60 protein-coding genes and 1 tRNA gene (2 of these 61 only partly in view) are annotated in these 56854 nt (G+C 51.1%); 28 read left to right on the plus strand and 33 right to left on the minus strand.

What is annotated here, in order from left to right:
- Positions 1-347, plus strand: the 3' portion of a protein-coding gene (locus A1WG_RS15470) for a helix-turn-helix domain-containing protein (RefSeq protein WP_001012981.1). 607 nt of this gene lie to the left of the window's left edge; 347 of the gene's 954 nt are visible here — the last part of the coding sequence; its start codon lies off the left edge, out of view; the stop codon is at positions 345-347.
- A gap of 65 nt (positions 348-412) precedes the next feature.
- On the opposite strand, the gene A1WG_RS15465 is transcribed toward A1WG_RS15470, so the two are convergent.
- The 6 genes from A1WG_RS15465 to rlmE form a co-directional block, all read right to left on the minus strand.
- Positions 413-499, minus strand: a tRNA-Leu gene (locus A1WG_RS15465).
- A 13-nt stretch (positions 500-512) separates the two neighbouring features.
- On the minus strand, positions 513-845 hold the full coding sequence (gene secG, locus A1WG_RS15460; RefSeq protein WP_001517162.1) for a preprotein translocase subunit SecG: 333 nt from the start codon (positions 843-845) through the stop codon (positions 513-515).
- Between the two features lie 227 nt (positions 846-1072).
- Positions 1073-2410: a phosphoglucosamine mutase gene (gene glmM, locus A1WG_RS15455; RefSeq protein WP_000071146.1), complete on the minus strand. Its 1338-nt coding sequence runs from the start codon at positions 2408-2410 to the stop codon at positions 1073-1075.
- Positions 2403-3251 (minus strand): dihydropteroate synthase, encoded by an 849-nt coding sequence (gene folP / locus A1WG_RS15450; RefSeq protein ID WP_000764718.1) that lies wholly within the window; start codon positions 3249-3251, stop codon positions 2403-2405. The genes glmM and folP overlap by 8 nt, the downstream gene beginning before the upstream one ends.
- Before the next feature lie 89 nt (positions 3252-3340).
- On the minus strand, positions 3341-5275 hold the full coding sequence (gene ftsH, locus A1WG_RS15445; protein ID WP_001107478.1) for an ATP-dependent zinc metalloprotease FtsH: 1935 nt from the start codon (positions 5273-5275) through the stop codon (positions 3341-3343).
- A gap of 99 nt (positions 5276-5374) precedes the next feature.
- The gene (rlmE, locus tag A1WG_RS15440; RefSeq protein WP_000145975.1) at positions 5375-6004 is read right to left on the minus strand and encodes a 23S rRNA (uridine(2552)-2'-O)-methyltransferase RlmE; all 630 of its coding nucleotides are present in this window, start codon (positions 6002-6004) and stop codon (positions 5375-5377) included.
- Positions 6005-6130: 126 nt separating this feature from the next.
- Between rlmE and yhbY the strand changes: the two genes are divergently transcribed.
- On the plus strand, positions 6131-6424 hold the full coding sequence (gene yhbY / locus A1WG_RS15435; RefSeq protein ID WP_001054420.1) for a ribosome assembly RNA-binding protein YhbY: 294 nt from the start codon (positions 6131-6133) through the stop codon (positions 6422-6424).
- A gap of 155 nt (positions 6425-6579) precedes the next feature.
- On the opposite strand, the gene greA is transcribed toward yhbY, so the two are convergent.
- A complete protein-coding gene (greA, locus tag A1WG_RS15430) occupies positions 6580-7056 on the minus strand; it encodes a transcription elongation factor GreA (protein ID WP_001148001.1) in 477 nt (158 codons plus the stop codon).
- A gap of 247 nt (positions 7057-7303) precedes the next feature.
- On the opposite strand from greA, the gene dacB reads away from it, so the two are divergent.
- Positions 7304-8737 carry a serine-type D-Ala-D-Ala carboxypeptidase gene (gene dacB, locus A1WG_RS15425; RefSeq protein WP_001517164.1) on the plus strand — a complete coding sequence of 478 codons (1434 nt, stop codon included), beginning with the start codon at positions 7304-7306 and terminating at the stop codon, positions 8735-8737.
- A 39-nt stretch (positions 8738-8776) separates the two neighbouring features.
- On the opposite strand, the gene cgtA is transcribed toward dacB, so the two are convergent.
- The 4 genes from cgtA to rplU all read right to left on the minus strand — a co-directional run bounded on the left by cgtA (position 8777) and on the right by rplU (position 11646).
- Complete coding sequence (cgtA, locus tag A1WG_RS15420; RefSeq protein WP_000673561.1) at positions 8777-9949, minus strand: Obg family GTPase CgtA; 1173 nt, start codon at positions 9947-9949, stop codon at positions 8777-8779.
- Between the two features lie 15 nt (positions 9950-9964).
- Positions 9965-10930: a DMT family transporter gene (locus A1WG_RS15415; protein ID WP_000813015.1), complete on the minus strand. Its 966-nt coding sequence runs from the start codon at positions 10928-10930 to the stop codon at positions 9965-9967.
- 126 nt (positions 10931-11056) lie between these two features.
- A complete protein-coding gene (gene rpmA / locus A1WG_RS15410) occupies positions 11057-11314 on the minus strand; it encodes a 50S ribosomal protein L27 (protein ID WP_000940596.1) in 258 nt (85 codons plus the stop codon).
- A gap of 20 nt (positions 11315-11334) precedes the next feature.
- Positions 11335-11646 (minus strand): 50S ribosomal protein L21, encoded by a 312-nt coding sequence (gene rplU / locus A1WG_RS15405; RefSeq protein ID WP_000271401.1) that lies wholly within the window; start codon positions 11644-11646, stop codon positions 11335-11337.
- Between the two features lie 258 nt (positions 11647-11904).
- Between rplU and ispB the strand changes: the two genes are divergently transcribed.
- The gene (gene ispB, locus A1WG_RS15400; RefSeq protein ID WP_001047349.1) at positions 11905-12876 is read left to right on the plus strand and encodes an octaprenyl diphosphate synthase; all 972 of its coding nucleotides are present in this window, start codon (positions 11905-11907) and stop codon (positions 12874-12876) included.
- Between the two features lie 226 nt (positions 12877-13102).
- Positions 13103-13381, plus strand: a complete 279-nt coding sequence (sfsB, locus tag A1WG_RS15395; RefSeq protein ID WP_000429729.1) for a DNA-binding transcriptional regulator SfsB — start codon at positions 13103-13105, stop codon at positions 13379-13381.
- A gap of 47 nt (positions 13382-13428) precedes the next feature.
- Here sfsB and murA read toward each other — a convergent pair whose 3' ends face one another.
- The 7 genes from murA to mlaF form a co-directional block, all read right to left on the minus strand.
- The gene (murA, locus tag A1WG_RS15390) at positions 13429-14688 is read right to left on the minus strand and encodes a UDP-N-acetylglucosamine 1-carboxyvinyltransferase (RefSeq protein ID WP_000357277.1); all 1260 of its coding nucleotides are present in this window, start codon (positions 14686-14688) and stop codon (positions 13429-13431) included.
- 54 nt (positions 14689-14742) lie between these two features.
- Positions 14743-14997 carry a BolA family iron metabolism protein IbaG gene (gene ibaG / locus A1WG_RS15385; RefSeq protein WP_010379217.1) on the minus strand — a complete coding sequence of 85 codons (255 nt, stop codon included), beginning with the start codon at positions 14995-14997 and terminating at the stop codon, positions 14743-14745.
- A gap of 159 nt (positions 14998-15156) precedes the next feature.
- Positions 15157-15450: a lipid asymmetry maintenance protein MlaB gene (gene mlaB / locus A1WG_RS15380; RefSeq protein WP_000004490.1), complete on the minus strand. Its 294-nt coding sequence runs from the start codon at positions 15448-15450 to the stop codon at positions 15157-15159.
- Complete coding sequence (gene mlaC / locus A1WG_RS15375) at positions 15450-16085, minus strand: phospholipid-binding protein MlaC (RefSeq protein WP_000476484.1); 636 nt, start codon at positions 16083-16085, stop codon at positions 15450-15452. Before mlaC ends, mlaB begins: the two co-directional genes overlap by 1 nt.
- An 18-nt stretch (positions 16086-16103) precedes the next feature.
- Entirely contained in the window at positions 16104-16655 is a 552-nt protein-coding gene (gene mlaD / locus A1WG_RS15370) for an outer membrane lipid asymmetry maintenance protein MlaD (RefSeq protein ID WP_001517165.1), read from the minus strand.
- 4 nt (positions 16656-16659) lie between these two features.
- Positions 16660-17442, minus strand: coding sequence for a lipid asymmetry maintenance ABC transporter permease subunit MlaE (mlaE, locus tag A1WG_RS15365; protein WP_000925792.1), 783 nt, complete (start codon positions 17440-17442; stop codon positions 16660-16662).
- A gap of 7 nt (positions 17443-17449) precedes the next feature.
- Positions 17450-18259 carry a phospholipid ABC transporter ATP-binding protein MlaF gene (gene mlaF, locus A1WG_RS15360; RefSeq protein ID WP_000438247.1) on the minus strand — a complete coding sequence of 270 codons (810 nt, stop codon included), beginning with the start codon at positions 18257-18259 and terminating at the stop codon, positions 17450-17452.
- A 209-nt stretch (positions 18260-18468) separates the two neighbouring features.
- Between mlaF and A1WG_RS15355 the strand changes: the two genes are divergently transcribed.
- The 12 genes from A1WG_RS15355 (at position 18469) to yrbL (ending at position 27282) form a co-directional block, all read left to right on the plus strand.
- Entirely contained in the window at positions 18469-19446 is a 978-nt protein-coding gene (locus tag A1WG_RS15355; RefSeq protein ID WP_000922895.1) for a calcium/sodium antiporter, read from the plus strand.
- Positions 19447-19459: 13 nt separating this feature from the next.
- Positions 19460-20446, plus strand: coding sequence for an arabinose-5-phosphate isomerase KdsD (kdsD, locus tag A1WG_RS15350; RefSeq protein ID WP_001517166.1), 987 nt, complete (start codon positions 19460-19462; stop codon positions 20444-20446).
- A gap of 20 nt (positions 20447-20466) precedes the next feature.
- Positions 20467-21033 (plus strand): 3-deoxy-manno-octulosonate-8-phosphatase KdsC, encoded by a 567-nt coding sequence (kdsC, locus tag A1WG_RS15345; protein WP_000030047.1) that lies wholly within the window; start codon positions 20467-20469, stop codon positions 21031-21033.
- Complete coding sequence (lptC, locus tag A1WG_RS15340) at positions 21030-21605, plus strand: LPS export ABC transporter periplasmic protein LptC (protein ID WP_000030542.1); 576 nt, start codon at positions 21030-21032, stop codon at positions 21603-21605. Before kdsC ends, lptC begins: the two co-directional genes overlap by 4 nt.
- Positions 21574-22131 carry a lipopolysaccharide ABC transporter substrate-binding protein LptA gene (gene lptA / locus A1WG_RS15335; RefSeq protein ID WP_000669775.1) on the plus strand — a complete coding sequence of 186 codons (558 nt, stop codon included), beginning with the start codon at positions 21574-21576 and terminating at the stop codon, positions 22129-22131. Before lptC ends, lptA begins: the two co-directional genes overlap by 32 nt.
- A gap of 6 nt (positions 22132-22137) precedes the next feature.
- A complete protein-coding gene (gene lptB / locus A1WG_RS15330; protein ID WP_000224099.1) occupies positions 22138-22863 on the plus strand; it encodes an LPS export ABC transporter ATP-binding protein in 726 nt (241 codons plus the stop codon).
- 47 nt (positions 22864-22910) lie between these two features.
- On the plus strand, positions 22911-24344 hold the full coding sequence (gene rpoN / locus A1WG_RS15325) for an RNA polymerase factor sigma-54 (protein ID WP_000809027.1): 1434 nt from the start codon (positions 22911-22913) through the stop codon (positions 24342-24344).
- Between the two features lie 22 nt (positions 24345-24366).
- Positions 24367-24654 (plus strand): ribosome hibernation promoting factor, encoded by a 288-nt coding sequence (gene hpf / locus A1WG_RS15320; RefSeq protein ID WP_001176602.1) that lies wholly within the window; start codon positions 24367-24369, stop codon positions 24652-24654.
- A gap of 117 nt (positions 24655-24771) precedes the next feature.
- Entirely contained in the window at positions 24772-25263 is a 492-nt protein-coding gene (gene ptsN, locus A1WG_RS15315) for a PTS IIA-like nitrogen regulatory protein PtsN (protein ID WP_000609336.1), read from the plus strand.
- 45 nt (positions 25264-25308) lie between these two features.
- Entirely contained in the window at positions 25309-26163 is an 855-nt protein-coding gene (gene rapZ / locus A1WG_RS15310) for an RNase adapter RapZ (RefSeq protein WP_000243741.1), read from the plus strand.
- A complete protein-coding gene (npr, locus tag A1WG_RS15305) occupies positions 26160-26432 on the plus strand; it encodes a PTS phosphocarrier protein NPr (RefSeq protein WP_000216792.1) in 273 nt (90 codons plus the stop codon). Before rapZ ends, npr begins: the two co-directional genes overlap by 4 nt.
- Positions 26433-26649: 217 nt before the next feature.
- Positions 26650-27282, plus strand: coding sequence for a PhoP regulatory network protein YrbL (gene yrbL, locus A1WG_RS15300; RefSeq protein WP_001517167.1), 633 nt, complete (start codon positions 26650-26652; stop codon positions 27280-27282).
- On the opposite strand, the gene mtgA is transcribed toward yrbL, so the two are convergent.
- From mtgA to A1WG_RS15280, 4 genes are all read right to left on the minus strand, one after another.
- Positions 27279-28007: a monofunctional biosynthetic peptidoglycan transglycosylase gene (gene mtgA, locus A1WG_RS15295; RefSeq protein WP_001517168.1), complete on the minus strand. Its 729-nt coding sequence runs from the start codon at positions 28005-28007 to the stop codon at positions 27279-27281. The two genes, yrbL and mtgA, sit on opposite strands and share 4 nt — an antisense overlap.
- Positions 28004-28657 carry an isoprenoid biosynthesis glyoxalase ElbB gene (gene elbB, locus A1WG_RS15290; RefSeq protein ID WP_001517169.1) on the minus strand — a complete coding sequence of 218 codons (654 nt, stop codon included), beginning with the start codon at positions 28655-28657 and terminating at the stop codon, positions 28004-28006. Before elbB ends, mtgA begins: the two co-directional genes overlap by 4 nt.
- Positions 28658-28886: 229 nt before the next feature.
- A complete protein-coding gene (gene arcB / locus A1WG_RS15285; RefSeq protein ID WP_000809746.1) occupies positions 28887-31223 on the minus strand; it encodes an aerobic respiration two-component sensor histidine kinase ArcB in 2337 nt (778 codons plus the stop codon).
- 95 nt (positions 31224-31318) lie between these two features.
- Positions 31319-32248 carry a tRNA modification radical SAM protein MnmL/YtqA gene (locus A1WG_RS15280; protein ID WP_001517170.1) on the minus strand — a complete coding sequence of 310 codons (930 nt, stop codon included), beginning with the start codon at positions 32246-32248 and terminating at the stop codon, positions 31319-31321.
- 676 nt (positions 32249-32924) lie between these two features.
- On the opposite strand from A1WG_RS15280, the gene gltB reads away from it, so the two are divergent.
- From gltB to A1WG_RS15235, 9 genes are all read left to right on the plus strand, one after another.
- Positions 32925-37385 (plus strand): glutamate synthase large subunit, encoded by a 4461-nt coding sequence (gene gltB, locus A1WG_RS15275; protein ID WP_032159440.1) that lies wholly within the window; start codon positions 32925-32927, stop codon positions 37383-37385.
- A gap of 12 nt (positions 37386-37397) precedes the next feature.
- Positions 37398-38816, plus strand: a complete 1419-nt coding sequence (gene gltD, locus A1WG_RS15270) for a glutamate synthase subunit GltD (RefSeq protein ID WP_000081688.1) — start codon at positions 37398-37400, stop codon at positions 38814-38816.
- A gap of 712 nt (positions 38817-39528) precedes the next feature.
- Entirely contained in the window at positions 39529-40092 is a 564-nt protein-coding gene (locus A1WG_RS15265; protein ID WP_000737522.1) for a fimbrial protein, read from the plus strand.
- A 101-nt stretch (positions 40093-40193) separates the two neighbouring features.
- Positions 40194-42821 carry an outer membrane usher protein gene (locus tag A1WG_RS15260; RefSeq protein WP_001517173.1) on the plus strand — a complete coding sequence of 876 codons (2628 nt, stop codon included), beginning with the start codon at positions 40194-40196 and terminating at the stop codon, positions 42819-42821.
- A gap of 49 nt (positions 42822-42870) precedes the next feature.
- Positions 42871-43614: a fimbria/pilus periplasmic chaperone gene (locus A1WG_RS15255; RefSeq protein ID WP_029329883.1), complete on the plus strand. Its 744-nt coding sequence runs from the start codon at positions 42871-42873 to the stop codon at positions 43612-43614.
- A gap of 12 nt (positions 43615-43626) precedes the next feature.
- Entirely contained in the window at positions 43627-44133 is a 507-nt protein-coding gene (locus A1WG_RS15250) for a fimbrial protein (protein WP_001517174.1), read from the plus strand.
- Positions 44130-44600 (plus strand): fimbrial protein, encoded by a 471-nt coding sequence (locus tag A1WG_RS15245; protein WP_001517175.1) that lies wholly within the window; start codon positions 44130-44132, stop codon positions 44598-44600. The genes A1WG_RS15250 and A1WG_RS15245 overlap by 4 nt, the downstream gene beginning before the upstream one ends.
- 17 nt (positions 44601-44617) lie before the next feature.
- On the plus strand, positions 44618-45133 hold the full coding sequence (locus tag A1WG_RS15240; protein ID WP_001517176.1) for a fimbrial protein: 516 nt from the start codon (positions 44618-44620) through the stop codon (positions 45131-45133).
- Between the two features lie 118 nt (positions 45134-45251).
- Complete coding sequence (locus tag A1WG_RS15235; RefSeq protein ID WP_228029496.1) at positions 45252-45998, plus strand: StfH/YfcO family fimbrial adhesin; 747 nt, start codon at positions 45252-45254, stop codon at positions 45996-45998.
- A 93-nt stretch (positions 45999-46091) separates the two neighbouring features.
- Here A1WG_RS15235 and nanQ read toward each other — a convergent pair whose 3' ends face one another.
- The 11 genes from nanQ to zapE form a co-directional block, all read right to left on the minus strand.
- The gene (gene nanQ / locus A1WG_RS15230) at positions 46092-46553 is read right to left on the minus strand and encodes an N-acetylneuraminate anomerase (RefSeq protein ID WP_001517178.1); all 462 of its coding nucleotides are present in this window, start codon (positions 46551-46553) and stop codon (positions 46092-46094) included.
- Entirely contained in the window at positions 46550-47425 is an 876-nt protein-coding gene (gene nanK, locus A1WG_RS15225) for an N-acetylmannosamine kinase (RefSeq protein ID WP_001517179.1), read from the minus strand. The genes nanQ and nanK overlap by 4 nt, the downstream gene beginning before the upstream one ends.
- Entirely contained in the window at positions 47422-48111 is a 690-nt protein-coding gene (locus A1WG_RS15220; protein ID WP_000054233.1) for an N-acetylmannosamine-6-phosphate 2-epimerase, read from the minus strand. The genes nanK and A1WG_RS15220 overlap by 4 nt, the downstream gene beginning before the upstream one ends.
- Positions 48112-48157: 46 nt before the next feature.
- Complete coding sequence (nanT, locus tag A1WG_RS15215) at positions 48158-49648, minus strand: sialic acid transporter NanT (RefSeq protein WP_000108263.1); 1491 nt, start codon at positions 49646-49648, stop codon at positions 48158-48160.
- Between the two features lie 108 nt (positions 49649-49756).
- Entirely contained in the window at positions 49757-50650 is an 894-nt protein-coding gene (gene nanA / locus A1WG_RS15210) for an N-acetylneuraminate lyase (protein WP_000224706.1), read from the minus strand.
- A gap of 123 nt (positions 50651-50773) precedes the next feature.
- The gene (gene nanR / locus A1WG_RS15205; protein ID WP_000990909.1) at positions 50774-51556 is read right to left on the minus strand and encodes a transcriptional regulator NanR; all 783 of its coding nucleotides are present in this window, start codon (positions 51554-51556) and stop codon (positions 50774-50776) included.
- Between the two features lie 116 nt (positions 51557-51672).
- Positions 51673-52170, minus strand: coding sequence for a ClpXP protease specificity-enhancing factor (gene sspB, locus A1WG_RS15200; RefSeq protein ID WP_000366123.1), 498 nt, complete (start codon positions 52168-52170; stop codon positions 51673-51675).
- Between the two features lie 5 nt (positions 52171-52175).
- Positions 52176-52814: a stringent starvation protein SspA gene (gene sspA / locus A1WG_RS15195; RefSeq protein ID WP_000257293.1), complete on the minus strand. Its 639-nt coding sequence runs from the start codon at positions 52812-52814 to the stop codon at positions 52176-52178.
- A 394-nt stretch (positions 52815-53208) separates the two neighbouring features.
- Positions 53209-53601: a 30S ribosomal protein S9 gene (gene rpsI / locus A1WG_RS15190; protein WP_000829818.1), complete on the minus strand. Its 393-nt coding sequence runs from the start codon at positions 53599-53601 to the stop codon at positions 53209-53211.
- Between the two features lie 15 nt (positions 53602-53616).
- The gene (gene rplM / locus A1WG_RS15185) at positions 53617-54045 is read right to left on the minus strand and encodes a 50S ribosomal protein L13 (RefSeq protein ID WP_001517180.1); all 429 of its coding nucleotides are present in this window, start codon (positions 54043-54045) and stop codon (positions 53617-53619) included.
- Positions 54046-54319: 274 nt separating this feature from the next.
- Positions 54320-55444 carry a cell division protein ZapE gene (gene zapE, locus A1WG_RS15180; protein ID WP_001517181.1) on the minus strand — a complete coding sequence of 375 codons (1125 nt, stop codon included), beginning with the start codon at positions 55442-55444 and terminating at the stop codon, positions 54320-54322.
- 193 nt (positions 55445-55637) lie between these two features.
- Between zapE and zapG the strand changes: the two genes are divergently transcribed.
- Positions 55638-56036 carry a Z-ring associated protein ZapG gene (zapG, locus tag A1WG_RS15175; RefSeq protein WP_001517182.1) on the plus strand — a complete coding sequence of 133 codons (399 nt, stop codon included), beginning with the start codon at positions 55638-55640 and terminating at the stop codon, positions 56034-56036.
- Positions 56037-56190: 154 nt separating this feature from the next.
- Positions 56191-56854, plus strand: the 5' portion of a protein-coding gene (gene degQ / locus A1WG_RS15170) for a serine endoprotease DegQ (RefSeq protein WP_000745037.1). Its footprint extends 704 nt past the window's final position; 664 of the gene's 1368 nt are visible here — the first part of the coding sequence; the start codon lies at positions 56191-56193; the stop codon falls past the right edge of the window.

Genomic DNA, 56854 nt, shown 5'->3' on the forward strand with positions numbered 1-56854 from the left:
AAATTGAAATTGATACTCCGATTGCGTCAAACATTAAACAGTTTCGTTATAAAGTTCAAAAAGACTACGAAAATTGGTTGAATCAACTCAAGATGATGGCATTCAGGGCGGGAATCCCGTTAAGAGCCGAACTTCTGGATATGGTTTATAACACTGCTGACCAACTTAGCGTTGCAGCAGAAGCCGAAAGTTTCGATTTCAATAAATCTCGCATTCATCCTGATATATACATGAACGAGATCCTTACTGGTATGAGAATAATTCACCAGGTGCTTCCGTTAATAATGCAAAAGTTAGAAATTACAGATTTCAAACTGGATGAAACAGACTTACGGGTGGGGAAATAACTATCAGAATGTTTAACTTATAAAAACGAAAAAAGACGCTTTTCAGCGTCTTTCTTTCGGAATATTGGTACTGAGGATGGGACTCGAACCCACAAGCCCGTTAGGGCACTACCACCTCAAGGTAGCGTGTCTACCAATTCCACCACCTCAGCACAGATACTACTCTTAGTTCGGGATATCGCTGGTCGGCTTAGCCGGAGCAGCAGGCTGAGTCTGTTCGGTTTTCGCCGGAGCACTCAGATTTTCCCATTCGCTACCTTTATTGGTTTTATTACTGTTGATGTTACCCAACACCAGACTGATGATGAAGAACAACGTTGCCAGCACAGCCGTCATACGGGTCATGAAGTTACCAGAACCACTTGAACCAAACAGCGTAGCGGAAGCGCCTGCTCCGAAGGAGGCTCCCATATCAGCGCCTTTACCTTGCTGCAGCATGATCAGACCAACAAGGCCAATTGCTACAATAAGGAAAACTACTAAAAGAGCTTCGTACATAATCAACCTGTTCCTTGCGGAGTTGCCGCGTACCAATGCTTCAACCAATAAAGCGGGATAATTTAATCTTTCCCACTGAAGCGGGTGTGAATACTAACCAAAGCGAATGACCTTCGCAAGGGCAATTTTATTGCATTGTATCAACTGCGGAAAAAAACAGCAAAACCGATGTACATAAGTAGAACAAAGGCGACAATCGCCGCCTTTTTAGCCAGTTAGCAATCGCATTAAACCGCTTTTACCGCATCAGCGATACGGTGGGCAAATTCAGTCACCTGTGCTTCGTCTTCACCTTCGACCATCACGCGAATCAACGGCTCGGTGCCGGATTTACGCAGCAGCACGCGTCCACGGCTACCCAGCGCCGCTTCAACTTCCGCTGTCACGGCTTTAACTGATTCATGCTCAAGCGGATCGCCGCTGCCTGCGGTATAACGCACGTTAACCAGAATCTGCGGGAACATTTTCATGCCACTGCAAAGGTCGTGCAGACTCATGTGGTTGCGCGCCATCGCCGCCAGTACCTGCAAACCGGCAACGATGCCGTCACCGGTGGTGGTTTTATCCAGCAGAATCACATGACCGGAGTTCTCCGCGCCGATGCGCCAGCCTTTCTCCTGCATTTTTTCCAGTACATAGCGGTCGCCCACTTTTGCGCGAGCAAATGGAATACCTAGCTGTTTCAGCGCCAATTCCAGCCCCATATTGCTCATTAATGTGCCCACTACGCCACCACGCAACTGCCCCTGACGAAGACCTTCACGCGCGATGATATACATGATCTGATCGCCATCGACTTTATTGCCTTCATGGTCAACCATGATGACGCGGTCGCCGTCGCCGTCAAAGGCAATGCCGAGATCCGCTTTTTCAGCCAGTACACGCGCCTGTAATGCACGAACATCAGTTGCCCCCACTTCGGCATTGATGTTTACACCATTCGGCTCACAACCGATGGCGATTACGTTCGCTCCCAGCTCGCGCAGTACATTTGGAGCGATGTGATAGGTTGCACCATTTGCGCAATCCACCACAATCTTCAGTTCACTGAGGCTAAGTTCGTTCGGGAACGTGGCTTTGCAAAATTCGATATAGCGACCCGCAGCATCAACAATACGGCTGGCTTTACCCAGTTCTGCCGAATCAACGCAGCTAATCTCTTTTTCCATTTCAGCTTCGATGGCTTCTTCGACTGCATCTGGCAGTTTAGTGCCGTCGATGGAAAAGAATTTAATACCATTATCGTAGAACGGGTTATGCGATGCAGAAATCACAATCCCGGCCTCTGCACGAAAGGTGCGTGTCAGATAAGCCACCGCCGGTGTTGGCATCGGGCCGGTGAAGAGCGCGGAAAGGCCCGCTGCCGCCAGGCCGGCTTCCAGCGCCGACTCCAACATATAGCCAGAAATACGGGTATCTTTGCCGATAATGATCTTACGGGAGCCGTGCCGCGCCAGTACTTTACCCGCAGCCCAGCCCAGTTTAAGCACAAAATCAGGTGTGATCGGCGCATCCCCAACACGACCACGAATCCCATCGGTCCCGAAATATTTACGATTACTCATAGCGTTTATTTTCCTTTGCAGACAGAGTGGCTTCCACCACCCGCATCGCTTCTACGGTTTCTTTGACGTCATGAACACGAATAATGTGCGCGCCCTGCATTGCGGCAATTACCGCACAAGCCAGACTGCCGCTCAGACGCTCAGACGGCCCAACATTCAGTAGCTGTCCAATCATCGATTTTCGTGACATACCCACCAACAGCGGCAGATTGAAATGATGAAATTCAGCCAGACGCGCCAGTAATGAATAGTTATGGGAGAGATTTTTACCGAAACCGAATCCGGGGTCGAGCAACAATTTCTCTTTTGCGATACCCGCCTGTTCACAACGTGCTATTTGCTCAATAAAGTAGCGATTCACTTCAGCAAAGACATCATCATATTTCGGTGCTTCCTGCATGGTCTTTGGATTTCCCTGCATATGCATCAGACATACGGGTAAACCGGTTTCCGCAGCCGCTTCCAGAGCACCTGGCTCGGAAAGGGATCGGATATCGTTAATGATGTGAGCGCCCACTCTTGCCGATTCCCGGATGACTTCCGGTTTAGAAGTATCGACCGAGATCCAAACTTCGAATCGTTGCGCAATTGCCTCAACCACCGGAATAACACGCTGCAACTCTTCTTCAACACTCACTTCCGCGGCCCCTGGACGCGTGGACTCTCCACCAACGTCAATGATCGTCGCGCCAGCGTTGATCATCAGGTTCGCATGTTTCACTGCATCAGTCAGTGAGTTATGCGTACCGCCATCAGAGAAAGAATCTGGCGTAACGTTGAGGATCCCCATTACGTGAGGATGGCTAAGATCCAGTGAAGAGCCCTGGGCAAAGAGTTTCATGGTGTTATCCCTGGTATAAATTGATAAGAAAAAACCCCGGAGCACGCCCCGGGGTTTTCGGTACAAATACAGTCATCTGATGCGGGAACTTACTTGTCGCCTAACTGCTCTGACATGGTATTACCCGGATTTGGCGTGCGTGGTTCATCAACCGGACGCGGTGCCTTTGGAGTGCCATTATTGTCAGAATTGTTAGATGCTCCCGACTCTTCCCAACCTGCAGGCGGACGTACATCGCGACGCGCCATCAGGTCATCAATCTGCGGTGCGTCGATGGTCTCATATTTCATGAGTGCATCTTTCATCGCATGCAGGATATCCAGGTTGTCGTTCAACAACTGACGCGCACGATTGTAGTTACGTTCAATCAGTGACTTCACTTCCTGGTCGATGATACGCGCAGTTTCATCGGACATATGTTTAGCTTTGGCCACGCTACGACCGAGGAAAACTTCACCTTCTTCTTCCGCATACAGTAGCGGACCGAGTTTCTCAGAGAAGCCCCACTGGGTCACCATGTTACGCGCCAGGTTGGTCGCAACTTTAATGTCGTTGGACGCCCCGGTAGAAACATGTTCCGGTCCGTAGATGATCTCTTCTGCCAGACGACCGCCGTACAGGGTACTGATCTGGCTTTCCAGTTTCTGACGGCTGGCACTGATAGCATCGCCTTCAGGCAGGAAGAAGGTCACACCCAACGCACGACCGCGCGGGATAATCGTTACTTTGTGTACCGGATCGTGTTCCGGCACCAGGCGACCGATAATCGCATGGCCTGCTTCGTGATACGCGGTGGACTCTTTCTGCGCTTCCGTCATCACCATGGAGCGACGTTCCGCGCCCATCATGATTTTGTCTTTCGCTTTCTCGAACTCAACCATCGAAACAACACGTTTATTGCCACGTGCAGCGAACAGTGCTGCTTCGTTCACCAGGTTAGCCAGATCTGCGCCAGAGAAGCCCGGTGTACCACGGGCGATAATTGCCGCATCAACATCTGGTGCCAGCGGTACGCGACGCATGTGAACTTTCAGGATCTGCTCACGACCACGAACATCTGGCAAACCAACCACAACCTGACGGTCGAAACGACCAGGACGCAGCAGCGCCGGGTCGAGAACGTCCGGGCGGTTAGTCGCAGCGATCACGATGATACCTTCGTTACCTTCGAAGCCGTCCATCTCAACCAGCATCTGGTTAAGTGTCTGTTCACGTTCATCGTGACCACCACCCAGACCCGCGCCACGCTGGCGGCCTACGGCATCGATTTCATCAATAAAGATGATACACGGAGCCGCTTTCTTCGCCTGTTCGAACATGTCACGTACACGAGATGCACCAACACCAACGAACATTTCAACGAAGTCAGAACCAGAAATGGTAAAGAACGGAACTTTCGCTTCGCCTGCAATGGCTTTCGCCAGCAACGTTTTACCAGTACCCGGAGGACCAACCATCAAAACCCCTTTCGGGATCTTACCGCCCAGTTTCTGGAAGCGGCTCGGCTCACGCAGATACTCAACCAGCTCAGCAACTTCTTCTTTTGCTTCGTCGCAACCAGCAACGTCAGCAAAGGTCGTTTTGATCTGATCTTCCGTCAACATACGTGCTTTGCTCTTACCGAACGACATAGCACCTTTGCCACCGCCGCCCTGCATTTGACGCATGAAGAAGATCCAGACACCAATCAGCAACAGCATCGGGAACCAGGAGATGAAGATAGAAGCCAGCAGGCTTGGCTCTTCAGGCGGTTCACCGACAACCTTGACGTTCTTGGTCAACAGGTTATCCAGTAGTTTTGGATCCTGAACCGGAATGTAAGTGGTATAACGGTTACTATCTTTCTTGGTAACGTTGATTTCACGTCCGTTGATACGCGCTTCACGAACCTGGTCGTTATTGACCTCTTGTAGGAAGGTAGAGTAATCCACCTTACGGCCATTAGACTCGCTGGGCCCAAAGCTCTGGAATACTGACATCAGCACAACGGCAATGACCAGCCAGAGTATTAGGTTTTTCGCCATGTCACTCAAGGGATTAACCTCTTATTACAACTGTGTTAAAAACAGCGTCAGGATACTCTATATCCAGCATCTTTCAAACTTTCGTCTGAAATCTCCCGGTTAGGGTTTACGCCCGGTCGCTACAATATACACTTCCCGCGAACGTGCACGAGAAGAGTCCGGCTTACGAACTTTAACCTTCGTAAACAGGGAGCGAATTTCCCTTAGATACTCATCGAAACCTTCGCCCTGGAACACCTTCACTACAAAACTGCCACCCGGCGCTAACACATCACGACACATTTCTAGCGCCAGTTCCACCAGATACATGGCACGGGGGATATCCACCGCCGGTGTTCCGCTCATGTTTGGTGCCATATCTGACATGACAACCTGGACTTTGCTGTCGCCTACACGCTCCAGCAGAGCCTTCATGACCAGTTCATCACGAAAATCGCCCTGAAGAAAGTCCACACCAACGATAGGATCCATAGGTAAAAGATCGCAAGCGATGATACGGCCTTTGCCGCCAATTTGGGTGACTACATATTGTGACCAACCACCCGGCGCGGCGCCAAGGTCGACTACCGTCATTCCCGGTTTAAAGAGTTTGTCACTTTGCTGTATTTCATCAAGTTTAAACCAGGCACGGGAACGTAACCCCTTTTTCTGTGCCTGTTGAACATATTTATCGCTAAAGTGTTCCTGAAGCCAGCGGCTGGAACTGGCAGAACGCTTCTTACCTGTCATTTAACTTTCCCATTGGGATAACTCATCGTAACCAATTGCGTAAATTTTTACGCGCCTATTTGGTGATATATGGGAGATGGCGGTAGAATGACCCGTTTTCAATCCCAACGTAAGCAAAAAAATACGATGAATCTGAGTACTAAACAAAAACAGCACCTGAAAGGTCTGGCACATCCGCTCAAGCCAGTTGTTCTGCTTGGCAGTAATGGTTTGACCGAAGGGGTGCTGGCCGAGATTGAACAAGCGCTAGAGCACCATGAACTCATCAAGGTGAAAATCGCAACAGAAGATCGCGAAACTAAAACCTTGATCGTGGAAGCTATCGTGCGCGAAACCGGCGCCTGTAATGTACAGGTCATCGGTAAAACGCTGGTGCTTTATCGCCCAACTAAAGAACGTAAAATCTCGCTGCCACGCTAAGATTATCCTAAAGTTACACACATTTTCTGTGTAAAACGAGGGATTTTCCGCAGGCAGGAGAGCAAAATGCCACGCTCTGTTCGTTGATAAAAGGCCGCATAGCGGCCTTTTTCCTTTCTTTACAATACATCAACATTTTGAGTATTGGGTAATTCTTACAGGTATTCCACCTTAATTACTTCAAATTCTACTTCGCCGCCCGGCGTTTTGATGACCACAACATCATCTTCTTCTTTGCCGATCAAGCCACGAGCGATAGGCGAGTTTACAGAAATCAGGTTTTGTTTAAAGTCAGCTTCATCATCACCTACGATGCGATAAGTCTGCTCTTCATCAGAATCCAGATTCAACACCGTTACGGTAGCACCAAAAATAACGCGACCATTGTTCGGCATTTTGGTGACATCGATTACCTGAGCGTTCGACAGCTTGGCTTCGATATCTTTAATACGGCCTTCGCAGAATCCCTGCTGCTCACGAGCTGCGTGGTATTCGGCGTTCTCTTTCAGATCGCCATGTTCACGCGCTTCAGCAATAGCAGCAATGATTTCAGGACGGCGCACAGATTTCAGAAAATCCAGCTCTTCGCGTAATTTTTCAGCGCCGCGTAAGGTCATCGGAATAGCTTGCATTTGTTATACCTCTTGAATATTCCTGATGGGGCGAGTCTCCACCCACCCCGGCTGTTCGGTCAGCCCGGCATAACTCCTCACCAGGGCCAGAAGCAAAAAAATACCGACCCGGAAACAGGCCCCAGGTCAGCTACAATTCACATTTTGATGGTCATTTTACCCTGAAGTTCCCGAAGGGTCATCGTTTACTTTATAGGGTGTTGCGCCGTAGTATGACGGCTCGATTCCAGGTTGTTAGCGCGAGATTATGCGATTTTCCAGATTTATCATCGGATTGACCAGCGGTATAGCGTTCAGTGTTCAGGCCGCGAATGTTGATGAGTACATTACTCAACTCCCCGCAGGTGCCAACCTTGCCCTGATGGTGCAAAAAGTCGGCGCGTCTGCCCCCACTATTGATTACCACAGTCAGCAGATGGCGCTGCCCGCCAGTACGCAAAAAGTCATCACTGCGCTGGCGGCATTGATTCAACTCGGCCCCGACTTTCGTTTTACCACCACGTTGGAAACCAAAGGTAATGTGGAAAACGGTGTGCTTAAAGGCGACTTAGTGGCGCGATTTGGTGCCGATCCGACGCTAAAACGTCAGGATATTCGCAATATGGTAACAACCCTGAAAAAATCTGGCATCACGCAAATCAATGGCAACGTGCTTATAGATACCTCCATTTTTGCCAGTCACGATAAGGCTCCCGGCTGGCCTTGGAACGACATGACACAATGCTTTAGCGCTCCGCCAGCCGCCGCTATCGTTGACCGCAATTGCTTCTCTGTCTCGCTCTACAGCGCACAAAAGCCCGGTGATATGGCTTTTATTCGCGTGGCATCTTATTACCCCGTTACGATGTTCAGTCAGGTACGCACCCTCCCCCGTGGTTCTGCCGAAGCGCAATATTGCGAGCTGGATGTCGTGCCTGGTGACCTTAACCGCTTTACGCTAACTGGATGCCTGCCACAACGTTCTGAGCCTCTTCCATTGGCCTTTGCCGTACAGGATGGTGCCAGCTATGCTGGGGCGATTCTGAAAGATGAGCTTAAACAGGCAGGCATCACCTATACCGGCACACTGCTGCGCCAGACACAGGTTAATGAGCCGGGAACGGTGGTCGCCAGCAAACAGTCGGCCCCTTTGCATGATCTGCTTAAGATTATGCTGAAAAAATCGGACAACATGATCGCAGATACCGTCTTTCGAATGATTGGTCATGCGCGCTTTAATGTGCCTGGTACATGGCGAGCCGGCTCCGATGCCGTGCGCCAGATCCTGCGTCAGCAAGCCAGTGTCGATATTGGCAACACCATTATTGCCGATGGTTCAGGGCTTTCACGACATAACCTGATTGCGCCAGCCACCATGATGCAAGTGCTACAATACATTGCCCAGCATGATAATGAGCTTAACTTTATCTCCATGCTGCCGCTGGCAGGCTATGACGGCTCGTTACAGTACCGTGCCGGTCTGCATCAGGCGGGGGTAGATGGCAAAGTTTCGGCAAAAACAGGATCGTTACAAGGCGTGTATAACCTGGCGGGATTCATTACCACGGCAAGTGGGCAACGGATGGCATTTGTACAATATCTTTCTGGCTATGCGGTAGAACCGGCGGATCAACGTAATCGCCGCATTCCGTTGGTGCGCTTTGAAAGCCGCTTGTACAAAGATATTTATCAGAACAATTAGTTAAAAAGAAACCCCGGCGCAGTGCCGGGGTTTTGCTGATTAACGCTTGTAAATGAACTCAACGCCCTCTTCGTCGTCTTCGTCCCAGTCGTCATCCCAGTCTTCATCATCCTCTTCAGCAATCTCTTCAAGCTGCTGACGGTGATAATCATCCCACATGAATTCGACTTTCTCTGGCTGTTTCGCTTCTTCGGCCTGCACCACTGGGTTTTCGATGATAAAGGTCATCACATCCCAGCAGAGGTCTTTCACGCCCAGCCCGCTCGCTGCAGAGATCAGATAATATTTATCTTCCCAACCCAGCGCCTCAGCGATGGCTTTCGCTTTCTCTTCGGCTTCCGCTTTATCCAGCAGGTCAATCTTGTTGAAGACTAACCAGCGTGGTTTCGCCGCCAGATCCTGGCTGTATTTTTCCAGCTCGCTAATAATAATGCGCGCGTTCTCAACCGGATCAGTGCCGTCAATCGGATCGATATCGATAAGGTGCAGCAATACGCGGCAACGTTCCAGATGCTTCAGGAAGCGGATCCCCAGACCTGCACCTTCAGCAGCACCTTCAATCAGCCCCGGAATATCAGCAACAACGAAGCTCTTCTCATTGTCCATACGAACCACGCCAAGGCTTGGCACCAGAGTGGTAAACGGATAGTCCGCCACTTTCGGTTTAGCCGCAGATACTGCGCGGATAAAGGTCGATTTACCAGCGTTTGGCATCCCCAGCATCCCGACATCAGCCAGCAGCATCAGCTCCAGCAGCAGCTCACGCTTATCACCTGGCGTACCGTTGGTTTTCTGCCGGGGAGTACGGTTAACCGATGATTTGAAGCGGGTGTTGCCCAGGCCGTGCCAGCCGCCCTTAGCAACCAGCAGACGCTGACCGTGTTTGGTCATATCGCCCATGGTTTCACCAGTGCCCTGATCGATAACACGCGTACCTACTGGCACTTTAATCGTCACGTCTTTACCACGCTTACCGGTACAGTCGCGGCTTGCACCGTTCTGGCCACGCTCTGCACGGAAAGATTTTTCAAAACGGTAATCGATAAGCGTGTTCAGGTTCTCGTCGGCTTCCATCCATACGTCGCCGCCGTCACCACCATCGCCGCCATCCGGGCCGCCTTTCGGAATATATTTTTCGCGGCGGAAGCTCACACAACCATTGCCGCCATCACCTGCAACGACCAGAATCGATGCTTCATCAACAAACTTCATTTTATTCTCCGTAAATCATTCGCCTGCGCGGGGTTGCGATACCACCGTTGTATGCTTACGTAATCCGCCCCAAATACGATGACCAATGGCGGAATACATCGCGCCCGCAACCACGACAAACGCACCGAGATAACCTAAAAGGTTTAACATCGGTCTGGCGAAGAAATCGGGCCAGGCCAGTGATAAAAGATCTGAAAAAAACAGCGTAAACAGTGGAGTAAGCGTGATGATCGCGCTCACCTGCGCTGCCTGCCAGCGTGCCATCGCTTCCGCCAGGGCGCCATATCCTACCAACGTATTCAGCCCGCAAAAAATTAAACATGCGAGTTGCCAGTTGCTAAGCTGCGCTATTACCCCTGGTTTCGCCAGTGGGAAGAGCGCCATTGTACATAAAGTGTACAGCAAAAACAGGATCTGCGGTGATGCCAACCGACGCAATAAAACCTTTTGCGCCACGCCATAACTCACCCAGACCGTTGCAGCACCGACACCAAAGATAACACCCCAGGTGTAATCGGTGAGCTTTGTAAAAATCTCAACCAGACTGGTGTTAAAGAACATCACCAGCCCACTCAGAAGCATCAATGCTCCCACTACCTGAGTGCTACGCATTTTCTCTTTCAGGATAAATACGCTGGCAACCATCATGCCAACCGGCGAGAGTTGCCCTATCACCTGCGAGGCGGTAGGACTCAAGTATTGCAAGGATGAGCTGAACAGGATGAAATTCCCAAACAGTCCGGCAGTCGCCACCGCCAGTAATATCAACCAACGTGGCTTACGAAACACGCGTAATGGCGGCAGCTTTTTCTTCACTGCAAGAATGGCACCAAGGCCAATACTCGCCATCAAGAAACGGTAAAACACGATTGTCGGAGGTTCCATCACCTCCAGCACCTGCTTCATTGCGATTGGCAACGCCCCCCAGCAAATTGCTGTGGTGAGCGCCAAAAGAATGCCAATGCCTGCCTGCTGCTTCATACCGTATTCCCTGCAAAACGCATTTGCGGATTAACGCCGCACGATGCGCATTTTTACCGGTTGTCGAATGTAAAAAGCCCCGCAACACGTTGCGGGGCTTTCATCCGTTACCGGGACGCGAAAAACTTATTCAGCTTCGATGCTGATAAACTTACGGTTTTTCGGGCCTTTAACTTCGAATTTCACTTTACCGTCTGCTTTAGCAAACAAAGTGTGGTCACGACCGCAACCTACGTTGGTGCCCGCGTGGAATTTAGTACCACGTTGACGAACGATGATGCTACCCGCCAGAACGGATTCGCCACCGAAACGCTTAACGCCCAGGCGTTTAGCTTCTGAATCGCGACCGTTACGTGTGGAGCCGCCAGCCTTTTTATGTGCCATTTGAAATCTCTCCTCAGGTCTTAGGCGCTGATGCCAGTAATTTTCACATCAGTGAACCACTGACGATGGCCCTGCTGCTTACGATAGTGTTTACGACGGCGAAACTTAACGATTTTAACTTTCTCGCCACGACCGTGAGCAACAACTTCAGCTTTGATTACGCCGCCATCAACGAAAGGAACGCCGATTTTGACTTCTTCACCGTTTGCGATCATCAGAACTTCTGCGAACTCAACAGTTTCGCCAGTTGCGATGTCCAGCTTTTCCAGGCGAACGGTCTGACCTTCGCTTACTCGGTGTTGTTTACCACCACTTTGGAAAACCGCGTACATATAAAACTCCGCTTCCGCGCACACCTTTTCAATGATTCAGAGCGCGCTATAAATATTCACAATAGGGCGCGAATATTACGCAAAACGCACGCCTTTGACAAGTGCTACAGTCAATACACGAAGAAAAAAAACACAACTTGTACGGTAACGTTTATCTGTGCCATTTTTTCAGTACAATCACCCTATATTCCTAACCATAAACCCTAAGTTGCCTTTGTTCACAGTAAGGTAATCGGGGCGAAAAGCCCGGCTTTTGCGATGAATTTAGAAAAAATCAATGAGTTAACCGCGCAAGATATGGCGGGTGTTAATGCGGCAATTCTCGAGCAGCTTAATTCCGAAGTCCAACTGATCAATCAGTTAGGCTATTACATCGTCAGCGGCGGGGGTAAACGCATTCGCCCGATGATTGCTGTACTGGCTGCACGAGCTGTTGGCTATGAGGGGAATGCGCATGTCACTATCGCCGCCCTGATCGAGTTTATCCACACGGCGACCCTGCTACACGACGACGTTGTGGATGAATCAGATATGCGCAGGGGTAAAGCTACCGCCAACGCCGCGTTTGGCAATGCTGCCAGCGTGTTGGTTGGTGATTTTATTTATACCCGCGCTTTCCAGATGATGACCAGCCTCGGCTCGCTCAAAGTGCTGGAAGTGATGTCCGAAGCGGTAAACGTCATCGCAGAAGGTGAAGTGCTGCAACTGATGAACGTTAACGACCCGGACATCACCGAAGAAAACTACATGCGCGTTATTTACAGCAAAACCGCGCGCCTGTTTGAGGCTGCTGCTCAGTGTTCCGGAATTCTGGCAGGTTGTACGCCAGAAGAAGAAAAAGGTCTGCAGGATTATGGTCGCTACCTCGGCACCGCTTTCCAGCTAATCGACGATTTGCTCGATTACAATGCCGACGGTGAACAGTTGGGTAAAAATGTCGGGGACGATCTGAACGAAGGTAAACCAACGTTACCGCTGCTGCATGCAATGCATCATGGCACACCGGAACAAGCGCAGATGATTCGTACCGCCATTGAGCAAGGCAACGGGCGTCATCTTCTGGAACCTGTTCTGGAAGCAATGAACGCTTGTGGTTCTCTCGAATGGACGCGTCAGCGTGCCGAGGAAGAAGCAGATAAAGCTATTGAAGCATTACAGGTACTCCCGGACACTCCGTGGCGAGAGGCATTAATCGGCCTCGCGCACATCGCTGTTCAACGCGATCGCTAATCCCTTCCCTGTATCCCGCGCATTGCGCGGGATAATTCCAGTAAGCTCCATAAAAATACTTATTCAGCGCAATACTCTCTGAATAATCAGGTCATTTTCTTTATATATTCTGAATCTTCACGCTATTTACATGAACTTTTTAGAGCAATTCGCCATCAGGAGTATAGTGATGCTCGACAGAACGCATGTTCTGAATGAAAGCGACTAACTTAAGGAGTGAGGAAAGATGGAGAATAATTTCATTGACTGGCATCCTGCCGACATCATTGCTGGTTTGCGGAAAAAAGGAACATCAATGGCTGCGGAGTCTCGCAGAAATGGTTTAAGTTCTTCGACGCTGGCAAATGCATTATCACGTCCCTGGCCGAAGGGAGAGATGATTATTGCGAAAGCATTAGGAACGGAACCTTGGGTAATCTGGCCATCACGCTATCACGATCCGCAGACACATGCGTTTATCGACAGAACACAGTTAATGCGCAGCTACACCAAACCGAAAAAATGAGTTGTCTGGCGGTAGCCCCGCGAACGGGGCTGCCAGCTTTCAGACGATTACTCGCCTTTCACACGCTCGATGTTCGCACCTAAGGCACGCAGTTTGTCTTCAATGCGTTCGTAGCCGCGATCGATGTGATAAATACGATCAACAACCGTAGTTCCTTCCGCAATACAACCAGCCAGCACCAGACTTGCTGAAGCACGCAGATCGGTCGCCATAACCTGTGCGCCGGAAAGTTTTTCGACACCGTGACAAATAACGGTATTGCTTTCAATCTCGGCATGCGCGCCCATACGGCTCAGTTCTGGCACGTGCATAAAGCGGTTTTCAAACACAGTTTCAGTGATGAATCCAGTCCCTTCTGCCACCAGGTTCAGCAACGTGAACTGGGCCTGCATATCGGTCGGAAACGCCGGATGCGGCGCGGTACGCACATTAACAGCCTTCGGACGTTTGCCATGCATATCCAGGCTAATCCAGTCCTCGCCCACTTCAATGTCCGCCCCGGCGTCACGCAACTTCGCCAGCACAGCATCGAGGGTATCTGGCTGGGCGTTACGGCAGATAATTTTACCGCGAGAGATCGCCGCAGCGACCAGGAACGTGCCGGTCTCAATACGATCCGGTAGCACGCGGTAGACGCCACCGCCTAAACGTTCCACACCTTCGATGACTATTCGATCAGTACCCTGACCGCTAATTTTCGCGCCCAGCGTAATGAGGAAGTTGGCGGTATCGACGATTTCCGGTTCACGCGCCGCGTTTTCGATAACGGTAGTGCCTTCTGCCAGAGTTGCGGCACACATGATGGTGACTGTTGCTCCAACGCTGACTTTATCCATCACGATATGCGCGCCTTTCAGACGGCCATCGACGGAAGCCTTAACGTAACCTTCTTCCAGTTTGATGGTCGCGCCTAATTGCTCAAGGCCGGAAATATGTAAATCAACCGGGCGCGCACCAATTGTACAACCGCCAGGCAGCGAAACCTGTCCCTGACCGAAACGCGCTACCAGCGGCCCCAGCGCCCAAATAGAAGCGCGCATGGTTTTCACCAGCTCGTAAGGCGCGCAGAACACATTTACATCGCGGGCATCAATATGCACAGAGCCATTACGTTCCACTTTAGCACCAAGCTGACTCAGCAATTTCATTGACGTATCGACGTCTTTCAGTTTCGGAACGTTCTGGATCTCTACTGGCTCTTCCGCCAGTAGCGCGGCAAAAAGGATAGGCAGAGCAGCATTTTTAGCGCCGGAAATTGTGACTTCGCCCTGGAGCTTTGTTGGCCCCTGAACACGAAATTTATCCATTTAGTTTGTTCTCAGTTAACAATTCATATCTGCTACCGGCAAATCGCCCATAGCTCAAAAGCCGTTCAGTTTGCGATCGCGCGCCCACTCCGCAGGGGTATAAGCTTTGATCGACACAGCATGAATGCGGTTATCCGCAATATATTCCATCAGCGGACCATAAACCGTCTGCTGTTTTTTAACCCGGCTCATGCCGTCAAACATCTCACCCACGGCAATAACCTGAAAGTGGCTGCCATCGCCGGAAACGTGGACTTCCTGGAGGGAGAGAGCGTTCATCAGCACGCTCTGAATTTCATTATTTTCCATGGGATCTTCATTCATCAGTTAATAAGCCAGCGAAACATCTTAGAGCAAAGTGGCGCAGTCATAAATAAGCAAAAAGCCTTGCTGATGTATCAAACAAGGCTCAACTTGCAGGCAGATTTGCTGGACAGACGGTTAACGCCTTATCCAGCCTGAAAAAATTTAACGAGGCAGGACATCAGACGGCAAATTATACAACTTTGCCAGGGTATAGACTTTATCGTTTACCCCCTGAAGCGTCACGCTGTGACCCTGCTTTTTCGCCAGATTGATAAGGTGGAGCAGCAACGCCAACCCACCTGTATCAACGCGGGACACGCGACTGAGATCGATGCAGGTAATTCCCTTCATCGCTTCTTCACGCACTTCCCAAAGCGGTAGCAGTACGTCTTGATCCAACTCTCCAGCTAATGCCAGAGTGTCACCCGTCTGCACCCAGCTCAGTGACTCACTCATTATTTTTTCTCTTCCAGAGTGATTTTCTGTTGAGAAATCGATTTCAGTTGCGCAGTCAGGCCGTCGATACCTTTGGTACGCAGCAGCGTTCCCCACTCGTTTTGTTTGGTGGTGATCATGCTGACGCCTTCGGCAATCATGTCGTAAGCCTGCCAGTTGCCAGTTTGGGAATTTTTGCGCCACTGGAAATCCAGACGTACCGGCGGGCGGCCATTCGGGTCAATAATGGTGACGCGAATAGGCACAATGGTTTTGTCGCCCAGCGGCTGTTCTGGCGCAATCTGGTAAGTCTGACCGTGATACATCGCCAGTGCCTGACCGTAAGCCTGCTTCAGGTACTCACGGAAAGCGGCAAAGTACGCGTCACGTTGAGCCGGGGTAGCACTCTTGTAATACTGACCCAGCACCAGTGCACCAGCGTATTTCACCTGCACATACGGCAGTAGCTCCTGATCAACAATAGTACGCAGATAATCCGGGTTAGCCCGAATTTGCGGTTGCTCATTCTTCAGGCGATCGAACGTTTTCTGCGCCGCCTCGTCCATCAGCTTATACGGATTGGTCTGGTCTGCTGCGGTTGCCGCACTCAACGGTGCAATCACCAGCAAAGCGACCATCATTAAACGTTTAAACATGCGTCGGTTCTCCTGAAATTATTTCGTTGTACCCACAGGTTCAGTGGTTTCATTATTACCTGGCGCAGTAGCTGGCGCATCGCCACTATTCTTATTGTCATCGCCTTTACTACCGTAAAGGAACTGACCAATGAGATCTTCCAGCACCATCGCAGACTTGGTGTCCTGAATTGTATCGCCATCCTTCAGGATAGCAGTACCCAGTTCGGGATCTTCAAAACCGACGTTTAACGCCAGATATTGCTCCCCAAGCAGACCGGAAGTACGAATGCTCAGCGAACTGGTGTCAGGAATGTGGTTATAACGTTGTTCAATTTCCAGCGTCACGCGTGGCAAATAGGTTTTTGGATCCAGCGTAATATCTGCCACCCGACCGACTACAACGCCACCAATACTAACCGGAGAGCGCGCTTTCAGACCGCCGATGTTATCGAACGTCGCATAGAGCGTGTAGGTTGGTTCAGTACGTATTGACGTCACGTTTGCCGCCTTCAGGCAAACAAACAGCGCCGCCAGCAGTGCTGCTAATAAAAAGATTCCCACCCAAATTTCATTTTTTTTCGTTTGCATGAACTCAATTCCCAAACATCAATGCGGTCAGCACAAAATCCAGCCCCAGAACAGCCAGAGACGAGTGGACAACGGTGCGAGTGGTTGCCCGGCTAATCCCGGCAGAAGTCGGGATAGCGTCGTAACCGTTAAACAACGAAATCCACGTCACCGTAATGGCGAACACCACGCTCTTAATCAGACAGTTGACCAAATCCATACGCCAGTCGACGGCGTTTTGCATTGCCGACCAGAAGAATCCGCTATCAATACCTTTCCAGCTAACGCCGACCAATGATCCGCCCCAGATCCCCACGGCGACGAAAATAATCGTCAGCAGCGGCAATGAAATAACCCCAGCCCAGAAACGTGGAGAAATAACCCGACGCAGCGGATCGACCGCCATCATCTCCATACTGGAGAGTTGTTCTGTGGCGCGCATCAAACCAATTTCAGCAGTTAACGCCGAACCGGCGCGTCCGGCAAACAGCAACGCGGCAACCACCGGCCCCAGTTCACGCAGCAGCGATAACGCCACCAGCATCCCCAGACTGGTTTCCGCACTATAGGTGGTCAGAACCAGATAACCTTGTAGACCCAGCACCATTCCGATGAATACGCCAGAAACCACAATAATCAGCATCGACAGGACGCCGACATTATAGAGCTGACGCACCAGCAGCGGCGCGTGTTTACGAAATTCCGGTTTGCCGACCAGCGCATTGAATAACATTAACCCGGCCCGCCCGAACGTTCTCAGGGTTTTAATCCCTTTATGTCCAAGCGACGCCAGCGCATTTAACAGCATGAGTGGCTTAACTCCCTGGTAAAAGATCAGCGTGATAATCGCCGGCAGGATAGCGGAACGGAACAGGCCCGTCAGCTATCCCGTCCAGAAACTGACGGACACGCGGATCGGGATTCTCCTGCAACGCCTGAGCGCTACCGTGAGCAACAATCTTTTTGTCCGCCAGAATCCAGGCGTGATCCGCAATACTTAAGACTTCCGGCACATCGTGAGAAACTACCACACAGGTGACGCCCAGCGCGCTGTTCAGCTCAGAAATCAGCTTCACCAGTACGCCCATAGTGATGGGATCTTGCCCAACAAACGGTTCATCAAACATGATGAGATCTGGCTCCAGGGCAATTGCGCGCGCCAGTGCGGCGCGACGAGCCATCCCGCCGGAAAGTTCAGAAGGCATAAGTTTAGCCGCTCCACGCAGCCCCACCGCTTCCAGCTTCATCATTACCGTACTATGCAACAATGGTGCGGGGAGCTGGGTGTGTTCGCGCAGTGGATAGGCAACGTTGTCAAATACGTTCATATCGGTGAACAACGCCCCGGACTGAAACAACATGCTCATGCGTTTACGCACCGTGTACAGGCGCGAACGAGACATCGCCGGAATATTCTCACCATCAAAAAGGATCTCACCGTGATCAGGTGCGATTTGCCCACCAATCAGTCGGAGTAGCGTCGTTTTACCGATGCCCGATGGCCCCATGATTGCCGTGATCTTCCCTCGCGGCACGGTCAGGGAAATATTATCGAAGATGCAGCGATTGCCACGCGTAAAACTGACATCGCGCATATCGACTAAATTCGCCACAGACTGCTCCATAATTCACCCTTCGTCTTGCGTTGATTTTTTAAGCATGACGCTCAATTTAACCTTGAACCCAACATATTTACAGAATATTACCCGCCGTGGTTAGCGAAAGCTGGCATTTGTTTTACTTTTTAGCCGCATAAAGTCAAAATTAAGAATCCATTACGGCTTTCTGAAAATCTTCAGCGGACCGGCGAGTATACCTGAAGAAAGGACGTTAGATGCTTTTAGCTACGGCACTGTTAATTGTTGGTTTACTTTTGGTCGTATACAGTGCCGACCGACTGGTATTTGCCGCTTCCATTCTTTGTCGCACTTTTGGCATTCCACCGCTGATCATTGGTATGACCGTAGTCAGTATTGGTACGTCACTTCCAGAGATTATTGTTTCACTTGCCGCGTCGCTGCACGAACAACGAGATTTAGCTGTCGGTACGGCGCTTGGCTCAAACATTATCAATATCTTGCTGATCCTCGGTCTGACCGCGCTGGTACGCCCTTTTACCGTCCATTCTGATGTTCTGCGCCGTGAATTACCCTTAATGTTATTGGTCAGCGTTGTAGCCGGTTCCGTACTCTATGACGGACAACTTAGCCGCAGCGATGGTATCTTTCTCCTCTTTCTGGCTGTGCTATGGCTGCTGTTCATTGTTAAACTTGCACATCAGGCTGAACGTCAGGGAACTGACAGCCTGACCAGGGAGCAACTTGCAGAACTGCCGCGTGAAGGTGGTTTACCCGTTGCTTTTTTATGGCTCGGCATTGCACTGATCATCATGCCAGTAGCAACGCGGATGGTGATTGATAACGCTACCGTGCTGGCAAATTACTTTGCCATCAGCGAGTTGACTATTGGTCTGACGGCAATCGCTATCGGCACGAGTCTGCCAGAACTGGCAACCGCGATAGCCGGTGTACGCAAAGGTGAGAACGACATCGCCGTCGGTAATATCATCGGCGCGAATATTTTTAATATCGTCATCGTGCTGGGTCTACCGGCGCTGATTACCCCAGGGGAGATTAACCCACTGGCGTATAGCCGTGACTACAGCGTGATGTTGTTGGTAAGCATTATTTTTGCGTTGCTGTGCTGGCGGCGCTCCCCTCAACCTGGCCGTGGCGTAGGGGTATTATTAACAGGCGGATTTATCGTATGGCTGGCGATGTTGTACTGGTTATCGCCAATACTCGTTGAATAACTGGAAACGCATTATGTCGCACGTAGAGTTGCAACCGGGTTTTGACTTTCAGCAAGCAGGTAAAGAAGTCCTGGCGATTGAACGTGAATGCCTGGCGGAGCTTGATCAATACATCAATCAGAATTTCACACTCGCTTGTGAAAAGATGTTTTGGTGTAAAGGTAAAGTCGTAGTTATGGGGATGGGCAAATCGGGACACATCGGGCGCAAAATGGCAGCCACCTTTGCCAGCACCGGTACTCCGTCATTTTTCGTCCATCCTGGCGAAGCCGCGCATGGCGATTTAGGCATGGTTACGCCACAAGACGTGGTGATTGCTATCTCTAATTCGGGTGAATCCAGTGAAATCGCAGCATTGATTCCGGTGCTTAAGCGTCTTCACGTGCCGTTAATCTGCATTACCGGTCGTCCGGAGAGTAGCATGGCGCGTGCCGCTGACGTGCATCTGTGTGTTAAAGTAGCGAAAGAAGCCTGTCCGTTGGGGCTGGCACCGACCAGCAGCACCACCGCCACGCTGGTGATGGGCGATGCTCTCGCCGTCGCCCTGTTAAAAGCGCGCGGCTTTACCGCCGAAGATTTTGCGCTCTCACATCCCGGCGGCGCACTGGGTCGTAAACTTCTGCTGCGCGTAAGCGATATTATGCATACGGGTGATGAGATCCCGCATGTCAAAAAAACCGCCAGCCTGCGCGATGCATTACTGGAAATTACCCGCAAAAATCTTGGTATGACTGTCATTTGCGATGACAATATGATGATTGAAGGCATCTTTACCGACGGTGATTTACGCCGTGTCTTCGATATGGGTGTGGATGTCCGTCAATTAAGCATTGCCGATGTGATGACGCCGGGGGGAATCCGCGTGCGCCCTGGCATTCTGGCCGTTGAGGCACTGAACTTAATGCAGTCCCGCCATATCACCTCCGTAATGGTTGCCGATGGCGACCATTTACTCGGTGTGTTACATATGCATGATTTACTGCGTGCAGGCGTAGTGTAAAGATTCAAGGATAAACAACAATGAGCAAAGCAGGTACGTCGCTTGAGACCTGTTACGGCCCTGTCAGCGCCGACGTTATGGCAAAAGCGGAGAACATTCGTCTGCTAATTCTCGACGTCGATGGCGTGCTGTCAGATGGCCTGATTTATATGGGCAACAACGGCGAAGAACTTAAAGCGTTCAATGTTCGGGACGGTTATGGCATTCGTTGTGCGCTCACCTCTGATATTGAAGTCGCCATCATTACCGGGCGAAAGGCTAAACTGGTAGAAGATCGTTGTGCCACATTGGGAATTACCCATTTGTATCAGGGGCAGTCGAACAAACTTATCGCCTTTAGCGATCTGCTGGAAAAACTGGCGATCGCCCCGGAAAACGTGGCTTACGTTGGGGATGATCTCATCGACTGGCCAGTAATGGAAAAAGTAGGCTTAAGCGTGGCTGTGGCCGATGCACATCCGCTGTTGATTCCGCGCGCTGATTACGTGACGCGCATTGCTGGTGGTCGTGGCGCAGTTCGTGAAGTTTGCGACTTATTACTCCTGGCGCAGGGCAAACTGGATGAAGCCAAAGGGCAATCGATATGAGTAAAGCCAGACGTTGGGTTATCATTGTGTTATCACTGGCGGTTCTGGTGATGATCGGCATTAACATGACCGAGAAAGACGATACCGCCCAGGTGGTCGTCAACAACAATGATCCCACCTATAAAAGCGAGCATACGGACACGCTCGTCTATAACCCTGAAGGGGCGCTAAGCTATCGATTGATTGCTCAACACGTTGAATATTATTCCGATCAGGCCGTTTCGTGGTTTACGCAACCGGTACTTACCACGTTTGATAAGGATAAAATCCCGACATGGTCGGTAAAAGCGGATAAAGCCAAGCTGACCAATGATCGGATGCTCTATTTATATGGACACGTTGAAGTCAACGCACTCGTGCCGGACTCTCAACTTCGCAGAATCACGACGGATAACGCGCAGATCAATCTGGTGACGCAGGATGTTACCTCTGAAGACCTCGTCACGTTATACGGAACAACATTTAACTCCAGCGGTCTGAAAATGCGCGGCAACTTACGCAGCAAGAACGCCGAGCTGATTGAAAAGGTTAGAACATCCTATGAAATTCAAAACAAACAAACTCAGCCTTAATCTTGTGCTTGCCAGCTCACTTCTGGCCGCCAGTATTCCGGCATTTGCCGTTACCGGAGACACTGACCAGCCGATTCACATTGAGTCGGATCAGCAATCTCTTGATATGCAAGGCAACGTGGTCACCTTTACCGGTAATGTCATCGTTACCCAGGGCACCATCAAAATTAATGCCGATAAAGTGGTCGTTACTCGTCCGGGCGGCGAACAAGGTAAAGAAGTGATTGACGGCTACGGTAAACCGGCAACGTTCTATCAGATGCAGGACAACGGTAAACCAGTCGAAGGTCACGCTTCCCAGATGCATTACGAACTGGCGAAAGATTTTGTCATCCTGACCGGTAATGCTTATCTGCAGCAGGTCGATAGCAATATAACGGGCGATAAAATTACTTATCTGGTGAAAGAGCAGAAAATGCAGGCTTTCAGCGATAAAGGCAAGCGCGTAACCACCGTTCTGGTGCCGTCGCAGTTGCAGGACAAAAACAACAAAGGCCAGACCCCGGCGCAGAAGAAGGGTAATTAATTCGTTATGGCAACATTAACAGCAAAGAACCTTGCAAAAGCCTACAAGGGTCGCCGCGTGGTGGAAGACGTCAGCCTGACCGTTAACTCCGGGGAAATTGTCGGGCTGCTGGGGCCAAACGGTGCCGGTAAAACCACCACTTTCTATATGGTCGTCGGTATTGTGCCGCGCGATGCGGGCAACATCATTATTGATGATGACGATATCAGCCTGCTGCCGCTGCATGCGCGCGCGCGTCGCGGTATCGGCTATCTGCCGCAGGAAGCTTCAATTTTCCGCCGTCTTAGCGTTTACGATAACCTGATGGCAGTACTGCAAATTCGTGACGATTTATCCGCTGAACAACGTGAAGATCGTGCGAACGAATTGATGGAAGAGTTTCACATTGAGCATCTGCGCGACAGCATGGGTCAATCGCTCTCCGGTGGTGAACGCCGTCGTGTAGAAATTGCCCGCGCGCTGGCTGCAAATCCGAAATTTATCCTGCTCGATGAACCGTTTGCCGGGGTTGACCCGATCTCAGTCATCGACATTAAACGCATCATTGAGCATTTACGCGACAGCGGCCTGGGTGTACTTATCACCGACCACAACGTGCGTGAAACGCTGGCTGTTTGTGAACGTGCTTATATCGTCAGTCAGGGACATTTAATCGCCCACGGCACGCCGACAGAAATCTTACAAGACGAACATGTTAAGCGTGTATACCTTGGGGAAGACTTCAGACTCTGATAGGGTAGAAGCTCGCGACGTTTTAGCAGGAGAGTACGATTCTGAACATGAAGCAAGGTTTGCAACTCAGGCTTAGCCAGCAACTGGCGATGACGCCTCAGCTACAACAGGCAATTCGTCTGTTGCAGTTGTCCACGCTGGAACTTCAACAGGAGCTGCAGCAGGCGCTGGAAAGTAATCCACTGCTTGAGCAAATCGACACTCATGATGAAATCGACACTCACGAAACGCCAGACAGCGAAACGTTAGACACTGCTGACGCGCTCGAACAAAAAGAGATGCCGGAAGAACTGCCGCTTGATGCCAGTTGGGATACCATCTACACCGCCGGTACGCCATCCGGCACCAGCGGTGACTACATCGACGACGAGCTACCGGTCTATCAGGGCGAAACGACGCAGACCTTGCAGGATTATCTGATGTGGCAGGTTGAGCTGACGCCATTTTCTGACACTGACCGCGCCATCGCCACCTCGATTGTCGATGCCGTTGATGACACGGGATATCTCACCGTTCCACTGGAAGATATTCTCGAAAGTATGGGCGATGAAGAGATCGACATCGATGAAGTTGAAGCTGTCCTCAAACGAATCCAACGCTTTGATCCGGTTGGCGTGGCAGCGAAAGATCTGCGTGACTGTCTGCTGATCCAACTCTCCCAATTCGACAAAACTACGCCGTGGCTGGAAGAGGCCAGACTCATCATTAGCGATCACCTCGATCTGCTGGCAAATCACGACTTCCGCACACTGATGCGCGTAACACGCCTGAAAGAAGATGTGCTGAAAGAAGCCGTCAACTTGATCCAGTCGCTCGATCCACGCCCTGGTCAATCGATCCAGACCGGCGAACCGGAATATGTCATTCCAGATGTGTTGGTACGCAAGCATAACGGTCAATGGACGGTTGAACTCAACAGCGACAGCATTCCACGGCTACAAATTAACCAGCACTACGCCTCAATGTGTAATAACACACGCAATGATGGCGATAGCCAGTTTATCCGCAGCAATCTGCAGGATGCCAAATGGTTGATTAAGAGTCTGGAAAGCCGTAACGATACGCTACTGCGCGTGAGTCGCTGTATCGTTGAACAGCAGCAAGCCTTCTTTGAGCAAGGCGAAGAATATATGAAACCGATGGTACTGGCAGATATCGCTCAGGCTGTCGAAATGCATGAATCGACGATCTCTCGCGTGACCACGCAAAAGTACCTGCATAGTCCACGAGGCATTTTTGAACTGAAGTATTTTTTCTCCAGTCACGTCAATACCGAGGGCGGCGGCGAAGCCTCGTCCACGGCGATTCGCGCGCTGGTGAAAAAATTAATCGCGGCGGAAAACCCAGCGAAACCGTTGAGCGACAGCAAGTTAACTTCTTTGCTGTCGGAACAAGGTATCATGGTGGCACGCCGCACTGTTGCGAAGTACCGAGAGTCTTTATCCATTCCGCCGTCAAACCAGCGTAAACAGCTCGTTTGACCCAACCGATAAGGAAGACACTATGCAGCTCAACATTACCGGAAATAACGTCGAGATCACCGAGGCCCTGCGAGAATTTGTTACCTCAAAATTTGCCAAACTTGAGCAATATTTTGACCGAATCAACCAGGTCTATGTTGTTCTGAAAGTGGAGAAAGTCACCCATACCTCAGATGCAACACTGCATGTAAACGGTGGCGAAATTCATGCCAGCGCGGAAGGTCAGGACATGTACGCTGCCATTGATGGCTTAATCGATAAGTTGGCACGCCAACTGACTAAACATAAAGATAAATTGAAACAACACTAATTGTCCGGGCGATTAGCAAGTGCATGGTGGCCTGTTGTGTGGCACAACGGGCCATTTGTACGGTTAATGCTCCGAGCCTGTTCCACTGTTTGAGTGGACAGGCTCTTAGGTGAAATTATGATAAATAATGATACAACTCTACAGCTTAGCAGTGTTCTTAACAGGGAATGTACGCGAAGCCGCGTCCACTGCCAGAGCAAAAAACGCGCACTGGAAATCATCAGCGAACTGGCGGCGAAACAACTTAGCCTGCCGCCTCAGGTGGTTTTTGAAGCTATCCTGACGCGGGAAAAAATGGGCAGTACCGGTATTGGTAATGGTATTGCAATTCCGCATGGCAAACTGGAAGAAGATACTCTGCGTGCTGTTGGCGTTTTCGTTCAGCTCGAAACGCCTATCGCTTTTGATGCCATCGATAACCAACCGGTTGACTTGCTTTTTGCCCTGCTAGTACCGGCTGACCAAACCAAAACGCATCTGCATACTCTTTCGCTGGTGGCGAAACGTCTGGCGGACAAAACCATCTGCCGCCGTTTACGCGCAGCCCAAAGCGATGAAGAGCTGTATCAAATCATTACGGATACCGAAGGTACTCCGGATGAAGCGTAGTTATTCTGTAATGTCTCTTTTAGACGTTGTGAGGAGAAACAGTACATGGTACTGATGATCGTCAGTGGACGTTCGGGTTCAGGTAAATCTGTCGCCCTGCGTGCGCTGGAAGATATGGGTTTTTACTGCGTGGATAACCTTCCCGTGGTGTTGTTACCCGATCTGGCCCGTACCCTGGCCGATCGCGAGATTTCTGCCGCCGTCAGCATTGATGTTCGTAATATGCCGGAGTCGCCAGAAATATTCGAACAGGCGATGAGCAACCTGCCTGATGCTTTCTCACCGCAACTGCTGTTCCTGGATGCCGACCGTAACACGTTAATACGCCGTTACAGCGATACGCGCCGCCTGCACCCACTTTCCAGCAAAAATCTGTCGCTGGAGAGCGCTATCGACAAAGAAAGCGATCTGCTGGAGCCACTGCGTTCGCGGGCGGATTTGATTGTCGATACGTCAGAAATGTCCGTTCACGAGCTGGCGGAAATGCTGCGTACCCGTCTGCTGGGTAAACGCGAGCGTGAACTGACGATGGTCTTTGAGTCCTTCGGCTTCAAGCACGGCATTCCTATTGATGCGGATTATGTCTTTGACGTGCGTTTCCTGCCGAACCCGCACTGGGACCCGAAACTGCGTCCGATGACCGGCCTTGATAAACCTGTCGCTGCGTTCCTCGACCGTCACACAGAAGTACACAATTTCATCTACCAGACGCGCAGCTATCTTGAGCTATGGTTACCTATGCTGGAAACCAACAACCGTAGCTACCTGACGGTCGCCATTGGTTGTACTGGCGGGAAGCACCGTTCGGTGTATATTGCAGAACAACTGGCAGACTACTTCCGCTCACGCGGTAAAAACGTCCAGTCACGCCATCGCACGCTGGAAAAACGCAAACCATGACCGTCAAGCAAACTGTCGAAATCACTAACAAGCTGGGCATGCATGCCCGGCCTGCTATGAAACTCTTTGAATTAATGCAAGGTTTTGACGCTGAAGTGCTGTTACGTAATGACGAAGGCACCGAGGCTGAAGCCAACAGCGTTATTGCGCTCTTGATGCTGGACTCTGCCAAAGGACGACAGATTGAAGTCGAAGCGACAGGCCCACAGGAAGTCGAAGCGCTGGCTGCGGTTATTGCTCTCTTTAATTCCGGTTTCGATGAAGATTAATCTTCATCCCTCTGACATTTAAATTCCCCCTCCTCAGCCCTTCAGGGCAATAAGAAAAGCGCGTACTGAAATCGTCATCAATGAACGTCATTTGTACATTTCGTGCGCTTTTCCATACACACAAAACCTTAAGAAAACCTTAAAAAGCCTTGTTTAGGTTTCGTTTAAGTTAAGCCCCCATACTGGAGACTGTCAGAAAATATTTCCAGGAGATGGCATGATTCGCTTATCTGAACAAAGTCCCCTGGGCACCGGAAGACATCGGAAATGTTACGCGCATCCGGAAGATGCCCAACGCTGTATCAAGATTGTCTACCACCGTGGCGACGGTGGCGATAAAGAGATCCGCCGCGAGTTAAAGTACTATGCGCACCTTGGTCGTCGTTTGAAAGACTGGAGCGGTATTCCACGCTATCACGGTACAGTTGAGACTGATTGCGGAACCGGTTATGTCTACGATGTCATTGCCGATTTTGATGGCAAGCCGTCTATTACATTGACCGAATTTGCTAAACAATGCCGTTACGAAGAAGATATCGCGCAACTGCGCCAGTTACTGAAACACCTGAAGCGTTATTTGCAGGATAATCGCATCGTGACGATGTCGCTGAAGCCGCAGAATATCCTCTGCCACCGTATCAGCGAGTCAGAAATTATTCCCGTCGTCTGTGACAACATTGGTGAAAGCACGTGGATTCCGCTGGCGACCTGGTCGAAGTGGTGTTGTCAACGTAAGCAAAAGCGATTGTGGCAACGTTTTATCGCGCAACCCGCGCTAGCTGTTGCGCTGCAGAAAGAGACGCTATCTTGTGAGAACAAGAAACTCTCACTCACTTCGCACGAAGCTTAATATAGTTGGTGTTGTCGCATAAACGACTCACCGCCTAATTGATGCATTTGCCGCAAAATCCACGCCTGACGGCTACGCACGTAGCCTGATGGTGCGAAGACTTTGAAACGGAGTGGGTTGGGTAGTACTGCAACCAGTAACGCCGCTTCCGACTGGGTGAGTTTGCTGGCAGGTTTATGGAAATAACGTTGCGCTGCGGCTTCAACACCAAATACCCCTTCACCAAATTCGGCTACATTCAGGTAAACCGTCAGGATACGCTTTTTGCTCCAGACCGTTTCTATCCCCAATGTTAACCCGGCTTCCAGCCCTTTTCGTACCCAACTACGCCCATCCCATAAAAAGAGATTTTTGGCTGTCTGCTGTGAAATTGTTGATGCGCCGCGAACGCGGTTTTCATTGCGTTCATTGTGCGCCAGCGCTTTCTCAATAGAAGCCACATCAAAGCCCCAATGGTCGGGGAATTTCTGATCTTCTGCGGCAATCACCGCCAGCCCCATCCATGGCGAGATTTGATCCAGACTAACCCAATCAGAATGCGCCACGTAACGAAAGTTACCATGCAACCAGGCACTCACCTGACGCTCAGCCATTACCGCCGAGAACGGAACTGGCGCTATGCTAAACAACGCGATGCCCCCACCCCAGAACACGGCAAGGGCAACCACTAACCGCAGAAGAAAACGGCGGACGAAACCGAACGCCGTTAAGCGGCTTTTACTCATTCAGCCAGAACCAGCACGCGGGAAACCAGCTTATCAATGCCGCTCGCCGCTTCCGCAATGTTCTGCGCCAGCATATACGCTGGTGTAGTGACAATCTTATTGTCTTCATCAACAACGATATCATCGACCGGGCACGGCACATGCTCTGCGCCCATCTCTTCCAGCACTTCTGCGGTATCGATATCTGTGCCAATGGTCAAACGCAGCGGGAAATCGAAAATTTTAGGCAGCATCGCCGGGGCAATGCACATAAAGCCAAGCGGTTTACCTGCCTGATGCATCGCTTGCGCCAGCGCCTTTAATTCACGGTCAACGGTGCATTCACTGCCAAGGCTGGCAAAATTGCTTAAATTTTTCGCCGCACCAAAACCACCTGGCACAATCAACGCATCCAGTTCGGCGGCATCGGCCTGAGCCAGAGGACGGATCTCACCACGCGTTATACGTGCTGCTTCAATCAACACATTGCGCGTTTCCGCCATCGGCTCGCCAGTTAAATGGTTGATAACATCAACCTGCTGCTTATCCGGCGCAAAGCAGACCGCCTGCGCACCGTTACGTGAAATTGCTAATAACGTCAAAACCGCTTCATGGATTTCAGAACCGTCATAGACACCGCACCCGCTCAGAACTACGCCAATTTTCTTCATTGTGATCATCCTTTCGCAACTGACTGAAACACATTAATCTTTTTAATAAGAATGCTACGCATCACACATTTAACTGATTCATGTAACAAATCATTTAAGATTTGCTATCTTAACTGCGTGCGGCCTGAAAAACAGTGCTGCGCCCTTGTAACTCATCATAATAATTTACGGCGCAGCCAAGATTTCCCTGGTGTTGGCGCAGTATTCGCGCACCCCGGTCTAGCCGGGGTCATTTTTTAGCAGCTTTCGCAACCCACGCTTTCAGTACTTCTACGTCGTGACGCCACTCTTCTTTCATCTCTTCAATCCATTCACCAACATTATCTTCCCACGCAGGAAGATCGGGAGACTGGATCTGCTGACCAAGCTGCTGCAGATGGCGTAACCCCACTGACCCCGCCGCACCTTTAATTTTGTGACCTTCCTCGACGATGCCTTTTTTATCTTGCGCCGTCAGATTCGATTCCAACACGCTCACATAGCCCGGCATCATTTTCTCAAACACCGCTAACCCGTCAGTGATCAGCTTCGGCCCTACAAGTTCGAGATACTGTTCCAGCATAGGAATATCAAGCAATGCTTCCGATTTACCGCTCTCTTCTGTCGTCATCGTGCTTTCCTCATCATCCTGGGTATCCCAGAATTTCTTGATCATCGCAGTTAGCGCCGGCACAGAAAGCGGCTTACTCAGCACATCATCCATTCCGGCATTGAGGTACTCTTGTTTATCTTTCAGCACATTGGCAGTTAAAGCCACCAGCGGCGGTAAATCTTCGCGCGGATAACGCTTCGTCAGTTCACGAGAGATATCCAGCCCGGTCATATCCGGTAACTGAATATCCAGCAACACCAGGTCGTATTCGCCAGGTTTAAACATCTCCAGCGCCGCCTTACCGGTCATCGCTACGTCGACAGTATTGCCGAGCTTTTCCAGCACCGAGCGTGCAACAATAACGTTCAGTTCAATATCTTCTACCAGCAGCACATTCAGCGCCGGTAAAGGCATATCATCTTCGTCAAACGCATCATCCACTTCTTCCGCCACCGACGGTGCATGGATCGTCAAAGTAAAGGTTGAACCTTTCCCTTGTTCGCTGGTGACGGTGATATCCCCCCCCATATTTTTCGCCAGCCGACGAGAAACCGCCAGACCAATACCGGTGCCGGTGGCAGGTTTACCGCCGTGGCTGTCTTTCACCTGGTAATACATAGCAAAAATTTTATCCAGTTCATCCTGCGGAATACCGATGCCAGAATCTTCCACTTCAAAATGCAACATGCCCCCTTCGTCATAACGCACACGAACGGTCACTTGCCCCTTCTGAGTGAATTTGACGGCGTTACTGATTAAGTTCCACAGGATCTGGCGTAAACGTGTGCCGTCGGTAATGATCTGATGCGGCAACGGCAGCGTCGGTTCCAGAATAAAACGCAGCCCTTTTTGCTGTGCCTGTAATGCGGAGAGGTTTTCCAGATCGGCAAGAAAGCTGGTGAAATCAACCGGCTGGTTATCAAGTTGAACTTTACGCCGCTCCATCTTATCCATGTCGATAATATCGTTGAAGATATTCCCCAATGTGACGGCGGAAACATGGATAGTTTTGAGATATTTTTCCTGCTCAGCGGTGAGTTCCGTATCCAGCAAGATACGACTTAATCCAACGATACCGTTCAGCGGTGTACGCAACTCATGGCTGATTGTCGAGATAAAAGTAGTTTTGTCGCGGCTGGCGCGTTCGAGCGCATCCTGATAACGCTTACGCTCGGTAATGTCGCGACCAAAGCCCATCAAACCGTGGCGTTTACCTACACGGTCGTAGTACGGCACTTTACGGATTTCAAAGCAGGCTTTGCGCCCGTCCGGATAATCCAGCCACTGTTCATAGGTCAGCGACACATTATGACGGAACACTTTCTCATCGGTTTCAATGACTTTTGCTGCGGCTTCCGGCGAGTAAACATCAGCAGGCTTCAGATGCACCAGTTGTTTTTCACTTTTCCCGGTCAGCAGCTCCATCGCGCGATTACAGCCGGAAAACTCTTTATCTTCGTTACGATAAAAAACCAGGTCGGGTGAAGCATCAAGGAAGGAACGTAAGAATGAGGATTGCTGTTCGAGCTGAATCTGCGTCTCTTCGCGCTCTTTGATTTCAATTTTCAACTGACCGAAGGTTTCCTGCAATTCAGCTTCTGCTTTTTCACGAACGGCAATTTCCTGATTAAGCTGGGTAATATTATCTTTCAGTTGTACGTTGAGGCTCAGATCGCGCTCGCGCATCTCCTCCAGCTTTTGCACCAGCCGGGACAGACGTTGCCGTGATTCTTCCAGTTGCTCCACCACTACCGAAAGAAAGTAAACCGCCCACGGTGTAATCAACAAACCAAAGAAGATGGAACGGATAACATCAATACTTTCAACTTCACCATGCAGCACCATGGTCACCGCCATTTGAACCACAATGGCGAGCACCACCAGCGCCAGCGCCAGTAGCATTGAGAAGCGCACCAGACCTAACTTCATCATCAGGTCAACATAGTACTGCGCCAACAAACGAATTTGCTTCATTTAAGGAATTCCTTCACGACAACCTGCCACAATAATACCCAATTCTGACAGTTACGCTGAAAATTGTGTGAGAAATGCGGAATTCCCCAGATTAACTACGAGGAAGGTGGCATCCACGGGCGTCCCAACGCCGATCCCTGCACGCCGTGTTCAGTAAGATAGCGATCCAGCTCGACCATTCCCGTCCAGCGATTTTCACACCACAGTGGGGCAAGTAGCGTCGGGCGACGGGCGCTGGCGGAAATACGATGATAGATAACTTCCGGTGGTGTATGGCGGATCATTTCTCCCGCTGTCAGCGTGTAATCGTCCAGTTCAATACCGTTCAAACGCCCCGCTTCCCATGCTTTCGCCATAATGCTGCCTTTCACGATATGCAGCGGATGCAGTTTTATGCCGTCAACACCGGTTTCCACCACCTGCTCCAGCGTTTGCAGACATTCAGTGCGTCCTTCACCCGGCAGGCCGACAATTAAGTGCGAGCACACTTTCAGCCCGCGTTCACGTGCCCGTTGCGTCGTGCGTTGATAACAGGCGAAATCATGGCCACGGTTAATACGGTGTAGCGTTTTGTCATGAGCGGTTTGCAGTCCCAGTTCCAGCCACACTTCATAACCCTGATCTTTATATTCGCAAAGCAGATCCAGCACAGCATCCGGTACGCAGTCCGGGCGGGTGCCAACACACAAACCGACAATATTGGCCTGACTCACCGCCTGCTGATACATAGAGCGCAGTACCTGAACTTCCGCAAAGGTGCTGGTATAAGCCTGAAAGTAAGCCAGATAGCGTTTCGCGCGATTAACTAAATTTGCCTGATGCGCCAGTTGTTCGGCAATAGAACGATGTTGCTGTTCTTCGTCGGCAAACGAGGCAACATTACAGAATGTGCAGCCACCGCGTCCGATGGTGCCATCACGATTCGGGCAGCTAAAACCACCGTGCAGCGTCAGTTTATGCACCTTTTGCCCGTAACGACGGGTAAGATCTCCACCAAACATATTGACTAATTTCTGTAACTGCATAATCTGATAGACCGCGCCTTGAAAAGAGGCCAAAGCCTGCCATTTTTAGCTCAATTCCGCGATGACCTGGATCAATCGCCCTGGCCTGCCTTTACCAACTGCATATTCAATCACAATTACTGAGATTTAATGCAATATCGTATTAATTACTTTTCCTTATCTTGCGTCGGATTTTTTTATCCGCTAATGGATTTTAAACAAAAACAGTAGTATGAAACGCCTTTATCTCTCAATGCAGTATAAAATGCTGGTTTAAGCGTCAGTTCAAGGCAGGATAAGGGTTAACACGCCTCTATAGTAGTCAGGAACTCAACGTTTTCCTTTTTCACCCCACTTTAATTCAAAATAAGATATTTCATTTAATTTCAATAAATTAATGAATATTTTTGCGCTAAAGCACATTTCTATACCAATAAGCTTGCCATTTGACCTGTGTCGCCTTTACCGATAAGTTGGAAATCCGCTGGAAGCTTTCTGGATGAGCAGCCTGCTCATCATATTTATGCAGTAATTGAGATCCCCTCTTCACCGTATTAACCGATGCGAAAAGGACAAAAAAAGGGGGCGAATGCGAGGTAAGCGTATGAAACGCAAACCCCGTCGCCACGCTCTTTCTGTGCCCGTGCGTTACGGTTCGGAAGTGGGGTTCCCGCAGAGCCTGGGGGAGGTTCACGATATGTTGTACGATAAATCCCTTGAGAGGGACAACTGTGGTTTCGGCCTGATCGCCCACATAGAAGGCGAACCTAGCCACAAGGTAGTGCGTACGGCAATACACGCACTGGCCCGCATGCAGCACCGTGGCGCGATTCTCGCTGATGGTAAAACCGGCGACGGTTGCGGCTTGCTGTTACAAAAACCGGATCGCTTTTTTCGCATCGTTGCGCAAGAACGCGGCTGGCGTTTAGCGAAAAACTACGCCGTCGGGATGATCTTTCTGAATAAAGATCCCGAACTCGCCGCTGCCGCACGCCGCATCGTTGAAGAAGAGCTGCAACGCGAAACATTGTCGATTGTGGGCTGGCGTGATGTCCCCACCAACGAAGGCGTACTGGGTGAAATTGCCCTCTCCTCTCTGCCACGCATTGAGCAAATTTTCGTTAACGCTCCGGCTGGCTGGCGTCCGCGCGATATGGAACGCCGTCTGTTTATCGCCCGTCGCCGCATTGAGAAACGTCTCGAATCCGATAAAGACTTCTACATCTGTAGCCTGTCGAATCTGGTCAACATCTATAAAGGTCTGTGTATGCCGGCGGATTTGCCGCGCTTTTACCTGGATCTTGCGGATCTGCGTCTGGAATCAGCTATCTGCCTGTTCCATCAACGCTTCTCCACCAACACCGTGCCGCGCTGGCCACTGGCGCAGCCATTCCGTTACCTCGCACATAACGGTGAAATCAACACCATCACCGGTAACCGTCAGTGGGCGCGTGCCCGTACTTATAAATTCCAGACGCCGCTAATCCCCGATTTACACGACGCAGCACCGTTTGTGAACGAAACCGGCTCCGACTCCAGCTCGATGGATAACATGCTGGAACTGCTGCTGGCGGGCGGGATGGATATCATCCGCGCCATGCGTCTGTTAGTGCCACCTGCCTGGCAGAACAACCCGGATATGGACCCGGAACTGCGCGCGTTCTTCGACTTTAACTCCATGCATATGGAGCCGTGGGATGGTCCAGCGGGCATCGTGATGTCCGACGGTCGTTTCGCCGCCTGTAACCTCGACCGTAACGGTCTGCGTCCGGCACGCTACGTCATCACCAAAGATAAGTTGATCACCTGCGCCTCTGAAGTCGGCATCTGGGATTATCAGCCTGATGAAGTGGTGGAAAAAGGCCGCGTCGGGCCAGGTGAGCTGATGGTGATCGACACTCGCAGTGGGCGTATTCTGCACTCGGCGGAAACCGATGATGACCTGAAAAGCCGCCATCCGTACAAAGAGTGGATGACGAAAAACGTCCGCCGTCTGGTGCCGTTTGAAGACTTGCCTGATGAAGAAGTGGGGAGTCGCGAACTGGACGATGACACGCTTGCCAGCTACCAGAAACAGTTTAACTACAGCGCGGAAGAGTTGGATTCCGTGATCCGCGTACTGGGCGAAAACGGCCAGGAAGCCGTCGGTTCGATGGGCGACGACACCCCATTCGCCGTGCTCTCCAGCCAGCCGCGTATTATTTACGACTACTTCCGTCAGCAATTTGCCCAGGTGACTAACCCGCCAATCGACCCCCTGCGTGAAGCGCATGTCATGTCGCTCGCCACCAGCATCGGTCGTGAAATGAACGTCTTCTGCGAAGCAGAAGGCCAGGCGCACCGCTTAAGCTTTAAATCGCCAATTCTGCTCTACTCCGATTTCAAACAGCTCACGACCATGAAAGAGGAGCACTATCGCGCAGATACGCTGGATATCACCTTTGACGTTAGCAAAACCACGCTTGAAGCGACGGTTAAAGAGCTGTGCGATAAAGCCGAAAAAATGGTACGTAGCGGCACCGTGCTACTGGTACTTTCAGACCGAAATATCGGTAAAGATCGCCTGCCGGTTCCGGCTCCGATGGCGGTTGGCGCGATCCAGACCCGTCTGGTCGATCAAAGCCTGCGTTGCGATGCCAACATCATCGTCGAAACCGCCAGCGCCCGCGATCCGCACCACTTCGCTGTGCTGCTGGGCTTCGGTGCAACCGCCATTTATCCGTACCTTGCCTATGAAACGCTGGGACGCTTAATCGACACCCATGCGATTGCCAAAGACTATCGTACCGTGATGCTGAACTACCGTAACGGCATCAACAAAGGCTTGTACAAAATCATGTCCAAAATGGGCATCTCCACCATCGCCTCTTACCGCTGCTCGAAACTGTTCGAAGCAGTCGGTCTGCACGATGACGTGGTGAGCCAGTGCTTCCAGGGCGCAGTCAGCCGCATTGGCGGCGCGAGCTTTGAAGATTTCCAGCAGGATCTGCTGAATCTTTCAAAACGTGCCTGGCTGGCGCGTAAACCCATCAGCCAGGGCGGCTTGTTAAAATACGTGCATGGCGGCGAATACCACGCCTACAACCCGGACGTCGTGCGCACACTGCAACAGGCAGTTCAGAGTGGCGAGTACAGCGACTATCAGGAATACGCGAAGCTGGTTAACGAGCGTCCGGCAACGACACTGCGCGATCTGCTGGCGATTACTCCGGGTGAAAACGCGGTCAACATTGCTGATGTTGAACCAGCCAGTGAACTGTTTAAACGCTTCGATACCGCAGCGATGTCTATCGGCGCATTAAGCCCGGAAGCCCACGAAGCGCTGGCGGAAGCGATGAACAGCATCGGCGGTAACTCTAACTCCGGGGAAGGCGGTGAAGATCCGGCGCGTTACGGCACCAATAAAGTCTCACGTATCAAACAAGTCGCTTCTGGCCGCTTCGGCGTAACCCCGGCGTATCTGGTTAACGCCGACGTGATTCAGATTAAAGTCGCTCAGGGCGCGAAACCGGGCGAAGGTGGTCAGTTACCTGGCGATAAAGTCACGCCGTATATCGCCAAACTGCGCTACTCCGTGCCGGGCGTAACGCTGATCTCCCCGCCGCCGCACCACGATATCTACTCTATCGAGGATTTAGCGCAGCTTATTTTCGACCTGAAACAGGTTAACCCGAAAGCGATGATCTCCGTCAAACTGGTTTCTGAACCAGGCGTCGGAACTATCGCAACTGGCGTTGCGAAAGCGTATGCCGATTTAATCACCATCGCGGGCTATGACGGCGGCACCGGCGCAAGCCCGCTCTCCTCGGTGAAATACGCAGGCTGCCCGTGGGAGCTGGGTCTGGTGGAAACTCAGCAGGCACTGGTGGCTAACGGCCTGCGCCATAAAATTCGTTTGCAGGTTGATGGCGGCCTGAAAACAGGCGTTGATATCATCAAAGCGGCAATTCTCGGCGCGGAAAGCTTTGGCTTTGGCACCGGTCCGATGGTGGCGCTGGGTTGTAAATACCTGCGTATTTGCCACCTGAACAACTGCGCCACCGGCGTAGCAACTCAGGACGAAAAACTGCGTAAGAATCACTATCACGGCTTACCGTTCAAAGTGACTAACTACTTTGAGTTTATCGCCCGTGAAACCCGCGAGCTGATGGCGCAACTGGGTGTAACACGTCTGGTCGATCTGATTGGTCGTACCGACCTGCTCAAAGAACTGGACGGCTACACAGCAAAACAACAGAAACTGGAGCTGTCTCGCCTGCTGGAGACCGCCGAGCCACATCCGGGTAAAGCGCTCTATTGCACTGAGAAAAACCCACCGTTTGATAACGGCATACTCAACGCGCAGTTGCTGCAACAGGCGAAACCGTTTGTCGATGAGCGCCAGAGCAAAACCTTCTGGTTCGATATTCGCAACACCGACCGTTCCGTGGGCGCATCACTCTCTGGCTACATCGCGCAAACACACGGCGATCAGGGGCTGGCAGCCGATCCTATCAAAGCGTACTTCAACGGCACCGCGGGTCAGAGCTTCGGCGTGTGGAACGCAGGCGGCGTGGAGCTGTATCTGACTGGCGATGCTAACGACTATGTTGGTAAAGGCATGGCAGGCGGCTTAATCGCCATTCGTCCACCCGTGGGTTCGGCCTTCCGCAGCCATGAGGCGAGCATTATCGGCAACACCTGCCTGTATGGCGCGACCGGTGGTCGTCTGTATGCCGCAGGCCGTGCAGGAGAACGTTTCGGTGTGCGTAACTCTGGTGCTATCACTGTGGTAGAAGGCATTGGCGACAACGGTTGTGAATATATGACCGGCGGTATCGTCTGTATTCTGGGTAAAACCGGCGTTAACTTTGGCGCAGGCATGACCGGGGGCTTCGCTTACGTTCTCGACGAAAGTGGTGATTTCCGCAAACGCGTTAACCCGGAACTGGTGGAAGTGTTAAGCGTTGACTCCCTGGCGATCCATGAAGAGCATCTGCGTGGTCTTATCACCGAGCATGTGCAACACACCGGTTCCCAGCGTGGTGAAGAGATCCTGGCTAACTGGTCAACCTTCGCCAGCAAATTCGCGCTGGTTAAACCGAAGTCCAGTGATGTAAAGGCACTGCTGGGTCACCGTAGTCGTAGTGCAGCAGAGTTGCGCGTGCAGGCGCAGTAAGGGGTAGCAACAATGAGTCAGAATGTTTATCAATTTATCGACCTGCAGCGCGTTGATCCGCCAAAGAAACCGCTGAAGATCCGCAAAATTGAGTTCGTCGAAATTTACGAGCCGTTTTCCGAAGGCCAGGCCAAAGCGCAGGCTGACCGCTGCCTGTCGTGTGGCAACCCATACTGCGAATGGAAATGCCCGGTACACAACTACATCCCGAACTGGCTGAAGCTCGCCAACGAGGGGCGGATTTTTGAAGCGGCAGAACTGTCGCATCAAACGAATACCCTGCCGGAAGTGTGTGGACGCGTCTGCCCACAGGATCGCCTGTGCGAAGGCTCCTGCACCCTGAATGATGAATTTGGCGCGGTGACCATCGGTAACATTGAACGCTATATAAATGATAAAGCGTTCGAAATGGGCTGGCGTCCGGATATGTCTGGCGTAAAACAGACCGGTAAAAAAGTGGCGATTATCGGCGCAGGTCCGGCGGGGCTGGCGTGTGCGGATGTGTTAACGCGCAACGGTGTGAAAGCTGTCGTCTTCGACCGTCATCCGGAAATCGGCGGTCTGCTGACCTTTGGCATTCCGGCCTTCAAGCTGGAAAAAGAGGTGATGACGCGCCGCCGTGAAATCTTCACCGGCATGGGCATTGAGTTCCAACTCAATACCGAAGTGGGTCGTGACGTACAACTGGACGATCTACTGAACGATTACGATGCAGTGTTCCTCGGTGTCGGGACCTATCAGTCAATGCGCGGTGGACTGGAAAACGAAGACGCCGACGGCGTGTACGCGGCGCTACCGTTCCTCATCGCCAACACCAAACAGTTAATGGGTTTTGGCGAAACCAACGAAGAACCGTTCGTCAGCATGGAAGGCAAACGCGTAGTGGTACTTGGCGGCGGCGACACCGCGATGGACTGCGTGCGCACTTCCGTGCGCCAGGGAGCGAAGCACGTCACCTGTGCCTATCGTCGTGATGAAGAGAACATGCCGGGTTCCCGTCGCGAAGTGAAAAACGCGCGGGAAGAAGGTGTGGAGTTCAAATTCAACGTCCAGCCGCTGGGTATTGAAGTGAATGGCAACGGCAAAGTTAGCGGCGTGAAAATGGTGCGTACCGAAATGGGCGAACCCGATGCTAAAGGCCGTCGCCGCGCGGAGATTGTCGCAGGCTCTGAACATATCATTCCGGCAGATGCGGTGATCATGGCGTTTGGTTTCCGTCCACACAGCATGGAATGGCTGGCACAACACAGCGTCGAACTGGATCCCCAGGGCCGCATTATCGCTCCAGAGCGAAGCGACAACGCCTTCCAGACCAGCAACCCGAAAATCTTCGCCGGTGGTGACATTGTGCGAGGTTCAGACCTGGTGGTAACGGCAATTGCCGAAGGCCGCAAAGCTGCTGACGGGATCATGAACTGGCTGGAAGTATAACAAAAACCTCTCACGGCTCTATCATCATCCGTTTTATCTGGCCGGTGATAGGGCTGAAGCCCTCCCCCGAAACATCTCTCTCCTGAAAATTACACTCTGTGTCTGAAAGTATTCCCCCCCCCTGACAATAAATTTGAATATCTCACTTAATAAATGGAGTCGTAATAAATACAGTTGTAAAAAATCATTAATTAAACATAATTAAAAAACATTATTATTGATAAAACAATTCACAGCGTGAATGTTATTCTCATTAATTTTTAATAAAATATTAATGCCAACATATTCAAAGTAGAAATAAATAGTATAGATTACATTAAAATGCAAAATAGCCGTTCGGTTTTTAAGCGAAAAAAGCATCTATCTCCCAACAATTAAGAATACTCTTACGACAAATTAAATTCACAACATGAATAACATATATTAAATCATTAATCAGGTACTAATCTGATAATCAACCACAAAAAAAGATTTACCATAATATTAAATAACGCCGTAGACTTTCCGCATTAATATTTACTTCGGGTAAATTATTTATGCGTGGGTTATTCAACAAAAAAGTCAGCAAACAATATTTTATTTAGACCCAAATACAAGAATAAATAATATATTTATTAATAGCCCCTATAAAAATTTAAAGCGCAAGCACGGCTCTCACGTTAACTGTTAACGGAAAACAGTGCTTATTCACATTTAAATTTAAGGACAAATAATGAAAAAGTTAGTAAAAGCTGCACTGGCAACGGCGATGGTTATGGGATTTTCATCTTATGCAAATGCGGTGGGCAGCAATACCGGCACAGTCAATTTTATCGGTACGATTGAAGACTCTCCGTGCTCCATTGTGGTGGGTGACGAACATCAGACCGTTAACCTCGGCCATATCGGTACAGGTTCTCTGACTGGTGGCAAATCCTCCACGGCTGTGCCGTTCAAAATCCGTATGGAACACTGCGTATTCACCACTGAAACCAAAATGTCCACGGTGTTCAGCGCAGCAGGTAACGAATCAACTGCCAACCCGGGCAACCTGGCTCTGATGGGGTCCAGCGGTGAAATGAAAGGGGCCAGCATTGTTATCGGAACCAGCAAAGGTGCAGCACTCAAACTGGGTACTGCGTCAGAAACCAAACTGCAGATGGATGGAAACACTCCGGCCAAAGGCCTGCCTAACCAGGAAGTCGATTTCAGCGCATGGGTGAAAGGCGACGCAACTGGCACAATTGATATTGGCGAATTCAATAGCCAGGTTAATTTCCAGATTAGCTACCTGTAATTTACCCGCTGTAATAAGTGCAATGCCCTGAACAAGGAATGTCAGGGCATTAATAAAAATTAAAAACACTCATTATTGTTATTATCAGGACGGTTTATCTGATGCAACACCATGCCCCTTTCCGCTTACGAATATTAAGTCTGGCAATCATGATGACGCTGACCGGTCTCTCCGGGAAAAGCAATGCAGAAGAGGCTGTTGAATTTAACACCCAATTTCTTGACGTAAAGAACGGAACAAAAATTGATTTAGGGAAATTCTCCCGAAAAGGTTATGTCCTTCCAGGGAATTACAACTTGCAGGTTGTCGTGAATAAATATCCTCTGGCAGAGGAGAATGACATTCATTGGTATCCTAAAGAGGATGACCCGAGTAACAGCTTCCCTTGTCTTTCTCCCGATATCATATCAAAGCTGGGACTAAAACCAGAATTAGTCGAAACATTACAATGGATTAAAGACGGCCAATGCCTGCAACCGGGCCAGATTGAAGGCATGGTAATACAGGCAAATTTAAGTCAGTCCCAGCTTGAGGTGACGATCCCCCAGGCCTGGCTGGAATATACCGACGCAGAATGGGATCCGCCCTCGCGCTGGGATGAAGGTATTCCCGGGTTGATATTCGATTACAACATGAATGCTCAGGTTCGCCATCAGCAGAATGATGGCGTCGATGAACATGACATCACGGCGAATGGTACTGTTGGCGGTAACCTGGGCGCATGGCGCTTACGTGCTGACTGGCAGGCCAGTTATCTGAATACCAGCGACAGTGAAGGGCAAGATCTGCGTGACTGGGAATGGAGCCGCTATTACGCATGGCGTGCATTACCCGGCCTTGGGGCAAAACTGACGCTCGGTGAAGACGCTCTTGCCTCGGATATCTTCGACACCTTTAACTACCTCGGTGCCAGCGTACAAACCGATGATCAAATGCTTCCGCCAAACCTGCGTGGCTATGCACCGGACATCTCTGGCGTCGCGCGTACCAATGCGAAAGTCACCGTAACGCAGCAAGGTCGCGTTATTTATGAGTCACAGGTTCCTGCTGGCCCATTCCATATTCAGGATATCAACGAAGCGGTATCCGGCGATTTACATGTCCGCATTGAAGAGCAAAGCGGCCAGGTTCAGGAATATGACGTCAGTACCGCCTCCATTCCCTTTTTAACCCGCCAGGGCATGGTGCGTTACAAAGGCACGGTGGGGCGTCCACAGGACTGGAACCATCACGCTGAAGGTAACGCGTTTGCCGCTGGTGAAGCATCATGGGGCTTTGCCAATAACTGGTCGCTGTACGGCGGTGCTGTGGGTGAAGAACATTATCAGGCCGTCGCCATTGGTATCGGCCGCGATATGGCGGTACTGGGAGCGCTCGCCCTTGACGTCACCCATTCACGAACTCAACTCCCGGAAGCGGGCGAATATGGACACGGTACTCTCCAGGGGAACTCCTATCGCATCAGCTACGCCAAAGATTTTGATCAGTTAAACAGCCGCTTTACCTTTGCCGGTTATCGGTTTTCCGAAGAAAACTACATGACGATGAGCGAATATCTCGATGCGCTGCATGATGACAACGTCCGTGCAGGCCACGATAAAGAGATGTACACCGTTAGCTATAGCCAGAATTTTAGCGACCCCGCGCTCAACGTTTACCTGACCTGGAACCGCCGGACATATTGGGACAGAGGAGACCAGAACAACTACAACCTCATGGTCTCTCACTATTTTGATATCGGTTCAATGAAGAATATGAGCCTCTCTCTGACCGCTTATCGCAGTGAATATGACAATGAATCCGACGATGGTGTCTATGTTTCACTGATGATCCCCTGGGGCAACGATAAGTCCATCAGCTACAACGGCATGTTTAGCGACGACGACAATTCCAGCCAGGTCAGTTATTACCAGCGCCTGAACGATCGCAGCAACTATCAATTAAGTCTGGGCCAGTCCGGCAATAACACCCGGGCTGAAGGGTTCTACAGCCATGAAGGGAGTTATGCGGACGTGGACGTCAGCGCAAACTATCAGGAAGGCGATTACACCTCTGCGGGTCTGACGATGCGTGGCGGCGCAACGTTAACCGCAAAAGGTGGGGCGTTACACCGCACGAATCTCTCTGGCGGCAGCCGTATTCTGGTCGATACCGGCGGCGTCGCTGATGTCCCCATCGGCGGCTACAACTCTCCGGTCTATTCCAATAGGTTCGGCAAGGCCGTTCTGACGGACGTCAATGACTATTACCGCAACCAAATTCGCATTGATATCAATCAATTGCCTGAAAATGCCGAGGCAACGCAGTCCACTGTGCAGGCCACACTTACCGAAGGTGCGATTGGCTATCGCGAATTTGGCGTCATCAGCGGTGAAAAAGCGATGGCCGTTCTGCGCATGGAAAATGGCGACTATCCCCCCTTTGGCGCGGAAGTTAAAAACAGCCACCAGCAGCAAATCGGGTTGGTTGATGACGACGGGCATGTCTATCTCGCTGGCGTAAAAGCGGGTGAAAACTTACAGGTTTACTGGTCAGGCGAAAAACAGTGTGACGTCTCATTGCCCGACCCGTTACCGAAAAACCTATTTAGTGGTTTGTTATTGCCGTGTCAGTTAGCCAACCCGGATAAACCGCGCCCTGCCATGGAGATAAAACCGATTATCCAGGAGCAGACACAGCGCATTACGCCATCGGCTAAACCAGAAGCATTATCAGACAACGCCTATTAATTATTCAGGAACAGGGAACATGGTAAATAACAACATTTACGCACCAGGGATGTGGAAGACGAATATTTCTTGTCTGAGCGCAATTCTCTTTTTTACCTCCTGCGCGCAGGCCGCCATTGCGCCAGACCGCACGCGTCTGGTCTATAAAGGCGGCGAGAAATCGATCAGCGTGACGCTCAAAAATGACAGCCAAACCCTGCCCTATTTAGCGCAGACGTGGGTTGAAAACGAAAAAGGCGAGAAAATCACCTCGCCACTGGCTGTTCTGCCGCCCGTGCAGCGTATAGAGGCGAAAACGGAAGGTCAGGTCAAAGTGCAGGGAATGCCTGACATTAGCACCTTAGCGCAGGATAAAGAGACGCTGTTTTACTTTAATGTGCGAGAAATTCCGCCGAAAAGCGATAAACCCAATTCGCTGCAAATTGCGCTGCAAACGCGTATCAAACTGTTCTATCGCCCCGCCGCGCTGGCCAAAAAGGTCGATCCTGAGCATCCCTGGCAACATCAGGTCACTCTGAGTCGCCAGGGAGATCATTACCTGGTCAAAAACCCAACCAGTTATTACGTCATTATCAGCTCCGCCAGCACACAGAAAGGCGGTCAGCCCATCACAGGCTTTGAACCGCTGGTGATGCCTCCCGCAACCAGTCAGGAGATGAAAGGCCGCGCATCCGATCTGGGAAGTGCGCCGGTACTGACGTATGTCAACGACTACGGCGGACGACTGCCACTCTATTTCCAGTGCAGCGGCGCAGAGTGCCATGTCGATGACGCCAGAAGCAGTAAAGGATAATTCGGAGGCTTAATGAGAAGGCGAAACAGTGCCCCACTTTCACTGTCATTGAGCGCTCTGATGTTACTGAGTGCATCGGTATGTGCAGGGAATAAAAGCGTAAAAATGACGTTACGTATCGCCGTCGACGCACCGCCACCTTGTACCGTCACCGGCGGAACAGTGAACTTTAACGATGTGCTCACCACCAAAATCGACGGCACAAACTATACCCAAACGGTGGGTTACAGCCTGAATTGTGATAAGCGAATTGTGGATGCACTGAAAATGCAGTTGCAGGGTACGGTTGTCACCATCAACGGCGAGTCGGTACTGAAAACGAATGTAGATGGGCTGGGAATACGGGTCCGTACGGTGAATGAACATACCCTCCTCGAGCCCGGGAGCACATCCTGGTTCCATTTTAACTTTTCGGGCAGCGGCCCGGCGCTGGAAGCGACACCGGTAAAAAATTCAGCGACAACGCTCAGTTCAGGCGACTTTACCGCCGGGGCGACACTGGTGGTGGATTATCAATGAAAACAATCGGATGCACGATACTTTTAGCCGCATGCAGCCTGTGTCATGCCGATAATCTGACCTTTATTGGCCACCTGGTGACACCGCCTGTTTGCACCATCAGCAACAACGCCAGAATAGACGTCAATTTCCGTGATGTGATCATCACGCGAATCGATGGCAACAATTACAGGCAGCCGCTGGAGTACAAAATTACCTGCGACTCAAGCATCCGCGATAATTCAATGGCGATGACCCTGACCTTAACGGGAGATGTCGTGGACTTTGACGACGCCATCAAAACCAATACCGACGGATTAGGGATCAAAATCTGGGAAAACAGTAAACCCTTTAAGCCCGGCAGCACCATTACTGTCGATGAGGCAAATTTGCCCGTTCTGGAAGCTGTCCCCGTAAAAAGTGTCAGCGCGAACCTCAGCGAACAGAATTTCGAGGCCTGGGCGACGCTACGCGTGGATTACCAATAACAGCAGGGAGCAAAATGATGAAACGAATAGTATCGGTTCTGTCGCTGTGCGGGATGTTAGCAGTGTCGGCTCATGCGGCGGACAACGTCCACTTCACGGGTAACCTGCTGGCGGGTTCCTGTTCGCCGGTCATTGTCGGAACCGCGATGGAAGAAATCATCTTTCCGCCCGCAGATGCAGCAGATTTACAGGCCAGCGGGCAGTCGGCGCGCGTGCCGGTGACGCTGAAACTGGCGAACTGTGAAAGCTCGCTACAAAACGTCAAGGTGACATTTTCCGGCACTGAAGACCCGCTGTTGGCGACGGGTTTCCTCGCGCTCGCCTCGGGCTCACGCGCCAGCGGGGTCGGTATTGGAATTGAAACAAGTAACGGAACCGCCGTACCGGTTAATAGCACAGCGGGAGTGACATTCCCGCTTACCGCCCCGAATACCACGCTCAATTTCAATGCCTGGCTTCAGGTTGAACCGGGCGTCACGATTGTACCAGGCGAGTTCTCCGCCAGTATGACCGCCACTTTTGAGTATTTCTGATATGAAAAAAATATCTTCGTTTTTACTCTTTTTGTTATTAGCGATTGGATTTGCTAACAGCAGCATGGCCAAACCTAACCTCAAAGTCTCCTTCAACACCCAAAAGTTATATTACGCCATGGATGACAGCGGCCGTATCAGCCTGGAGCTCCATGTAAATATCCTGACGCCAAATGGCCTGTTTACAGGTACGATAAACAAAGCCCTGTTTCAAGGTTTCCCCTATCACCTGGACACCTGGAGCCTCGCCAATGGCCCTGGGCCTCTTCCACCGAATCCTACGATTACCGTGACTGATTATGATAATACCAACGTCGATCAAGCTCTTTGTGGCCCGATGCCGGATGGTTGGAACTGTGCCTGGTATGAACTTAAAGTGGATACCGGTACAGACTCCTACGGCTGCCCGTGGGTAGCCAATATCTGGGGGACATCAACGGGTATACATGGTGTCTATAACGGCCCTGTCTCCCATGGTTCCATCTGCCCCACCGTTCCCGTGGCGTCATTTGATATTTCCTGGAGTAAAGATCGCGTCCAGAATGACATGTTACTCAAAATCGCCTCAACGGGGGGTGTCGTTCATGCCAACCTGCCGACCTATCTGATGGAAAGCGGCAAATTGTGTGACGGTAACCTGAATGATGCGCGTGGCAGCTACTGTCGCGATGTCAGCCAAATGACCCAACTCACAAGCCAGGGATGTACAAACGTCGAGGGTGGCAACAGTAACGTCACGGCGGTCGTCGCTGACAGTCCGCCGTACGACCAAACGCTAAGTAACATTGCGGTTGACGTCAATACGGCGGGTACGGGGCAATTTACGACCGAGTGCTATTTCCAGTATCTGATGGAAGAGTTGTAGGCCGGAAATGTCGGTGAATGTCGGGGTGTGATCGCGCTCCGCCCAAACCTGAGAAAGTAATAAGCCCGGTCCAGCCGGGCTAAAAGTATAGCGCTAAAGAATGTGGCGATTCACCTTCACCACCACCTTCTTAATCTCAGCAACGGACTCAACAATACACCCGGGCTTATGCGGTTCTCCCGGCATAAACACGGCGAACATCCCCGGTTTCATGATAATGGTTTGTTCATTCTCAATGGCGTTACAAAGCTGATAATCCTCTTCCACATGCAGCTCTTCGCACGCACGGGCGGAATCCGCGACACCGAAGTTAATCCGTTCTTCGCCACTCAGTAAAAGCTGAATATCAACATATTGCGTATGTAGTTCCGCTTTTTTACTCTCTGCGGGCTGAGTAGAAAATGTCATCACATTCATAAAGATATCATCGCCGCGCAGTTCATAACGACCTGGCGATTTCTCTTGTGGGCAGGCGGTTAACGCCAGCGTTAACGCATCCATCAATACCGGATGCAAACCGGCAGATGGTAATGACTGTACTTCACCCATCATCATAATTTTTCTCCCTGGGCCAACAACGCAGCCCCAAGTAAGCCTGCATCGTGGCGGTAGTGCGCCGCCAGTAACTCAACATGAAATGCCGCTGGCTCCTGCGCCAGATACGTTTCCACCAGCGCCAGATACCCTTCTGCCAACCCGACGCTGCCACCGACCACCACGCACTGGCAATCGGTCGTAGCTTTAACATCGGCAATCAGTCTTGCCAGCGCATGTGCGGAGCGGTGAATCAGTTGCTGTGCATGTTCGTCGCCCTGACCGGCGCGCGTAAAAATGGTTTTCGCATTCGCCCCCGCCAGCTCACCCTGCGCCGCAGCCGCAATGCCACGACCGGAAGCAATCGCTTCCACACAGCCGACACGTCCACAACCGCAGACTGGACCATGAGGATCAGCCAGCGTATGTCCAATATGCCCCGCCAGGCCGCCTGAACCAGTAAGCAGTTTGCCGTCGCTGACTACCCCACCGCCAACACCAGTGGAAACAGTGATAAACACCATGTCGGTAATATCCCTCTCCAGCGCCTGATACTCTGCCCACGCTGCGGCCTGTGCGTCGTTAATGGCAATCGTCGGCAAGTCGGTAAGCTGTTCCAGCGTTTTGACTAGCGGAAAGTGCAGCAATCCGCCGAGATTATGTGGATTTAGCGCCAGCAGGCTGCCGTTGCGGATTATCCCGGTTGAAGCGATGGCCACCTGCTGCGCATGAGCTTGCAACGGTGCGACTAATGTGGCTAAGGCTTCACGCAATGCTTCCGGTGTCTGGCTGGCAGGCGTGGGGAGTTCACGGCGATCGCGGATCTGCCTGTCAGCACCAATCAGCGCGGCAGCAAGTTTAGTACCGCCGATATCAATCGCCAGTATGGTCATAGCACCGCCTTTTTCATCGCTGTGTTGTACCACTGGCAAATGTGCTCAAGACGCGTAATGGCTGAACCGACTGTCACCGCCCATGCGCCATGACGCATGGCATCTGCCGCCTGCGCTGGCGTGTTGTATCGCCCTTCGGCAATCACCCGACATCCGGCATCGCTCAACGTTTTCACCAGCGCCAGATCAGGCTCTTCCGGGGTTTCAGGCGTGGTATAGCCAGAAAGCGTCGTGCCAATAATCTCAGCACCCAGTTTTTGGCAAGCCAGGCCGTCTTCCGGCGTTGAGCAGTCGGTCATCGCCAGCAATCCGTGATGGTGAATACGTGCCAACAGTGTTTCAACAGGCACCGGACGCGGGCGATCGGTGCCATCAATCGCGATAATGTCCGCGCCCGCCTGTGCCAGCGCATCAACATCTTCAATGTAGGCGGTAATACGTACCGGCGAATCCTCCAGATCGCGTTTCACAATCCCGATAATCGGCACGCTCACTACCGCACGAGTGGCTTTCAGGTTTGCCACTCCTTCTATACGAATAGCAACCGCACCGGCCTGCTCTGCCGCTAATGCCATAGCTGCGACGATTTCGGGTTTATCGAGCGGGCTGTCAGGAACCGGCTGGCAGGAGACAATCAGGCCACCATTAGCGGCGATTTTTTGATCCAGTTGTGCAAGTAACGACATACTTCTTCCCTTCGCGAAAGGCCCGGTTCAGAACCGGGCTACAGGATTAACTTTTGGTTTTGACTAAATCATCTTTGGTGTTGCCAAACGGCACCGCACCGCTGAATGGTTTGCCGTCGATGGAGTCATGAGTACGCAATGCTTCCGGGCGCAACCAGCGCTGAACCCGGGAGGGCATATCCAGACCAATCAGCAGGATCACCACAAACGTCAGGCTGAACGAGAGCGATCCCAGAGCCGTCCCCAGGTCCAGGCGTTGAGCAATCAGCGCACCAATGATCGGTGCCAGTGCACCACCCAATGCACCAACGTTGTAGGTAAAGCCCAGTCCCGCCGCTCGCTGGTCGGTATCAAAATAACCGCCGATCAGTTTCGGTAAGATCCCGGAGATCCCCTGACCAAGCATTTGCTGGAAGAACAGTAACAGACCGAGTACCCAGACGTTTGCACCGCCAATCGCAAATACCGGAATAATCAGCAATTGCGAGGCCAGCAGGCTACAAACGTAGGCTTTGCGCGTTCCCAGCCAGTCACCGAGGAAGCCACCAACGCAGCAGCCAACTGCCGCACCAAAGCCACTAAAGAACAGGACATTGGCGACCGTATGTGGGTCATACGCCAAATCGGTTTTCAGATACGTCGGCAGCAGCGCCTGAATCGGCCATGAGTAAAGGAAAGCAAACAACACAACCACCATCAGCGTCACGCCCGTTGGCCAGCGCTTGCCCGTACTCTGAACCATAAAGCTAATAAAGATCGCAGCACATAACAGCCCGAGAACAGCGACGATTGCGGCATTTTGCAGGTTACCGGCAAAGCAGAACCACAGCGCAGTAGCCGCTGCCAGCGTCATCACAATATTGGCGATGCGATGTTCACCGCGATAAAGAATATCCACCATCGTGCGTACCGGCGCTTTACCTGCGTGCTTCTCTTTCCAGTCTTCCGCTTCCGGGATGTTTTTACGCAGCCAGAGAGCGAAGATGATGGGTAAAATGCCGATAAAGAACAGCGCACGCCAGCCCCAGACCGGAACCACCAGACTATAAACCTGAGCGGCAACTACAGCCCCCACAGAGAAGCCTGAAATCAGAAAACCACTGGCTTTGTTGCGCAAGTGTTTTGGCCAGCTTTCAATCACATAAGTAGCGCTGGAGCCGTATTCACCCGCCATCCCCATACCGATCACCAGACGCGCGATAAACATAGTGATGTAGCCAGGCGCAAAGCCGCAAGCCAGTGTACCGGCAGAAAAGAGAACAATACTGGTGACCATTGCCAGTCGACGTCCGTAGCGGTCGCCCATAGCGCCAAGCATCAGGCCGCCGAACCAGCGAGAGATGAAGGCTGCGGAGATCAGGCTTGCTGCCTGTACCGTCGTCAGCCCAAACTCACCCTGTACTTCAGTAAGTACCAGGGCAATTAAAACGAAATCAAAACCATCAAGCAGGTATCCCAACCAGGCAGCGGAAAATGCCCGCCATTGTGCGCGGTTGAGATGGCGATACCACGGGATATTCTGGATCGTTGTACTCATTGTGAGTCTCCCGCGGTGGGCGATGCCCACACGCTTTGGTATGAAAGTTGTAGGGTACAGATGCGGTTATTTCCCCTCACCCGGTAGGGGCGGGTGAGGGAAAAGAACTCACCCGCGCTCTTGCATCAACTGCTGGGCCAGCGCCTTCAGTTCTGGCAGATATTTTTCATCCACCGGACCAAACGGTTTGCGACACAGCGGCACAGACACCACATCCATATAGTGCAGAACGGTTTTCAGACCGCGGAATACGCCCGTTTTAATCAGTAAATCAATGACTTTATTACATTCGGTTTGCAGTTTCTGCGCGGTCTGGATATCCCCTTCTTTCAGCGCCTTCACGATACCCTGATAACGCCATCCCATAATGTTGTAAGTACTGCCAATACCACCGTCTGCGCCCGCCAGCAGGCCGGAGGCGAAGATTTCGTCGTAACCGTTATAGAGCACCAGATCCGGATGTTCGCGACGGATCTGTTCCATCTGATAGAGATCGCCAGAGGTCTGTTTCAACGCCCCTACGCCTGGCAGCGTAACCAGGGTGTTGATCTGATCCAGACTCAGTTTTACACCGCTCAGTGCCGGAATGTTGTACACCACCATCGGCAAACCATCCGCCGAATCAATGATTGCCCGGTAGTGATCGCAGTGTTCTTCAAAGCTGAAAGGATAGTAGAACGGCGTGACCGCAGAGACAGCATCAAAGCCATAACGTTTAGCAGATGCCGCAAGTTGCTGGCTTTCCGCAGTGCTGACGCAACCTACGTGAGCGATAAGTTTAATCTTGCCTTTTGCTTCTTCAGCGACAATCTCCAGTACCTGTTCACGTTCGGAAAGGCTCTGCACAAAGGCTTCACCGGTTGAACCACCTACGTACAGGCCGTCGATGCCCTGCTGAATATTGAACTGAACCAGGCGGCGCAGACTCGCTTTATCCAGTGCTTGTTGTTGGTCAAAAGGAGTCAGGAGTGCGGCCATTACGCCACGTAAATTCGTTGCCATAAATACCTCTGAAGTGATGCTTGCCTGTTAAAAACGATATACCTTTATACCTGTTATACCAGATCAAATAAGCAACACATCATACAGAACGCTTATAATGCGATCTGCTTCACTAAAGTGGCATTATTTCTTTTTGTTTGCGGTCTGCCCGAAGGCGTGCCAGGTGGCAGAGACGCTGTTGAGATGCGATTGCAATGCGCGATCGGCTTCGTCGGGATCGTGACGCCGGATCGCGTCAACGATCGCAATATGCTGCTGATAACTAACGTTGTTATGTTCGTGTAGCGCCTGGTCAGCTACTGTCGGACGAGCTGCGATCAGCCAGTCAAGCAGAGCAACGTGGATCGCCATAAAGATCGGGTTGCCAGGGATCTCCGCCAGTACGCGGTGGAAATCAACGTCTGAACGAATGAACGCAGCGTTGTTATCCAGAGATTGACTGTTGATTTCCAGTGCTTTTGCCAACAAATCGATTTGTTCATCGGTGGCATGTTCAGCCGCATAACGCACCAGGCTGGACTCAAAGAATAGACGTAGTTGTTCGAAATGGGCTATCCCACCAGGATGGGAAAGGAAATCTTTCGCCATACCGGATAGCTCACCAATGATGGTATCCGCGGAAGGACGCGAGACGCGAGCGCGTTCGCCGTTATTAATTTGTACCAAACCTTTGCGCTTTAACGCCGCCAGCGCTTCACGCACCGAAGGACGCCCAACGTTAAAGAACGCCATAAGTTCGCGTTCAGACGGCAGTTGCTCACCTTCGCCAAATTCGCGACGGCGGATCATCTGCTCCAGCTCTTCTTCCACCATTTCGGAGAGTTTTTTACGCGCCAGCGGACGACGACGCAAGTTACGACCGATAGTAGCCGGAGAATCTTCTGCTTGCGGATCAAATGCGTTCATAGGGCTCTTCTGGGAAAATATGTTGACGGATAATAGCGAAGTTATCGTAACACAGTATTAAAATCAGGCGAAAAGAAGGTAGATAGCAAAACAGGCCACATGGGCCTGTTTATCATTTATTTCACAACCCGCAATGCCGGGCGACCACCGCGGGGGGGCTGCGGAGGTTCATCGTCAGGATGATGGTCATCATCGTGATCTGGCTTATCGCCGTCAATAACCGACATAACGGTTTCATTATCTGCCGATGCTTCATCATCATTCATAATGCTGGCATCTTCGTCGTAGGCAGCTTCAGGCTCGAACATCGTTCCTGCGCCATTTTCGCGGGCGTAGATAGCCAGCACGGCAGCCAGCGGTACTGAAACCTGGCGCGGAATGCCACCAAAGCGCGCGTTAAAGCGCACTTCATCATTCGCCAGTTCCAGATTACCAACTGCACGCGGCGCAATATTGAGTACGATTTGCCCGTCACGCGCATATTCCATAGGAACCTGCACGCCAGGGAGCGTCACATCCACCACCAGGTGCGGCGTGAGCTGGTTATCCAGCAACCACTCATAGAATGCACGCAGCAGATAGGGACGACGTGGTGTTAGCTGTGACAAATCCATACAGATTAACTCCGGCCCAGACGCATTTCACGTTCTGCTTCAGTTAAAGAAGCAAGGAAAGAGTCACGCTCAAAGACACGAGTCATATAGCCTTTCAGCTCTTTCGCACCCGGGCCGCTGAACTCGATGCCCAGTTGCGGCAGACGCCACAGCAGCGGAGCAAGGTAGCAATCGACCAGGCTGAACTCATCGCTCAGGAAGTACGGTTTCTGACCGAAGACCGGCGCGATGGCCAGCAGTTCTTCGCGCAGTTGCTTACGTGCGGCATCCGCTTCAGAGGCTGAACCGTTGATGATGGTGTTCATCAGCGTGTACCAGTCTTTTTCGATGCGGTGCATGTACAGACGGCTTTCACCGCGAGCTACCGGGTAAACAGGCATCAGTGGCGGATGCGGGAAACGCTCATCCAGGTATTCCATAATGATGCGAGATTCCCACAGGGTCAGCTCACGATCCACCAGGGTCGGAACGCTCTGATTCGGGTTGAGGTCAATCAGATCCTGAGGCGGATTGTCCTTTTCCACGTGTTCGATCTCGAAACTTACACCTTTCTCAGCCAGCACAATGCGGACCTGATGGCTATAGATGTCAGTAGGACCGGAAAACAGCGTCATTACCGAACGTTTGTTGGCAGCGACAGCCATGAAAACCTCCAGGTATAGTCAGAATTTTTACTGCTACCAGCCACCAGGTGGCCGGTCAGAAGTTATGTTACCCAATGAGGAATTGCCTTCACTGTTCGAAAATCAAACAAAAAATGAGCAATACTCGACATTTGGGCAGAAAATTGGATGATAGTTTACCAGATTTTGCGACCTTTGTGGTAAGTCGATGCCGGAAATGGGGAAAAAGAGATGTTCCTTAGCCTGAAATGGTTGACTTAATCCCTTATCAGCGATGTTGTTTTTGCCTTTACCACCTGTTGGGTGGCAGTAAAAAGCACGTTTTCTGTTTTTACACAGATTCAGACTTAAGCTATAAAAAAACCCGCCGGAGCGGGTTTTTTCGCAAATTGTATTCTGCCGAAGCAGAAAGCAATTAACGTTTGGAGAACTGCGGACGACGACGTGCTTTACGCAGACCGACTTTCTTACGTTCAACCTGACGAGCGTCACGAGTAACGAAGCCAGCTTTACGCAGTTCAGAACGCAGGGACTCGTCGTACTCCATCAGAGCGCGGGTGATACCGTGACGGATCGCACCAGCCTGACCAGAGATACCACCACCTTTAACGGTGATGTACAGATCCAGTTTCTCAACCATGTCGACCAGTTCCAGCGGCTGACGAACTACCATGCGGGCAGTTTCACGACCGAAGTACTGTTCCAGAGAACGTTGGTTGATAACGATTTTGCCGTTGCCCGGTTTGATGAAAACGCGAGCTGCGGAACTTTTGCGGCGACCAGTGCCGTAGTATTGATTTTCAGCCATTGCCTATAATCCCGATTAGATGTCAAGAACTTGCGGTTGCTGTGCCGCGTGGTTGTGCTCGTTACCCGCGTAAACTTTCAGTTTACGGAACATAGCACGACCCAGCGGGCCTTTTGGCAACATGCCTTTAACCGCGATTTCAATCACACGCTCAGGACGGCGAGCAATCATCTCTTCAAAGGTCGCTTGTTTGATACCACCGATGTGACCGGTGTGGTGATAGTACACTTTGTCAGTACGCTTGTTGCCGGTTACAGCAACTTTGTCAGCGTTCAGAACGATGATGTAATCACCAGTATCTACGTGCGGAGTGTATTCCGCTTTATGCTTACCGCGCAGGCGCAGAGCCAGTTCGGAAGCCAGACGGCCCAGAGTTTTACCGGTCGCGTCAACAACATACCAGTCGCGTTTTACGGTTTCTGGTTTAGCTGTAAAAGTTTTCATTAAAAGCTTACCCAATAAATAGTTACACGTTGGTGAACACCCAAACGTCTTCAATTGTTGAGGTTCACACGACAAAGTCCGGCAAACCTACCCCTTCGAATAGCCTATGCCAGCACACAAAAAGTTTTGGGAAAAAAACTTTCTTGTAACGTGGGGTCGCAGGATTATAGAGAAGTCGGGGTCAAAGATCGACCCCTTTTTGTGATTTGTGGCAGGTTTTATCAGCAATGACGCGGTTGTTTGTACGCTGTCAGGATAAGACGTATGGCATAAATTACGCCAAATGCTCACGCGTCAAATACTCTTCGCTTTGCATTTCCTGCAAACGTGACAGACAGCGCTGAAACTCAAACTTTAGTCGCTCGCCCTGATAAATTTCGTACAAAGGGACTTCCGCGCTCACCACCAGCTTGACGTGGCGCTCGTAAAACTCATCCACCAGCGCAATAAAACGCCGCGCTTCGCTCTCCATCAACCGCGTCATGACAGGCACATCAAACAACATCACCGTGTGAAACAGACGTGAGAGCGCAATATAGTCATGCTGGCTACGGGCATCGACGCACAGCGTGGTAAATGACACCGCCAGTGTCTGGTTTTCTACGCCCATTGTCGCCAGCGGGCGATGATTGATTTCCAGTGTGGGGGATTGTTCTCGTTTTGCACCTGCCAGTGCCAGCCACAGCTTATCCATCTGTTCACGCGTTTCATCATTGAGCGGCGACAGCCACAGATGCGCCTGAGTGAGCGTGCGCAGCCGATAATCAACCCCGGCATCGACGTTCATCACATCACAATGCTGTTTAATGGCGTCGATAGCCGGAAGAAAACGCGCACGTTGTAAACCATTTCGATAAAGTTCATCCGGCGGAATATTTGACGTCGCCACCAGCGTTATACCGCGAGCAAACAACGCTTTCATCAGGCCGCCCAGCAGCATAGCATCGGTAATATCCGAGACAAAAAATTCGTCAAAACAGAGCACATCGGTTTCAGCTTTGAAACGATCAGCAATAATTTCCAGCGGATCGCTCTGCCCCTGCAATGTGGTTAATTCTTCATGCACACGCAGCATAAAACGGTGAAAGTGCAGGCGCTGTTTTCGCTCTCCCGGCAAACTTTGATAGAACAGATCCATCAACCAGGTTTTTCCACGCCCTACACCGCCCCACATATATAAGCCACGCACCGGCGCGTTGCTTGTATCTTCACGTTTACCCCACAGCTTACCGACCCGCGCCATTATCCCGCTCACCCTGGCGGCTGGTGGCGTGCTACTGATGAGTTCCTGATAAATAATTTCCAGGCGACTGACGGCCTCTTTTTGTACGTCGTCGGGTTGATGGCTGCCTTCATTGAGCGCCTTCAGGTATTGCGATGTCGGGGTAACGCTTTGCATGATGTTATTGTTATTCCTTGAATAATCGGTGTACCGTTGTTCACGGTTGACGAAAAAAAGGCCGTTCTACACTACGCGATATGCAGTCGGGATTCCACTTCTGTGGAATTAACGGTTATAGTGGCATAATCAGCCGCAGGCATGGAGCCTGAAGCCAACACCCTACGGAAACAAAAGACAACGGGAGATGTTCATGACCTGGGAATATGCGCTAATTGGGTTAGTCGTCGGCATCATTATTGGTGCTGTGGCCATGCGTTTTGGTAATCGCAAGTTACGCCAGCAACAGGCGTTACAGTACGAACTGGAAAAAAATAAAGCTGAACTGGACGAGTATCGCGAAGAGCTGGTTAACCACTTTGCCCGCAGTGCGGAATTGCTGGATACCATGGCGCACGACTATCGCCAGCTATATCAACACATGGCGAAAAGCTCCAGCAGCCTGCTACCGGAACTGTCCGCAGAAGCCAACCCGTTCCGCAATCGTCTGGCCGAGTCTGAAGCCGGCAACGATCAGGCTCCAGTGCAGATGCCGCGTGACTATTCTGAAGGCGCATCCGGTCTGCTGCGTACTGGCGCGAAGCGCGACTAATTTATTTTTCGGGCGCAGCCATTGCGCCCTCCTCTTCTCCCGCCTCCGACTATCATTTAATTTGATGTCTCATTGTTAGCCATCTGAAAATTCAATAACATCAAACTGTTTTGAATCTCTTTTTCTTATCATTCAGGTACGAGAGCAGGAATAAATGAAAAAACAAACCCAGCTGTTGAGTGCATTAGCGTTAAGTGTCGGGTTAACTCTCTCGGCGCCGTTTCAGGCCATCGCATCGATTCCCGCTCAGGTTGCCGGTCAAGCGCCACTGCCCAGTCTGGCCCCGATGCTGGAAAAAGTGCTTCCCGCGGTAGTAAGCGTTCGAGTCGAAGGAACCGCCAGCCAGGAGCAGAAAATTCCGGAAGAATTCAAAAAGTTTTTTGGTGATGATTTACCGGATCAACCAGCGCAACCCTTCGAAGGTTTAGGCTCCGGCGTCATTATCAATGCCAGTAAAGGTTATGTGCTGACCAACAACCATGTCATTAATCAGGCGCAGAAAATCAGTATTCAGCTCAATGACGGGCGTGAGTTTGATGCGAAGCTGATTGGCGGCGATGACCAGAGCGACATTGCCCTGCTGCAAATCCAGAATCCTGGCAAGTTAACGCAGATCGCCATTGCCGACTCCGATAAACTGCGCGTCGGTGATTTTGCCGTCGCGGTCGGTAACCCGTTTGGACTCGGGCAAACCGCTACCTCCGGGATTGTTTCCGCATTAGGTCGCAGCGGGTTGAATCTTGAAGGTCTGGAAAACTTTATCCAGACCGATGCCTCCATTAACCGTGGTAACTCCGGCGGTGCGCTGTTAAACCTTA

Source organism: Escherichia sp. KTE96, assembly GCF_000408525.1.
GTDB lineage: Bacteria > Pseudomonadota > Gammaproteobacteria > Enterobacterales > Enterobacteriaceae > Escherichia > Escherichia marmotae.

Excerpts from the sequence above, each read along its gene's own strand:
- cgtA (WP_000673561.1), bottom strand. The coding sequence starts at position 9,949 with ATGAAGTTTGTTGATGAAGCATCGATTCTGGTCGTTGCAGGTGATGGC.
- sspA (WP_000257293.1), bottom strand. The coding sequence starts at position 52,814 with ATGGCTGTCGCTGCCAACAAACGTTCGGTAATGACGCTGTTTTCCGGT.
- greA (WP_001148001.1), bottom strand. The coding sequence starts at position 7,056 with ATGCAAGCTATTCCGATGACCTTACGCGGCGCTGAAAAATTACGCGAA.
- A1WG_RS15355 (WP_000922895.1), top strand. The coding sequence starts at position 18,469 with ATGCTTTTAGCTACGGCACTGTTAATTGTTGGTTTACTTTTGGTCGTA.
- arcB (WP_000809746.1), bottom strand. The coding sequence starts at position 31,223 with ATGAAGCAAATTCGTTTGTTGGCGCAGTACTATGTTGACCTGATGATG.
- rpmA (WP_000940596.1), bottom strand. The coding sequence starts at position 11,314 with ATGGCACATAAAAAGGCTGGCGGCTCCACACGTAACGGTCGCGATTCA.
- A1WG_RS15260 (WP_001517173.1), top strand. The coding sequence starts at position 40,194 with ATGCAACACCATGCCCCTTTCCGCTTACGAATATTAAGTCTGGCAATC.
- elbB (WP_001517169.1), bottom strand. The coding sequence starts at position 28,657 with ATGAAGAAAATTGGCGTAGTTCTGAGCGGGTGCGGTGTCTATGACGGT.
- nanR (WP_000990909.1), bottom strand. The coding sequence starts at position 51,556 with ATGAACGCATTTGATCCGCAAGCAGAAGATTCTCCGGCTACTATCGGT.
- lptC (WP_000030542.1), top strand. The coding sequence starts at position 21,030 with ATGAGTAAAGCCAGACGTTGGGTTATCATTGTGTTATCACTGGCGGTT.
- yrbL (WP_001517167.1), top strand. The coding sequence starts at position 26,650 with ATGATTCGCTTATCTGAACAAAGTCCCCTGGGCACCGGAAGACATCGG.
- dacB (WP_001517164.1), top strand. The coding sequence starts at position 7,304 with ATGCGATTTTCCAGATTTATCATCGGATTGACCAGCGGTATAGCGTTC.
- murA (WP_000357277.1), bottom strand. The coding sequence starts at position 14,688 with ATGGATAAATTTCGTGTTCAGGGGCCAACAAAGCTCCAGGGCGAAGTC.
- ptsN (WP_000609336.1), top strand. The coding sequence starts at position 24,772 with ATGATAAATAATGATACAACTCTACAGCTTAGCAGTGTTCTTAACAGG.
- kdsC (WP_000030047.1), top strand. The coding sequence starts at position 20,467 with ATGAGCAAAGCAGGTACGTCGCTTGAGACCTGTTACGGCCCTGTCAGC.
- nanT (WP_000108263.1), bottom strand. The coding sequence starts at position 49,648 with ATGAGTACAACGATCCAGAATATCCCGTGGTATCGCCATCTCAACCGC.
- hpf (WP_001176602.1), top strand. The coding sequence starts at position 24,367 with ATGCAGCTCAACATTACCGGAAATAACGTCGAGATCACCGAGGCCCTG.
- A1WG_RS15280 (WP_001517170.1), bottom strand. The coding sequence starts at position 32,248 with ATGCAGTTACAGAAATTAGTCAATATGTTTGGTGGAGATCTTACCCGT.
- rapZ (WP_000243741.1), top strand. The coding sequence starts at position 25,309 with ATGGTACTGATGATCGTCAGTGGACGTTCGGGTTCAGGTAAATCTGTC.
- ispB (WP_001047349.1), top strand. The coding sequence starts at position 11,905 with ATGAATTTAGAAAAAATCAATGAGTTAACCGCGCAAGATATGGCGGGT.
- mlaD (WP_001517165.1), bottom strand. The coding sequence starts at position 16,655 with ATGCAAACGAAAAAAAATGAAATTTGGGTGGGAATCTTTTTATTAGCA.
- npr (WP_000216792.1), top strand. The coding sequence starts at position 26,160 with ATGACCGTCAAGCAAACTGTCGAAATCACTAACAAGCTGGGCATGCAT.
- A1WG_RS15265 (WP_000737522.1), top strand. The coding sequence starts at position 39,529 with ATGAAAAAGTTAGTAAAAGCTGCACTGGCAACGGCGATGGTTATGGGA.
- rplM (WP_001517180.1), bottom strand. The coding sequence starts at position 54,045 with ATGAAAACTTTTACAGCTAAACCAGAAACCGTAAAACGCGACTGGTAT.
- secG (WP_001517162.1), bottom strand. The coding sequence starts at position 845 with ATGTACGAAGCTCTTTTAGTAGTTTTCCTTATTGTAGCAATTGGCCTT.
- mtgA (WP_001517168.1), bottom strand. The coding sequence starts at position 28,007 with ATGAGTAAAAGCCGCTTAACGGCGTTCGGTTTCGTCCGCCGTTTTCTT.
- ibaG (WP_010379217.1), bottom strand. The coding sequence starts at position 14,997 with ATGGAAAATAATGAAATTCAGAGCGTGCTGATGAACGCTCTCTCCCTC.
- zapE (WP_001517181.1), bottom strand. The coding sequence starts at position 55,444 with ATGCAAAGCGTTACCCCGACATCGCAATACCTGAAGGCGCTCAATGAA.
- mlaF (WP_000438247.1), bottom strand. The coding sequence starts at position 18,259 with ATGGAGCAGTCTGTGGCGAATTTAGTCGATATGCGCGATGTCAGTTTT.
- rlmE (WP_000145975.1), bottom strand. The coding sequence starts at position 6,004 with ATGACAGGTAAGAAGCGTTCTGCCAGTTCCAGCCGCTGGCTTCAGGAA.
- mlaB (WP_000004490.1), bottom strand. The coding sequence starts at position 15,450 with ATGAGTGAGTCACTGAGCTGGGTGCAGACGGGTGACACTCTGGCATTA.
- A1WG_RS15220 (WP_000054233.1), bottom strand. The coding sequence starts at position 48,111 with ATGTCGTTACTTGCACAACTGGATCAAAAAATCGCCGCTAATGGTGGC.
- A1WG_RS15250 (WP_001517174.1), top strand. The coding sequence starts at position 43,627 with ATGAGAAGGCGAAACAGTGCCCCACTTTCACTGTCATTGAGCGCTCTG.
- lptB (WP_000224099.1), top strand. The coding sequence starts at position 22,138 with ATGGCAACATTAACAGCAAAGAACCTTGCAAAAGCCTACAAGGGTCGC.
- A1WG_RS15245 (WP_001517175.1), top strand. The coding sequence starts at position 44,130 with ATGAAAACAATCGGATGCACGATACTTTTAGCCGCATGCAGCCTGTGT.
- A1WG_RS15240 (WP_001517176.1), top strand. The coding sequence starts at position 44,618 with ATGAAACGAATAGTATCGGTTCTGTCGCTGTGCGGGATGTTAGCAGTG.
- lptA (WP_000669775.1), top strand. The coding sequence starts at position 21,574 with ATGAAATTCAAAACAAACAAACTCAGCCTTAATCTTGTGCTTGCCAGC.
- glmM (WP_000071146.1), bottom strand. The coding sequence starts at position 2,410 with ATGAGTAATCGTAAATATTTCGGGACCGATGGGATTCGTGGTCGTGTT.
- folP (WP_000764718.1), bottom strand. The coding sequence starts at position 3,251 with ATGAAACTCTTTGCCCAGGGCTCTTCACTGGATCTTAGCCATCCTCAC.
- sspB (WP_000366123.1), bottom strand. The coding sequence starts at position 52,170 with ATGGATTTGTCACAGCTAACACCACGTCGTCCCTATCTGCTGCGTGCA.
- ftsH (WP_001107478.1), bottom strand. The coding sequence starts at position 5,275 with ATGGCGAAAAACCTAATACTCTGGCTGGTCATTGCCGTTGTGCTGATG.
- kdsD (WP_001517166.1), top strand. The coding sequence starts at position 19,460 with ATGTCGCACGTAGAGTTGCAACCGGGTTTTGACTTTCAGCAAGCAGGT.
- rpoN (WP_000809027.1), top strand. The coding sequence starts at position 22,911 with ATGAAGCAAGGTTTGCAACTCAGGCTTAGCCAGCAACTGGCGATGACG.
- zapG (WP_001517182.1), top strand. The coding sequence starts at position 55,638 with ATGACCTGGGAATATGCGCTAATTGGGTTAGTCGTCGGCATCATTATT.
- rplU (WP_000271401.1), bottom strand. The coding sequence starts at position 11,646 with ATGTACGCGGTTTTCCAAAGTGGTGGTAAACAACACCGAGTAAGCGAA.
- gltD (WP_000081688.1), top strand. The coding sequence starts at position 37,398 with ATGAGTCAGAATGTTTATCAATTTATCGACCTGCAGCGCGTTGATCCG.
- nanQ (WP_001517178.1), bottom strand. The coding sequence starts at position 46,553 with ATGATGATGGGTGAAGTACAGTCATTACCATCTGCCGGTTTGCATCCG.
- sfsB (WP_000429729.1), top strand. The coding sequence starts at position 13,103 with ATGGAGAATAATTTCATTGACTGGCATCCTGCCGACATCATTGCTGGT.
- rpsI (WP_000829818.1), bottom strand. The coding sequence starts at position 53,601 with ATGGCTGAAAATCAATACTACGGCACTGGTCGCCGCAAAAGTTCCGCA.
- gltB (WP_032159440.1), top strand. The coding sequence starts at position 32,925 with ATGTTGTACGATAAATCCCTTGAGAGGGACAACTGTGGTTTCGGCCTG.
- mlaE (WP_000925792.1), bottom strand. The coding sequence starts at position 17,442 with ATGCTGTTAAATGCGCTGGCGTCGCTTGGACATAAAGGGATTAAAACC.
- A1WG_RS15255 (WP_029329883.1), top strand. The coding sequence starts at position 42,871 with ATGTGGAAGACGAATATTTCTTGTCTGAGCGCAATTCTCTTTTTTACC.
- yhbY (WP_001054420.1), top strand. The coding sequence starts at position 6,131 with ATGAATCTGAGTACTAAACAAAAACAGCACCTGAAAGGTCTGGCACAT.
- nanA (WP_000224706.1), bottom strand. The coding sequence starts at position 50,650 with ATGGCAACGAATTTACGTGGCGTAATGGCCGCACTCCTGACTCCTTTT.
- mlaC (WP_000476484.1), bottom strand. The coding sequence starts at position 16,085 with ATGTTTAAACGTTTAATGATGGTCGCTTTGCTGGTGATTGCACCGTTG.
- nanK (WP_001517179.1), bottom strand. The coding sequence starts at position 47,425 with ATGACCATACTGGCGATTGATATCGGCGGTACTAAACTTGCTGCCGCG.
- A1WG_RS15235 (WP_228029496.1), top strand. The coding sequence starts at position 45,252 with ATGGATGACAGCGGCCGTATCAGCCTGGAGCTCCATGTAAATATCCTG.
- A1WG_RS15415 (WP_000813015.1), bottom strand. The coding sequence starts at position 10,930 with ATGAAGCAGCAGGCAGGCATTGGCATTCTTTTGGCGCTCACCACAGCA.